The sequence below is a fragment of the Brevundimonas subvibrioides ATCC 15264 genome (assembly GCF_000144605.1).
Taxonomy (GTDB): Bacteria; Pseudomonadota; Alphaproteobacteria; order Caulobacterales; family Caulobacteraceae; genus Brevundimonas; species Brevundimonas subvibrioides.
In genome coordinates this window covers 2,669,826-2,726,803 of sequence record NC_014375.1, presented here as the reverse complement: position 1 = coordinate 2,726,803, position 56,978 = coordinate 2,669,826, and the positions used below count along the sequence as shown (strand labels likewise).

Sequence of the window (56,978 nt, the reverse complement as noted above, 5' to 3'; positions counted from 1 at the left end):
CGCCTTCGTCGGCTATTCGGTGGTCGAGGTGGCGCAGACGGACGACGGCCGCGTCGACGTCGCCGACCTGGCGTCCAAGCTGGGTCCGGACGTCGCGGCCATCATGGTGACCAACCCCAACACCTGCGGCCTGTTCGAGCGCGACATCGTCGAGATCGCGCGACTGACTCATGAGGCCGGCGCCTACTTCTACTGCGACGGAGCCAACTTCAACGCCATCGTCGGGCGGGTGCGGCCGGGCGACCTCGGCGTCGACGCCATGCACATCAACCTGCACAAGACCTTCTCCACCCCGCATGGCGGGGGCGGACCCGGCTCCGGTCCGGTCGTGCTGTCGGCCGCCCTGGCCCCCTTCGCCCCGGCTCCCTGGGTCGTCGCCGACGGCGACGGCTTCAAGCTCCTGGAGCGCGAGGAGGACGAGGCGGCCCAGGCCTTCGGTCGCATGTGCGCCTTCAACGGCCAGATGGGCATGTTCGTCCGCGCGCTCAGCTACATGATGAGCCACGGTTCGGACGGCCTGCGCCAGGTCGCCGAGGACGCGGTGCTGAACGCCAACTACATCAAGGCGCGGCTGTCCGACGTCATGAGCGCCGCCTTCCCGGACGGTCCCTGCATGCACGAGGCCCTGTTCGACGACGAATGGCTGAAGGGCACGGACATCACCACGCTCGACTTCGCCAAGGCGATGATCGACGAGGGCTTCCACCCCATGACCATGTATTTCCCGCTGGTCGTGCACGGCGCGATGCTGATCGAGCCGACCGAGACGGAGTCCAAGGCCGAGCTGGACCGGTTCATCAATGCCCTGCGCCTGCTGGCAGGGGCGGCCAAGGCCGGCGAGGTCGAACGGTTCAAGGGCGCGCCCTTCCATGCGCCGCTTCGTCGTCTGGACGAGACCCGCGCCGCGCGCTCGCCCAAGCTGCGCTGGACCGCCCCCGAGGGGCACAATATGGCGGCCGAATAGGGCTGCGGATCAGTCGGACGACGGCAGACGAAGGCGATCCAGGTCGCCTTCGTCCCGCCATCGGCCCTGGGTGAACAGGCCTACGGGCCGCGCGTAGGCCGCCGGGCTATCCAGCGGATTGCCCCCGAGCAGCAGGACATGCGCCTCCCTGCCCGGGGCGACGGCCCCGAGACTGTCGCTGAAACCAAGCGCGCGCGCCGGGTTCAGCGTGGCCGACTGCAGGACCTCCAGCGGGGTCAGCCCCGCCTCGCCGAGCAGCCTCAGTTCCCGGGCCAGCGAGGGTCCCGGCGTGCCGCAGAAGGCCGGCGCGTCGGTCCCGGCCAGGAGCGGCACGCCCGCCTCGCGGATCATGCCCAGCAGCGCCGCCCCGGCCGCCAGGTACCGGGTCTCGCTGGTCGGGGTCAGATCGCCAAACCCCCTCAGATACACGTCGCAGCTTTCCCGTTGATCCGGCGGCAGCGTCTCGGCGAGGCCGCGGACGAGGGAGGGCGGCAGCAGGGTGGCCTCCAGGGTCGGCGTGATCGCCAGGCCCGCGGCCGCGGCGCGTTCGAACATCGCGACGCAGGCGGGGCGGTCCAGGTCAGCGGCGAAATCGGCCGTGATGTCGGGAATGGTCTCGCCCGACCCGCCGAAGCGCGCGGCGATGATCCGGTCGAAATAGACGTCGGGGTCCACGCCGCAGCCGGCGAAGGTCGAGGTCTCCAGATGCTCGATGGTCGACAGGCCGAGCCGCGCCTGGGCGTCAAGGTCGAGACCCGACTGGGCGTGGCCGGCGAGGGGCAAGCCGGTGCGTCGGGCGGCATTGGCCAGCGCCTCGAGCCGTTCCGGGCCGAAGCCGGCATAGACCTTGATGAAGTCGGCCCCCAGCGCGGCGGCCTGCCCGACCTGTGCGTCCATGTCGGCATCCGGCGCGACGAGGCGCTGCTGGCTTTTGTCGCCATAGGGAAGCTCGATCGCCCAGAACGTCGGCCCGCTGGCCAGCACGACCGGGCCCTCGATGGTCGGTTCCGCGGCGCGGAAAGCTTGCAGCGCGGCGGCGGACGATCCCATGTCCCGCACATGGGTGATGCCGTAGCCCGGCAGGGTCGGCGCGGTGCGCAGGGCAGAGCCGGCGTCGTCCTGCAGCAGGTGGAGGTGGGCGTCCCACAGGCCTGGGATGGCCCAGGCCCCCTTGCCGTCGACCCGCCGCGTCGCGAGCGACCGGGACCCGGCCGGGACCACGGCCTCGATCCGCTCGCCGGCGATCAGGATGGTCCGGGACACCGCCACCGCGCCGGTGCGGGTATCGATGACGTTGACGTTGTCGATCGCGAGATCCGCCACGGGGCCGGGCGGCGCGCTGGCGCAGCCGACGAGGGCGAGGGCGACCAGCAGGGGGCCGGCCGTCGGCCACATCGAACGCCCGGTTCTCATCGCGACGGCCTCCAGCCCAGGATACAAGCCGGCTGGAAGTATTGCGGCTCCGCCTGGGGACCTGCAGATGACCCGGCGTCGCACCCTCAGTCGATGCGGGTCGCCGCCTGCCTCAGGGCCGCGAACGCCGCCTTGCCGTGGACCTCGGGCCCGCGGTCGTCGTCCGAGGCCAGCCAGGTCTCGGTGGCCATGCGCAGGACGCCGATCGCCGTGGTGGCGACGACGCGCGCCTGGAGGTCGTCCGCGGGCAGGTCCTTGCGCGTGGCCATGGCGAGGGCGAGGCGACCCTCCAGCGCCTCGTATTTGGCCTGATCCCCGGCGCGCAGGGCCGGGGTGTCATGGATCAGGCGGGCCAGCGCACGGGGGCCGGGGCCCTGGAAGTCGGCCGCCATGTCGGTCAGGGCGTTCTCGGCCATGGTCAGCAGGGGTTCGTCCGCCGGGCGGCGCGCCACGGCGGCCTCGATCAGGTCGCCCAGACCCGCCTTGGTCGACAGGACGATGTCTTCCTTCGACGCGAAATAGTGGAACAGGCTGCGGCGCGAGACCCCGGCCGAAGACGCGATGTCGTCCAGCGTCGTGGCCTCGAAGCCCTTGCGGCCGAACAGCTCCATCGCCGCGGCATGCACCCGGGCATGGGTGTCCGCGCGTTTGCGTTCTCGAAGCCCTGAAATCTTGTCTTGCACGTCTTGCATATTTGCATCGAGTGCAGATGTTGCAACCCGATGCTCCTCCCTCACGTCAGATCCGCAGGATAGACCCGATGTCGAACTGGACCACTGCAAACATTCCCGACCAGACCGGTCGGCTGGCCATCGTCACCGGGTCGACCGGCGGGACGGGGTTCGAGACGGCGCTGGAGCTGGCCCGCAAGGGGGCCGAGGTGATCATCGCGGCGCGCAACGCGACCAGGGGCGAGGACGCCCTGCGTCGCATCCGCCGCGCCGTGCCCGGGGCCAGCGTCCGGTTCGAGGCGCTGGATCTTGCCCGCCACGCCTCGGTGACGGCCTTCGCCGATCGCCTCCTGGCCGAGGGGCGGCCGGTCCACATCCTGGTCAACAACGCGGGCGTCATGATGCTGCCGACGCGGGAGGTGACGGTCGACGGCTTCGAGATGCAGCTGGCCACCAACTATCTGGGCCATTTCGCCCTGACGGCGCGGCTGCTGCCGCTGCTGAAGGCGGGCAGGGCGCGCGTGGTGCAGCTGTCCAGCATCGCGCACCGGAAGGGCCGGATCGCCTTCGACGACCTGAACCATGAGCGGGGCTACAAGCCCTGGCCGGTCTACGGCCAGTCGAAACTGGCGATGCTGATGTTCGGGCTGGAGCTGGACCGGCGCAGCGCCGCCCACGGCTGGGGCCTGACCAGCGTCGCGGCCCATCCCGGCTATGCCCGGACCGGGCTGATCGCCAACGGACCTCTGGTGAAGTCGCCGATCGCCAGGGCGGGGCTGAACCTGGTCTTCCGGCCGTTGATCGAGCCGCTGATCAGCCATTCCGCGGCGGCGGGAGCCCTGCCGATCCTGATGGCGGCCACGGAGCCGACCGTGACGGGCGGCGCCTACATCGGGGCCACGCGCATGAACGAGCTCAAGGGCCCGCCCGGACCGGCCAAGGCTGAACCCCAGGCGCTCGATGCCGCGGCGGCGGCCCGGCTGTGGGACGTGATCGAGGCGATGCTGGGCGTTCGGTTCGGATAGGCCTTCGCCGACCAGTGCCCTCCTTCGTTTCATCACAGCGAGCACGGCGAGGCACGGCGAACACAACGGGACCGAGGGCGCGGCGGTCGCCGTTCCGAAACGTCATGGAATGAGACCCATGGCGGCTTCGCCGCGAGCGCCATGGGGCACGTCCAGGTCGCAGGTCGGTCCGCCGTGTTCCCTGTGGTCACGCTGTGTTCGCCGTGATGAAACTGTCGCCGACTTCGGTGCATCACGGCGGGCCGGTCTTTCGTGCCCGGGCCGCCTGGCGGCGGCGTTCGGCCCGCGACAGGTTGGAACCCTGCGGCGAAACAGGGTGCACTTCCTGTACTTTCTGCACTTTGCGCGGCGACGAGGCACCGGCGTCCAGGTCGCCGATGGCGCCGACGACGCGGGCCGAATGGACGATGGCGCGGGCGGTGGCGTTGATCTCGCTGAGCTTGTCGATGGACTGGCGCGAGGCGGCGTGGGCGATCCGCGCCTCCAGCCGGGCCCGGTCGGCGATCTGGCGCAGCGCCATGTCGCGCAGCCGGCCCCAGGCCAGGGCCCGGTTCAGCCGGCCGCGCCGCGCCTCCACGCTCATCCGGCGAAAGGCGAAGGCGGCGAGGGCCTCGTCGTCGATGTCGGGCAGGTCCTCGTCCGCCGGGATGTCTTCGGGCGCCGGATCCTCCTGATCGACCCGCCGCCAACCCTCCGCGCGCGCCCGCTTGTGGAAGGCGGATTCCCCCACGTCGAACCGGGCGCAGACCTCCTCGGCGGTGCAGCCCGCCAGATAAGCGTCCCGGGCGGCGGTCCAGGTCTCGGGCGACCGTTTGCGGTAGGGCTGGCTCATGCGCGGGAGCCTGGAACGACGTTACGTCAGAAGCGGACGTAGGGGCGGGCGAGACAGCGGCGACGCCGACAGGGCGGCGGATCGCCCGACGCCTGCGTCAGGAAGGCCCGCTGGTCCTATGGCTGGCCGGAGCCCGATGTGCGCTCTCGACCCATTGCGGACATCTCCTCATTGAGCAGCGGAGACGCGGGCCTGATGCGCGAAGTAGTCGCCGTAGTCGCTGCGGCCCAGAAAGTCCTCCGGCGAGAAACCATCCGGCTTCAAGTCCAGTGAACGCTCCTTCATCCGCGTGGCACGTGAGGCCCATTCGACTTCATCACCGAGACCCCAAGGGAAGATGCAGGCCATAAGGCCCGCAACGTGCAGGAACTCGGCGTCTGCAGAGTCTTCGCCATCGAAGTAGCTGAAGATTGCCAGCCAAAGATTTTCCGCGTCGGGGTCGTCTGTCATCCCGGTGACGAAGGGTGGATCAGCCCAATGCATCCAGGCAAGAAACAGAAGGTGGAGCGCGTCCTCGCGGTTGCGATACCCCAACTCCCACGCGGCCTTCAGGCGTCGGTAGTCCGGCTCCAACTCCATGGTTCCCGCCGTGTCCATCGAGCTGCTCCGTCCACCTGTTCAGCAGAAAAACCGATAGCCGTCATACTTGCTACCGCGTTAGCGATCAGGCGGCGCGTCCGCTTTCAGGCTAGAGGCTTTCGACCGCTTCCGACCCAAAGCGGACCTTGGCGGCCTATCAGCTTAGGTCGCTGCGGACCTTTGTGAGGATACGGCCCAACAGATTTACCCCACGCCATTCCTGCGGCTGGCTCAAGCAAGGATCATCAATCGCGAGCCCCGCTCCCCAAATCCAGTCACGGGGATTGGCTTCCACGAGCATCAACCCGCTGGTCGACTTGAGTTGCCGATAGGCACCCTCGTTCTGTTCGAACTTGGCGCGATTTCCAGCGTAGACGATGTTGATCTTTGAGGCGTCCCAGGTCGCTTGATCGAAGTTCTGGACACGTTGGCCTAGCCGCTTTTGCGTTGCCGGGTCAGGTGTAGCGAGGATCAAATCGGCTTGCTGGTCGTCTGCAAAAAGGCGGGCCTTTGCAAACATCATCCATTGCTCAGCTGTGTGGAAGCTCAGTCCGTCGATTGCGAACGGGGTGGGATGCCACTGGCTAAACACGCCCTTGATGAAGGGGTGAAAACCCTCAAAAGAGGCGGCCAGAGGCAGGTCGGCTTCCGTAATGATCGTGGACACGGCCATGCGTCCTGAATGCCCCAAGGGATGTCCGCTTTCCACCCTTAAGCCCAAGACCGCTCCCGGCCCGTTGCGGACATTCAGACCGTGGACAATAGGTGGCTGGAACCAGCGAGGCACGGCATGAACAGGCTGTCGTTTGATATTGTAGCTAAGGACGGTGCGGTCGCAATCACTCCTGCGGTAGATGGCATCGCGCTCTCCGCACTTGTGGCCGATTTCGAGCGCGCAAACGGCTACTCAGACCCCGCTGGCGGCTACGGTGGGATCATACCGGCGTTCTTCTCCTACGGACCCCTGGATAGCTATTTCCGGGGCCAAAGTCGCAATCCTGTCGAAGGAGATCGAGCCGACGAAATCTACCTGCTTGCCTGTGATTGCGGGGAGGTGGGTTGCTGGCCGCTTATGGCCTCGGTAGTCCCGACGGAACAGGGCTATCGCTGGGAAGGTTTTCGCCAACCCCATCGTCCCAATCGTGATTATTCCGCGTTCGGTCCATTCGATTTCGAACGGCAGCAATACGAACATGAAATCGAGCGTCTGCAGCAAGCGGTCTAGGTGTGAGTCCGATTTCGATCGAAAGGTCTCCGTCCGCTCTCGACCCATTGCGGACATGGCAGATGGGCTTTCAGAGGTGGCGGGAAGTCCCGCTGACCGTCCCGTCCGCTGCTTCATCTCTCGACCCTTGATGAGGCTCGGCTGAGGTTCCCGCCACTGTCGGGGCGGATAGACCAGCCACAACAATGGGCGAAGGCGCATCGGTCGTTGCCGCGCTTTGCTGACCAGGCATCACTCGCATCGCCACGGGGCGGCCATCGTCGGATCGCCTAGGATGGAAGAACAACCCGAACATTTCCGTCTCCCGACCTTCGGCAAACGCCGAGATGGTGAGAGGAGCTATATCGTCAAGGTTGAGAGAGGCACGGTCCGCTAACCACCCATAGCGGACCTTCAGTGAGTCCGCTTTCCGGCCCGAGCCGGACGGCGTGGCGGGGCCGGCACCGGCACCGCCACGGGCCGAAGGGCCTAGTTCAGGCGGGTGCCGATCTGGCCGATGGCGGCGTCGAGCAGGGGGTCGGACTTCTGGGTCTGCAGACGGGCGGCCAAGATGGTCTCGGCGGCCTGGGCGGCGACGTCGGCGGCAGCGGCCTTGACCTCGGCCGAGGCCTGGGCTTCGGCGGAGGCGATGCGGCGCTCGGCCAGGGCCTGGCGGCGGGCCAGGGTTTCCTCGAGCCGGACCTTGGCCTCGGCCTCCATGATGCGGGCGTCGGCCTCGGCGGCGGCGAGCATCTCGCGCGCCTGGATGTCGGCGGCGGCCTTCTCGGCGCGGATCTGGGCCAGCAGGGCCTCGGCCTCGGCGCGCAGGCGCTGGGCCTCGTCGAGCTCGGACTGGATCTTGGCAGCCCTGGCGTCGAGCGTCCCGGCGACCAGCTTGGGCACGCCGGCGGCGATGGCGATGCCGATGAAGATCAGCAGGCCGATGCCGACCCACAGCTCGGGCTCGGAGAGGTTGTAGAAATGGCTCGTCAGGAAGGCGGGCATATCAGGCGGCTCCCTTGACCGCGGCGGTCGCCTCGGCGGCCGTGGGGGCCTTTCCGGTCAGGCGTTCGACGATGGCGGATGCGGTGTCGGCGGCGATGGCCGCGACATTGGTCATGGCGGCGTCACGGGTCTTGCCGATGGCGGTCTCGGCCTCGGCGATGCGGGCGTTGACGACGGCTTCTTCCTCGGCGGCGCGGCGGTTGGCTTCCTCGGTCACGCGCGCCTTGGCGGCGACGGAGGCGGCGCGGGCGTCGGCCCGGGCCTTCTCGACCTCGGCCTTGGCGGCTTCGGCCTGGCCGGCGGCCTCGGCCTGGACCTGACGGGCGGTCGAGACGGCGGTGGCGATCGTGGTCTCGCGCTCGTCGAACACGCGGCGCATGCGCGGGGCGAAGACCTTCGAGATCAGAATGTAAAGGATGACGAACAGGATCAGCAGATAGCCGATCTGGCCGACCCAGTGCTGGGATTCGAATTGCGGCAAGCCGCCGCCGCCGTGTTCGGCCTCGGCGGTCGCGACGCCATGCTCCGTCGTCGCCGAAGCGTCGTGCGGCAAGTGGGATTCGACCTGGGCGGACGGAGGGGAGACGGTGTTCATGACGACCTGCAAGGGAGTGCGAAGGACAGCGGCGCACCCGGTGACCGGATGCGCCGCCGAGGCCTCAGGCGGTAGCGGGGTTTAGCCCAGCCAGGCCAGGATGCCGAGCACGAAGGCCAGGATGCCCAGGGCTTCGACCAGGGCCGCGCCCACGAACAGGTTACCGACCTGGCCGGCGGCGGCCGACGGGTTGCGCAGGGCGCCCGCCAGGAAGTTGCCGAAGATATTGCCCACGCCGATCGCGGAACCGAGCATTCCGAGGGTGGCGAGGCCGATACCGAAATACTTGAAGGATTCGGCTTCCATGATGACGTCCTATTCAGTCTTGAGGGGGTGGGTGGAAAGGGCTGAGCCTAGGCCTCAGTGGCCGTGGCCCAGGTTGACCACATCATTGAGATAGATGCTGGTCAGAACGGCGAAAACGAAGGCCTGGAGGAAGGCCACGAGAAACTCGAGGGCGGTCAGGGCGACGACCATGCCGAGCGACAGGGCGGCGACCGGGAGGCCCAGAAGGCCGATGCCGCCGGCCAGGGCGACGGCGCCCATGGACACCACGAAGCCGGCGAAGATCTTCAGGGCGATGTGGCCGCCCAGCATGTTGCCGAACAGACGCAGCGCCAAGGTGATGGGCCGCAGCAGGAAGGACAGGAACTCGATCAGTCCCACCACCGGGCGGATCGCCAGCGGCGCGCTGGTCGGCCAGAACAGCAGGAAGAAGCCCAGGCCGTGCCGCACGATGCCGATGCCGATGACCATCAGGATGGTGATCAGGGCGAAGGTGGCGGTGACCGCCAGCTGCGACGTCGCGGTGAAGGTCAGGAACATGCCGAGCAGGTTCATGGCCAGGATCAGGGTGAAGATGGTGAAGACGAAAGGGAAGAACTTCTTGCCCTCGTGGCCGATGATCGAGGAGGTCACGCCGTCGATCATGCCGAACAGGGTCTCGCCCACGGCCTGACGCCGTCCCGGCACGATGGTGGCACCGGCGGTGGCCAGCTGCAGGAAGGCGACGACCACGAGGAAGGCCAGGGTCATGGCCAGGTGCGAATTGGTGAAGGCCAGCTGCTGCACGCCGAACACGGGCAGGGTCACCTGGCCGAAGTCGACCAGGGGTACGATCTGGAACTGGTGAAGCGGATCAGCCATCGGCGCTCTTAGTCTTCCTCATCGTCGTCGAAGGGGACCGACTTCGGCTCCACTCCGCTTGCTTTCGCCTCGGCCATCAGGCGCTGAGCCGTCCGCCAGGCCATCCAAACCGAAACGGCGAAGCCCAGCAGGACGCCGCCGATCAAACCCCAGGCCCCGAGACCCAGGAACCGATAGCCCACGAACCCGAGGGCAAAACCCACGAACACGCCGCCGAACAGGTCGGCGATGATCCGCCACGCCTGACCGGCCGCCGCCTGGCCCGCGGCTTCATGCGAAACCGCCGCGGCACTGCGCGCTTCCAGGGCGGAAGCGCTTTCGGTGAGGCGTTTGATCCCCTCTTCGCGCGATTCCGTAGGCTGGGACATGGACTTTATGGGTTTGACCCCGGCCCGGCCACGCATGGATTTGCGGGCCCCGACTGGGGTCTGAATTCGGCGCGGAACCTATAGGCGGGGGGGCGGAAGGTCAAGGTGAGGGGCGTCGATGCCAAGTCATTGAATTTGCGACGATGTTGTTGATCCAGGCCGAGCGCGCTTTCCACGCCCGCGCCCCCGGCCTATAGGCCCTGCCTTTCCCGGAGCCGCTCCCGTGCCTTTCCCCTTTACCCTGACCGCGACCGAGGGACGCGCCCGCACCGGCGTCCTGACGACGCCGCGCGGCGACATCCGCACCCCCGCCTTCATGCCCGTGGGCACGGCCGCGACGGTCAAGGCGATGAGCGTGGACCAGGTCAAGGCGACCGGGGCCGACATCATCCTGGGCAATACCTATCACCTGATGCTGCGCCCGGGGCCCGAGCGGATGGAGCGGCTGGGCGGGCTGCACGCCTTCATGGGGTGGGACAAGCCGATCCTGACCGATTCGGGCGGGTTCCAGGTCATGTCCCTGGCCGGCATCTCGAAGGTGAAGGAGGAGGCGGTGACTTTCTCCAGCCACATCGACGGATCCAAGCACATCCTGTCGCCGGAGCGGTCGATCGAGATCCAGGCCGACCGGATCGGGGCCGACATCTCCATGCAGCTGGACGAATGCGTCGCCTGGCCCGCCGAGGAACCTCGCGCCCGGGCGGCGATGGAGCTCAGCGCCCGCTGGGCCGCGCGGTCCAAGGCCGCGTTCGGCACGCGCGAGACCCAGGGGCTGTTCGGCATCCAGCAGGGGTCGACGTTCGAAAACCTCCGGCGTGAATCCTCCGAGCGGCTGATCGACATCGGCTTCGACGGCTATGCCATCGGCGGCCTGGCGGTGGGCGAGGGGCATCAGGCGATGTGCGAGGTGCTGGACTATGCGCCCGACATGCTGCCCGCCGACCGGCCGCGCTATCTGATGGGGGTGGGCAAGCCGGTGGATCTGGTCGAGGCGGTCTGGCGCGGCGTCGACATGTTCGACTGCGTCCTTCCGACGCGGGCGGGTCGCCACGGGCAGGCCTGGACCTGGGACGGGCCGATCAACCTGAAGAACGCCCGCTTCGCCGAGGACCGCACGCCGCTGGACCCCACCATCGACTGCCCGGCGTCGTCGCAGACGTCGAAAGCCTATCTGCACCACCTGATCCGGGCCGACGAGATTCTCGGCAAGACCCTGCTGAGCTGGCACAATATCGCCTTCTACCAGGCCGTGACGGCGGCCATGCGCGAGGCGATCGCCCACGGACGGTTCGAGGCGTGGCGCAAGGACTTCCACGCCCGGCACGTGTCGAACTAGGGCCATCTGGGTCGAACCGGGGGCGCACGCTCTTGCGGTCAGGCATGGTCGCAAGAGGGTTCATCACAAAGGACACAAAGGGAGCCACGAAGGTCACGACGGGAGCGGAGCCGTGTTGAGGGCGACGTCATTCGGGAAGAGCTATGATCGCGGCGTACGCCGCATCGATCCAGCCCGAAGACAGGCCCGGCTCGGGCAACCTCACCGGACCCGTTGTGTCCTTTGTGACTTCGTTGTGCCCTTTGTGATGAACCAACCCACCCCCGGACCCGCACCGCGCGTCCACCCACGACGAACGGTCCAGCGATCAGTCGGCCATCGCGGCCCGGGCGAGGCGGACCGCATCCCCGACCGTCGTCGCGGCGATCTCCGGGGTCACGGTGCCGCAGGCCACGGCCAGCAGCTCGGCGGCGTCTCCGCCGGGGGCCGCGGGATAGGCCGGAGCCGTATCGGGGGTCGCCGGGCCCTCGCGCCCGCCGGCCGCGACCGAGGCGAAGTCCAGACGGTCGGCCATGCCCGCCTCGCAGTCGAACCGCCACCACGACCAGCCGCCCCAGTAGCGGGTCGTCCCGACCGTGAAATCCTCCTCGACCACCTGCAGCGACCGCATGCGCACGCCGTCCGGCGCGCGGGCGATCGTCGCCGCATCGGCGAAGACCACGAACCGGCCCACGCCGGTCAGGACCAGGGCGTGGGCCTCGACGGGCGCGTCCGCCTGCATCATGCGACCAGGGTCTCGGCCTGCTTGAGGTCCACGCTGACCAGCTGCGACACGCCCCGCTCGGGCATGGTGACCCCGTACAGGCGGTCCATCCGGCTCATGGTCACCGGGTTATGGGTGATGACGATGAAGCGGGTGTCGGTGCGGTTGCGCATCTCGTTCAGCATCCGGCAGAAGCGGTCGACGTTGGCGTCGTCCAGCGGCGCGTCGACCTCGTCGAGCACGCAGACGGGGGCGGGGTTGGCCAGGAAGACGGCGAAGATGAGCGCCGCCGCCGTCAGGGCCTGCTCCCCGCCGCTCATCAGGCTCATGACCGACAGTCGCTTGCCGGGCGGGCAGGCGAAGATCTCGAGGCCGGCCTCCAGAGGATCGTCGGACTCGACCAGCTTCAGCTCGGCCTGACCGCCGCCGAACAGGGCCTCGAACAGGCTCTTGAAGTTGTCGTTGATGATGTCGAAGGCCGCGGTCAGCCGCTCGCGGCCCTCGGCGTTCAGCTCGTCGATGCCGTCGCGCAGCCGGGCGATGGCTCCGGTCAGGTCCGAGCGTTCGATCCGCATGGTGTTGAGGCGTTCGCCGTATTCCTCCGCCTCGTCCTCGGCGCGCAGATTGACGGCCCCCAGCTGCTCGCGTTCGCGCTCCAGCCCGTAGAGCAGGCTCTCGGCCCCGGCGGCGTCGGGCGGGCGGGCGATGGCGTCGTCGGTCAGCTTGCGGCCCAGCTCGTCCGGCGACATCTGGGCCGTCTCGCGGACGTTGTTTTCGGCATCGAGCAGCCGTTCGGCGGCGGCCTCGGACCGGGCAGCGAGGCCGGCGCGGGCCTCGCGGGCGGCGGAGGCGGCGGTCTCGGCGGCCCGGCCGGCGCGGTCGGCCTCGGTGGCCAGCCCTTCCGCGATCGACAGGGCGTCGGCGGCGGCCTTGCGCCGGGTCTCGGCGGCCGTCAGGGCGTCCATCAGTTGGGACCGCTGGGCCGCCAGGGCCTCCGGGGCGCGTTCGGCCTGCAGCAACAGGGCGGCGACGCGGGTGGCGTCGGTTTCGAGCGCCGCGATCCGCGCCGTGCTGTCCTTCGCCCGCGTCGCCCAGCCGTCGCGTTCCCGCGTCAGGGACACCAGCCGCTGCTCGCGCCCGACGCGCTCGCGGGCCTCGGCATCCCGATCCGCCCGCGCCGCCGCCGAGGCCGAGCGGGCCGTATCGGCCGCCGTGCGGGCCGCGGCCAGTTCGTCCTTCAGCGCCTGCAGCGTGCCGGACGGGGCCTCGACCGACGCGGCCTCGGCCAGGGCGGCCTCGGCGGCCTCGACCTGGGTGGTCTGGCGGGTCAGGGTCTCGTCCAGCGCCTGGGCCCGCGCCTCGCGCCGGGCCTGATCGCGCCCCAGGGCCTCGACGCGGTCACGGGCGGCGGTGACGGCCTTGTCGGCCGCGAAGGGTTGCAGGCGCGCGGTCTTCACCGCCTCCTCGGATGCCCGGAACGCCTCCGTGGCGGCCTTGAGGGCGGCCTGGGCGTCCGCGAGGGCCGGTTTGCCGGCGTCGATGTCGGCCTCGAGCTCGGACAGGCGCGAGCGCTGGGCCAGACGGATGGCGGCGGGGCGGGGGGCCTCGGCGCGGCTGACGAAGCCGTCCCAGCGGAACAGGTCGCCCTCTCGCGTCACCAGTCGCGCGCCGGGCGGCAGGGTCCTGGCCAGACGCGCGGCCTCGCCCTTGTCGGCGATGCCGCAGAAGGCCAGCCGGGCCGCGAGGGCCTCGGGGGCCTCCACCTTGCCGGACAGCGGCTCGATGCCGGCTGGCCAGACAGGGGCGGTCGCCTCGGCCCCGCCCCAGTGCGCCGCCGCCTTCGGATCCAGCGCGGCATCCAGATCGTCGCCCAGCGCTGCCGCGAGCGCGGCCTCATAGCCCTTCGTGGCCGAAACCTTGTCCAGCGCGGGGGGGTGATCGCGGCGGGTCGAGACCAGCAGGGACGCCAGCCCCCGGGCCTCGGTCTGAAGGCGACCCAGCCGGTCCTCGGCCGCGCGGGCCGCCGTGCGGGCCTCCTGTTCGGCACGCGCCCGATCGCCGCGTGTCGTCTCCGCCGCCTCCACCGCCGCCCGGGCCTCGGCCAGCGCCGTCGTGGCGGCGTCCAGGGCCGAGCGGGCCCCGGCCAGTTCGGGGGTCTCGAGTGGCCCCAGGGCCTCGCGCTCGCGGCGGGCGGCGTCGAGCGCGGTCCGGGCCCGCGCGACCCGGGCCTCGGCGTCGCGCTTGCGGGCCGTCTCGGCATTGGCGCGAGCCTCGACGGCGGCGAGGGTGCCGGCGATGCGTTCCACCTCGCCGTCGGCCGCCCGACGCGCGTCCTCGGCCGCGACCAGGGCCCGCTCCAGCTCCGGCCCGCGTTCCGGGGCCGCCGCGACCTCGGCCGTCAGCACCGCAAGCTCGGCCCCCAGCCGCGCCAGTTCGGCCTCCGCATCGCCCGCCATGGCGATCTCGCGTTCGGTGTCGTTGGCGATGCGCTGGCGTTCGGCGGTCAGACGGTCGACCTCGGCCCGGGCCTGCTGCTCGGCCATGTCCAGCCGGTCGCGCTCCAGCGACGCCCGGTGCAGCAGGGCGGCGGCCACGGCGTCCTCTTCCCGCGCGGGTTTCAGACCCTCCTGCGCCGACAGGGCGGCCGTCTGGGCGCGGGCCGCCGCGCCGGTCGCCTCGGCCACGGCGCGGTCCGCCTCGGCCAGTTCAGCCGCCGCGCCTTCCGCCGCCAGCCGCGCGTCGTTCCAGCGTACGAACAGAAGCGCCGCCTGCAGGGCCCGGATCTCGGCCGAGATCTTCTTGTACTTCTCCGCCTGCCGGGCCTCGCGCTTCAGCCGCGTCAGGGCGGTTTCCAGTTCGCGCCCGATGTCGTCCAGCCGCTCCAGATTGGTCTCGGCCGCCTTGAGCCTCAGCTCGGCTTCGTGACGTCGCGTGTGCAGGCCCGCGACCCCGCCGGCTTCCTCGAGGATGCGGCGTCGGTTCTGCGGCTTGGCGGCGATCAACTCCGAGATCTGCCCCTGACGCACCAGGGCGGGGGAGTTCGCGCCGGTCGAGGCGTCGGCGAACAGCAGCTGGACGTCGCGCGCCCGCACCTCCTTGCCGTTGATCCGGTAGGTCGAGCCCTGGCCGCGGTCGATGCGGCGCGACACCTCGATGATCGCGCTGTCGGTGAAGGGCTGCGGGGCCTTGCGCTGGGCGTTGTCGATCGTCAGCGAGACTTCGGCGTGGTTGCGGGGCGGCCGGTTGGAGGCCCCGGCGAAGATCACGTCGTCCATGCCCGTGCCGCGCATGGCCTTGGCCGAGTTGGCCCCCATGACCCAGCGCATGGACTCCAGCACATTGGACTTGCCGCAGCCGTTCGGTCCGACCACCCCCGTCAGGCCGGGCTCGATCTGCACCTCTGCCGGATCGACGAAGGACTTGAAGCCGACGAGCCGGAGGCGCTGGAACTGCACCTGAACCCTCTAGCGTCGCCGCGCGGGGGTCGGCGAGGGCGTGATGGCGGCGGTCAGGCCGGCCAGCGAGATGTCGGTGACGCGACGTCCGTTGACGAAGAAGGTCGGGGTGCCCTCCACGCCGGCGGCCGTGGCCCCGGCGATGGACGCCCTCAACCCCTCCAGGGTGGCGGGGTCGGCCAGACAGGCGTCGATCTCGGCCTGGGTGCGTCCGCTGGCGGCCACGCCGGAGGCGAACCACGGCGCGACGGGTCCGCCCGCGAACAGGGCTTCCTGGCCGCGGAAGAAGGTGCCGATGACCTCATAGAACCGGTTGGGCGCGGCGCAGCGGGCGATACCGGCGGCCCGCGCGGCCACGGGGGCCGGGGCGGTCGGCAGGTCGCGGAACACCATCCGGACCCGGCCCGTGTCGATGAACTGGCGCTTGAACTCGGGATAGACGGTCCGGTGCCAGTCCCCGCAGTGCGAACAGACCAGCGAGGCATATTCGATCACGGTCACGGGCGCATTGGCCTGACCCAGGATGCGGTCGCTGGCCGTGACGGCCGGAAGCGCGCCGGGGGTCTGGGCGACGGCCGCCATCGGGGCCATCGTCAGGGCGACGGTCAGGAACAGGCTCTTCAGCATCGGATCAGGCCTTGGCCAGGGCGGCGTCGATCGCGGCCGACAGACCGTCCAGCGTCCGGTCGGTCACAGCCACGTCGTTGACGAAGAAGGCGGGCGTGCCGGTCACGCCCCTGGCGTTCGCCGCGGTGATGCGCGCCTCGAGCGCCTTGATGGCGTCCTCGTCGGTGATGCACTGCTGCAGCTGCTGCTGGTCGATGCCCACGCCGTTGGCGATCTGCAGCAGGGTCTGGCGAGGGGGCACGCCGGCGTCCCACGACTTCACGCTGGCCAGCATCTCGTGGACGACGTCGAAATATTTGTCCTCGCCCGCGCAGCGCGCCAGCAGGAAACCCGCCGTGGCGACCTCCACCGGCGGCGTCGGGATCTCGCGGAAGACGTAGCGGACCTTGTTGGTGTCGACGTATTTCGCCTTGAAGCCCGGCCAGACCTCTTCCTGCCAGGCCGCGCAGACGTGACAGGTGACCGAGGCGTACTCGACCACGGTGACCTTGGCGCCCTCGGGGGCGCCCAGCGCCATGTCGCCCTCGGCCGCGCCCTTGGCGCCGCCCGAGCATCCGGCCAGGACCAGGGCGGCTCCGCCGAGCAGCAGGGGGCGACGCGAGATCATGATCGTCATCGGCTCAGCCCGCGGCCAGGGCGGCGTCAATCTTCGACGACAGGCCCGCCAGCGAGGTGTCGGCGACCTTTTCGCCGTTGACGAAGAAGGTCGGCGTGCCCTCGACGCCCGCCGCGATGCCGGCCTTGATCCGTGCGTCCATCGCCTCGATCCCGGCCTGGTCGGTCACGCAGGTCTGGAACTGTTCCTCGCTCAGGCCCGCGCCGTTGGCGATGCGCAGCAGCACCGGACGCGGCGGGCCTGAGAACAGCTCGGCCTGGCTGGCCATGATCTCATGGATGACGGGGAAATATTTGTCGGCCCCCGCGCAGCGCGCGACCAGGAAGCCGGCGGCCGCGATCGGCACCGGCGGGGTCGGGAACTCGCGGAAGACGTAGCGGACCTTGTTGGTGTCGACGTATTTGGCCTTGAACTCGGGATAGACCTCGTTCTGCCAAGTGGCGCAGTGGCTGCAGGTGACCGAGGCGTATTCGATGACCGTGACCTTGGCCCCCTCGGCGGCCCCTTGCGCCATGTCGCCCTCGGCGGCGCCGCCGCTGCTTGCACCCGAGCACCCCGCCATCGCCATCATGGCCGCCAGGGCCGCGCCCGTCGCGGCGGCGCGGCGGCTCATGGAGGCATATTTGGACGAACGATCGGCGCGCATGGCGTCTTCCCTCAAGAACTCTGTTCGGATGATCGCGCGATTCCCCGCGGATGCGCGACGACCATGGTTGTCGAGAACAGGTGCGGCGGAAAAAGGTCAAGAGCCAGCCGTCGGAATCTGACCGAAGGCGAAGGGGCAAGGCGGGGCGAGGGTGGGGTGGGCAGCCAGGACCGGACGGTGTGAAGGTCGGCTATGGGTGGCTAACGGTCATTCCATTCTGGGCGGCTGGCACTTCGTCGAAGCAAAACGAAGCCAGCAACAGGGCACACGGCGATTGCAGTGACCATCCCGATTGAGATGGCAATAATCGAAATGTCCGAACTTGAGGCGTGTGGCCCATGCGATTTCAAAAAACTCAGCAGACAGAGGTAGACAAAGGGCAGGCTGCCGGAGGCGGCGCATCCCAGCGCGGGAAGGAGGCGTCTCTGCCTAGTCCCGGCTAGGGCGGACGCCATCAATCCAGCGAGCGTTGCGGCCCATCCGAACCCGAAGGCGTAGATGTAGAAGGATATTAGGGCTCCATCATCCCAGAGTAAGCCGCTTGAGTTCATATTCGCGCCATATCCATGGGCTCGACGTTAAGGCGACAGGCCATACGCTGCAACGTCCGCTATGGGCCGAAAGCGGACATCTCCTCCGCCAACAGAAGCGGGCATCCACCCACCCTATCGCCGCCGCTTCGCCTCATCCGACAGAACGGCCCGTCCCAGTCCCGCCAGGGCGGCCTTCAGGGCGTCGGGCGCGGCCTCGACCGAGCGGGCCAGCTCGGCCTCGGCGGCGGCGTCCAGGGGGGCGATGCGGCGGCGCGCGCCCTTGGTGGAGGCGGCGGGGGTGGTCAGGGGCTTCACGGGACCCTGGGCGATCCGCAGCTTGTCCACGGCACCCGCGCCCAGGAACAGGTTCACCCGGGCGAGGATGTCGGCGGACTGGTGCTGGACCAGAAGCGCGGCGGGGCCGGCGACGCGCAGCTCCAGCGTGCCGCCCGAGCCGGTCCGACCCCTCGTCAGCTTCTGCGGCCGGGTGACGCGGGCCAGCTGGTCGCCGACGATCTCGCGCCAGCGGGGCTCCAGCGCGCCGGCCCCGCGTCCGAACTTCTCGTCCAGTTCCTTGATGAAGGGAGCCAGCGAACGCCCGGCCGGAGGTGCGGGACGCGGCATGGGCCGGGTCCGTCGCCGCGACAGGATCTCGCGGGTCTCGCTTTCGGTGGGCAGATCGCGCTTCACGATGTCAGTATAGCGCGATCGATGACCGCCGTCGCCTCACACGCCCCCGAACTGCGCACTGCCCTGCTGGACTGGTACGACAGCCATGCCCGCAGCCTGCCGTGGCGGGCCCCGCCGGGATCGACCGCGCGCACCGACCCCTACCGGGTCTGGCTGTCGGAGGTGATGCTGCAGCAGACCACCGTGCCCCACGCCACGCCCTATTTCGAGCGGTTCACCGCGCGGTGGCCGACGGTGGTGAACCTCGCGGCGGTGGAGGATAGCGACCTGATGGCCGCCTGGGCGGGCCTCGGCTACTACGCCCGGGCCCGGAACCTGCTGGCCTGCGCCCGGGCCGTGGCCAATGACCACGGTGGCGTGTTCCCCGATACGGAGGCCGCGCTGCTGGCCCTGCCGGGGGTCGGGGCCTATACGGCGGCCGCCGTCGCCGCGATCGCCTTCGACCGTCCCGCCAATGTCGTCGACGGCAATGTCGAGCGGGTCGTCTCGCGCCTGTTCGCGGTCCAGACCCCGCTGCCCGCCGCCCGGCCGGAGCTGAAGCGGCTGGCGGCGACGCTGGTGGCCGACGACCGGCCCGGCGACTGGGCCCAGGCCCTGATGGATCTGGGCTCGACCGTCTGTCGCCCGAAGTCGCCCCTGTGCCTGATGTGTCCGATCAGCGGCTTCTGCGCCGCCCGCGCCGAGGGCCAGCCGGACCGCTATCCGGTCAAGGCGGCGAAGGCCGCGCGACCGCACCGGCAGGGCATCGCCTGGGTGCTGCGCGACGGTCAGGGACGTGTGGCGCTGGTCCGACGTCCGGACAAGGGCCTGCTGGGGGGCATGGTCGGGCTGCCGACCAGCGACTGGGCGGAAGAGGTGCCGGATGCCACGCCCCCGGCCGGGGCCGACTGGGCCGACGCGGGTGCGATCGAGCACGTCTTCACCCACTTCTCGCTGACGCTCGGGGTCCGGGTCGCGCAGGGCAGCGGCGGCGACTTCCTCTGGACGCCCGAGGCTGAGGCCCTGAACGCCCTGCCGACCGTGTTCGCAAAGGCGCTTGTTCGCGGACTTGAATCCTCCCCCGAGTAGCGCAGCGAAACGGGGGAGGGGGACCGCGACGCGCTTGCGTCGTGGTGGAGGGGGCGGAAGTATGCACCGTGTCCGGGGTCGCCCCCTCCACCCCGTCGGCCAAGCGGCCTCCGCGGTCCCCCTCCCCCGCGAAGGGGCGGGGGAGGATTTTAGCGCGTCGTCACGATCCTGAGGTCACCCACCCGGTTCCTCGGCATGACCACGACCTGGTCGCCGAGGCGCTGGAACGCGAGGTCGACGCTGGCTTCGCCGACCTGCAGGCGGCTGACGGTCAGGCGCTCGATGCCGTCGGGCAGGGTGGGGGCGTTGACGGTGATGGTCCGGGTGAAGGCGTCGATCGTGATCCCCAGCGCGGCCTGCAGCATCAGGAACACCGACCCCGCCGCCCAGGCCTGGGGCAAACAGGCGACCGGATAGGCGATCGGGCCTTCGCCCGCATGCCGTTCAAAGCCGCAGAACAGTTCGGGCAGCCGCATGTTGAAGTGGCTGGCGGCCGCGTAGATCTCGCCCAGGATCATGGCGACGGCGTCGCGTTCGCCGTAGTGCGCCATGCCCGCGACCCCCAGAGAGGTGTCGTGGGGCCAGACCGAGCCGTTGTGATAGCTCATCGGATTGAAGCGTGCCTGGCCGCGCGCCAGGGTCCGGATACCCCAGCCGGAGCGGAACTCGGCCCCGAGGAGACGCCGCGACACCGCCTCGGCGCGCCGGGCCGTCGGCAGGCCGGTGAACAGCAGGTGGCCGGCGTTGGACCCGATGGCCTCGCAGGGGTTGCCGTCGCCGTCCAGGGCGATGGCGTAGAACTGCTGGTCCTCCATCCAGAACCGTTCCTCGACCAGTTGGCGGACCTCTTCGGCATGGAGGTGCCAGGCCTTGGCCCGACCGTCGGTCAGCCGCTCGCCCAGCTCGGCCATCGCGTTCCAGGCGGCATAGGCATAGCCCTGGACCTCCAGCAGGGCGATCGGCCCCTTGGGGAAGCGCCCGTCGGCGTGGAAGATGGAGTCCTCGGAGTCCTTCCAGCCCTGGTTGGACAGACCGGTCTCGGCGGCGCGCTGGTAGTCGATCAGGCCGTCGCCGTTGGAGTCGCCATAGTCCCGCATCCATTCGGTTGCGGCGACGAGGTTGGGCCAGAGCTCCCGGATCAGGTCGAGATCACCGGTGCGCCGCGCATAGGCCCCGGCCAGGGCGACGAACAGGCAGGTGGTGTCGACCCCGCCGTAGTAGAGGCCGAACGGCACCTCGTGCAGGGCGCTCATCTCGCCGCCGCGCGTCTCGTGCATGATCTTGCCGGGCTGGGCATCCTGGAAGGCTGAGATCTCGGTCGCCTGACGCCTGGCCAGATAGGTCAGGACGCCCTTGGCCAGGGAGGGATCCAGCCACAGCATCTGCCAGGCGCTGATGATCCCGTCCCGTCCGAAGGGCGTCGAGAACCAGGGCGTGCCGGCATAGGGATAGGGGCCGGTCGGCAGGTCGGTGGTCAGCAGCGCGATGTCGGCGCGGGACTGGTCCAGCCAGGCGTTGAACCGGGGACTGCGGGGCCCTCGCAGCGAGGCCCCCCGGCGCCGGCGACGACGCATGGCGAGGCGGGCGGCCACGGCGTTCTCGCGCCAGCGCCGCACGTCGGGCGTCGCACAGACCTCCGCGCCGCATTCGATGAACAGGTCCAGCGACTTGCCCATCGGCAGGCTGAACATGAACTCGGCGCGGTTGGTGGTCAGGCGGGCGGGCGGTTCGGAGAAGGCCAGGCAGCTGGTGCGCTCGACCGCGTCCAGACCGGTGTAGCGGAAGGTCACCCGGCGACCGTCGTTGGTGGGCGCATGGCCCGTGCCGCGCTTCTCCCGCAGGGTGCCACGCACCTGGAAGATGTCGGCGAAGTCGGCTCCGAAATCGAAGGCCAGCGGCAGCAGGACGTCCTCGATGCCGTGGTTGGACATTCGGATGCGCTCGAACATCCGGCGGTCCCAGACGAACCGGCGGCGCTCGATGTGCAGCACGCCCGCCGGGGCCGAACGACCGCCCATGGGCGGCAGCGGACGATTGGTCGTGTGGGCGGTGAAGAAGACGTTGTCGCGCGAAACGCCGGAACTCAGCTTCGACGGCCGCGCCAGTCCGACCGTCATGACGAAACGGGACAGAATGCGGGTGTCGTGATCGAAAAGCCCGTCGGCCCCGCCCTTCAGATCGCCCCAGCTGTCGGCCACCAGAAAGGTGTCGGCATCCTTCAGCGCCTGAAGATTGTCCAGACCGCCGACCTCGGCGCTCTCGGCCGCCGTCGTCTGAACCGAATAGCCGTCGTCCATGGAGCCTCGCTTCCCACCGTTCGCGAGCGCCGTCTAGCGGGCGAATGCGAAGGGAAAATGGCCCCGAAGCGGTTTGGTTCAGGCGAGGGAAGCGAAGCTGCGCTTTTCGTGCAGGGGAACGACGACGTCGTCCAGCACGGGCTCGGCATAGGGGCGCCTGGCCAGCATGTCGCCGTAGACGTCGAGGTAGCGGCGCGCCATGGCCGTGGCCGAGAACCGCAGCTCGAACCGGGCGCGGATCGCCTCGCGGTCCAGCAGGCCGACCCGGTCGGCGGCGGCAACGGCCTGTTCCATGGTGTCGACGAGGAAGCCGGTCGCCCCGTCCTCGATCACCTCGGTGGTCGATCCGCACTTGAAGGCCACGACCGGGGTGCCGCAGGCCATGGCCTCGATCATCACCAGGCCGAAGGGCTCGGGCCAGTCGATCGGGAACAGCAGGGCTTCGGCACCGCCCAGGAATTCGGACTTCTGATGGTCGCCAATCTCGCCGATGAACTCGATCAGCGGATTGCCGTCGATCAGGGGTTTGATCTTCGTCTCGAAATAGACCCGGTCGGCGGCATCGACCTTGGCGGCCATCTTCAGGCGCTTGCCCAGCTTGGTGGCGATCTCGATGGCGCGGTCCGGGCGCTTCTCGGGCGAGATGCGGCCGAGGAATGCGAGATAGCCCTGAGATTTGGGCGAGTAGATGTACTGCTCGGCGGGCATGCCGTGGTGGACGGTGGCCTTCCAGTTGGCGAAAGCCAGGGGGCGACGCTGATCGTCCGAGATCGAGATCAGGCCGAACTGGGGCCAGCGCTCGTAGACCTCTGTCAGGTCCTTCATGTCGAGACGCCCGTGAAGGGTCGTGATGGTCTTGCCGGCCATCCGCTCGAAGAAGGGAAAGTGGATCATGTCGGTGTGGAAATGGATCACATCGAAGTCGTCGGCGCGGCGCAGCACCTCCGACAGCATCGACATATGGGCCGCGAGGTCGGACTTGAACGGGGCCGGATCGAGCCGGATCGCCTGGTCGCGGACCGGCACCAGCCGCGCCTTGGTGCGCGCATCGGCCGAGGCGAAAAGGGTCACGTCATGGCCCAGATCGACCAGGGCATCGGTCAGATGGGCGACGACGCGCTCGGTGCCGCCGTACAGCTTCGGAGGGACAGCCTCGTAAAGCGGGGTGACCTGCGCGATCTTCATGGCGTGTGAGCTCCAGCCCGCTGAGCCGGGCCGAAGACATCAATGTTATCGCAACTGCGAAGTTCCCGCCGGAACGCGGAATTTCAATAATGATTGCGGTGGCTTAGCGCCGATCCAATGTCCGCAAACCGACATTGGGCCGACGAAGTCAATCAAATGAAGCGCTTAGTTCGTCCGTTCACTGCATTCCGGCCCGGACCTCGGCCCGGAGGGCGTCGATCGAGCGAAGGCCGGTGTCGGTGCGGAAGCGCCAGTAGGTCCAGCCGTTGCAGGCGGGCGCGTTCTCGAACAGGGCCCCGAGCTTATGGATCGAGCCGCTCATGGCCCCGGACACCAGCGATCCGTCCGCCCGGACCCGGGCTTCGCGCTCGCCCTTGGGGCAGTACAGGACGTCGCCGGGCGACAGCAGGCCGGCCTCGACCAGCGCCCCGAACGGCACCTTGACTTCCGCCCGCTTGGAGCCCGTGACGATCAGGTCCTCGGGCCTGGCGGGCAGGACGGCCTTGATCCGCTTCTCGGCGACATTGGCGTATTCGGGATCGCGCTCGATGCCGATGTAGTGGCGACCCAGCCGCTTGGCCGCGGCCCCCGTGGTGCCGGTGCCGAAGAAGGGATCGAGGATCACGTCGCCGGGGCGGGTGGCGGCCAGGATCACGCGATGGAGCAGGGCTTCGGGCTTCTGGGTCGGATGCGCCTTCTTGCCGTCCTCGCCCTTGATCCGCTCCTCGCCGGTGCACAGGGCGAAGGTCCAGTCCGAGCGCATCTGGGTGTCTTCGTTGAAGGCCTTCAGGGCGTCGTAGTTGAAGGTGTAGCGCTTCTGCTCGCGCGACTTGGCGGCCCAGATCAGGGTCTCGTGCGCGTTGGTGAAGCGGGTGCCCTTGAAGTTCGGCATCGGGTTGGTCTTGCGCCAGACGATGTCGTTCAGGACCCAGTAGCCGATGTCCTGGATCGCCGTGCCCAGGCGGAAGATGTTGTGATAGCTGCCGATGACCCACAGGGAGCCCTCGTCCTTGAGCACCCGGCGGCATTCCTTCAGCCAGTCGCGGCAGAAGGCGTCATAGGCGGCGAAGCTGTCGAACTTGTCCCAGTCGTCATCGACCGCGTCGACCTTGGAATTATCCGGACGCAGCAGGTCGCCACCCAGCTGGAGGTTATAGGGCGGATCGGCGAAGACCATGTCGACCGACCTGTCCGGCAGGCCGCGCAGGATCTCGAGGCAGTCGCCCCGGTGGATGATGTCGGTCTTCAAATCGGTCACGGACGCGCCTCGGCAGTGGAGCGTGAACAGTGAATCCTTACGGTTAAGGCGGAGTTGATTCCTCCACCCCCGTGCAATCCGAAAACTCCCTCGCTATGACGCTGGGATGATCGCTCGCCTTCGCCCCGTTCCGTTCGACCTCGGTCCCGTCCACTTCGTCGGTATCGGCGGCATCGGTATGAGCGGCATCGCCGAGATCATGCTCAAGATCGGCTATGCGGTGCAGGGCTCGGACGCCAGGTCGTCGGCCAATACCGACCGGCTGGCCGCGCTCGGGGCGAAGATCTTCATCGGCCACGACGCGGCGCATGTCGGCGAGGGCGTGTCGGCGGTGGTCTATTCCACGGCGGTGAAGGCCACCAATCCCGAGATGATGGTGGCGCGCGAGCGGCGCATTCCGCTGGTGCGGCGGGCCGAGATGCTGGCCGAGCTGATGCGGCTGCAATTCTCGATCGCCGTCGGGGGCACGCACGGCAAGACGACGACGACGTCCATGGTCGCGGCCCTGCTGGATGCGGCCGGGTTCGACCCCACGGTGGTCAACGGCGGAATCATCAACGCCTACGGCACCAACGCCAAGGTCGGGGACGGCGACTGGATCGTGGTCGAGGCCGACGAGAGCGACGGAAGCTTCCTGAGGCTCAAGTCGACGGTCGCCATCGTGACCAACATCGATCCCGAGCATCTGGACCACTACGGCGACTTCGACGCGGTGCGGAAAGCGTTCTGCGACTTCGTCGAGAACATCCCCTTCTACGGCTTCGCCGCCGTCTGCCTGGACCATCCGGAGGTGCAGCGGCTGGTCGCCCAGATCGATAACCGCCGCATCGTCACCTATGGCATGAACCCCCAGGCCATGGTCCGGGCCGACAAGGTCGAGATGAGCCCGGACGGCGCGCGGTTCGACGTGTTGATCCAGGGGCGGGGCGCGGCGGCGCTGGAGGATCCGGTGCGGATCCCGGACCTGCATCTGCCGATGGCCGGCTGGCACAATGTGGCCAATGCGCTGGCCGCGATCGCCGTGGCGCGCGAGCTGGACGTATCGGACGACGCGATCCGGGCGGGGCTGGCATCGTTCGCGGGGGTCAAGCGCCGGTTCACGACCACGGGCGTCGTCAACGGGGTACGCATCGTCGACGACTACGGGCATCACCCCGTCGAGATCGCGGCCGTGCTGAAGGCCGCGCGCCAGGTGGCGCACACGGCGGAAGGCGGCGGCCGCGTCATCGCCGTGGTCCAGCCGCACCGGTTCACCCGTTTGCGCGACCTGATGGACGAGTTCTCGACCAGCTTCTCGGATGCCGACAGCGTGATCGTCGCCGATGTCTATGCGGCGGGCGAGGCTCCGATCGAGGGCGTGGACAAACAGGCCCTGGTCGACGGCATCCGGCGCTACGGCCATCTTCGCGTGTCGGCGCTGGAGAATGCGGCGGTCCTGCCGCGCGTGATCGCCGAGGAGGCGAAGGCGGGCGACGTGGTCGTGCTGCTGGGGGCCGGGGACATCACGGCATGGGCCTATGCCCTGCCGGCGCAGCTGGAGGCCCTGGCGGTCCCGGCATGACCTGGCGCGATACCCTTCCCACTGTGCGCGGCAAGCTGCTGCGCGACGAGCCGCTGGCCCCCTTCACCTGGTTCCGGGTCGGCGGGGCGGCGGATGTGCTGTTCATTCCGGCCGATGCCGATGATCTGGCCGACTTCCTGAAGGCGCTGGACCCGGCCGTTCCCGTGACGATCCTGGGCGTCGGCTCGAACGTCATCGTGCGGGACGGTGGCGTCGAGGGCGTGGTGATCCGGCTGGCGGGACGGCCTTTCGCGGGGATCAGCACCGACGGCGAGACGATCACGGCGGGTGCGGGCGCTCTGGACGCGATGGTGGCCAAGGCTTCTGCCAAGGCGGGGCTGGCGGGGCTGGAGTTCTACGCGGGCATCCCGGGCACGATCGGCGGGGCGCTGGTCATGAACGCGGGCTGCTACGGGTCCGAGACGAAGGACGTCGTGGTGTCGGCCAGAGGGGTCACGCGGACCGGGGAATTGCGCGACTTTTCCGTCGACGACTTCGGCTACTCCTACAGACACAACGACTACGACGAAGACATCCTGTGGGTCGAGGCGACCTATCGCGGGACGCCGGACGATCCCGAGGCCGTCGCCGCCCGCATCGCCGCGATCACCGCGCGGCGCGAGACGACCCAGCCCATCCGCGAGAAGACCGGCGGCTCGACCTTCAAGAACCCGCCCGGCCACTCGTCCTGGAAGCTGGTCGACGAGGCGGGCTGGCGCGGCAAGCTGCACGCGGTCACCGGCGGCGGCGCGATGTTCAGCGATCTCCACTCCAACTTCATGATCAATCCGGGCGAGGCGACGGCCGCGGATATCGAGGGATTGGGAGAAACCGTCCGCGCCGACGTACAAAGTAAACTCGGCGTAAACCTTGAATGGGAGATCAAGAGGCTCGGCCGCCCCCTGTAACCCGCGCAGAACGCACCATGTCCCGATCCCTGTCAGAGCTGCACGTCGCCGTCCTGCTGGGCGGGCTGTCCTCGGAGCGGGACGTGTCGCTGTCGTCGGGCAAGGGCTGCGCCGATGCGCTGGAGGCGCAGGGAGCTCGCGTCACCCGCGTCGATGCCGGGCGGGACCTGGCCCAGGTGCTGGCCGAACTGAAACCCGACGTCGTCCTGAACGCCCTGCACGGGGAGTGGGGCGAGGACGGATGCGTCCAGGGGATCCTGGAGACGCTGCAGATTCCCTATACCCACTCCGGCGTCCTGGCCTCGGCCCTGACGATGGACAAGGACAAGACCAAGGCCGTGCTGAACGCCGCCGGGGTGAAGGTGCCGGGCGGGGGCCTGTTCGACCGCCATGCCGTTTCGGCCGGTCACGTCATTCCGCCGCCCTATGTCATCAAGCCCAATGCCGAGGGGTCTTCGGTCGGGGTCTATCTGGTGCGCGAGGGCGATGCGCCTCAGCCCGAGCCCGGATCCGACAGCTGGACCTATGGCGACCTGGTGATGGTCGAGCCCTACATCCCCGGCAAGGAACTGGCCGTCGCGGTGATCGGCGAGGCGACGGGGCCGCGTGCCCTGACCGTGACCGACATCACCCCGGTGAAGGGGTTCTACGACTATGAGGCCAAATACGCGCCGGGCGGATCTGTCCACAAGCTTCCGGCCGACCTGCCGCCCCACGTTTTCGAAGCGGCCATGCGGGAATCCGAGCAGGCGCATGCCGCCCTGGGGTGCCGCGGCGTCTCGCGATCCGACTTTCGTTATGACGATGTTAAGGACGAACTCGTCTTGCTGGAGGTCAATACCCAGCCCGGCATGACCCCGACCTCTCTGGTTCCAGAGCAGGCCGCCTATTGCGGGATGTCGTATCAGGATCTGGTTCGTTGGATGGTGGAGGACGCCTCATGCCCGCGGTAGTCCGCGGCGGCCGGCGCGCAGCGGCGTCGGCTCCCAAACGCAGCGCGGGGCCGAAAGGGCAGGGGCGTGGCCGTGGGCGCGCGCCGCAGAACGTGGGTGGCGTTCCGGGCAAGATGGCGGTCCTGGGCCGGCTGGACCTGACGCCGCGCGCGGTGGTCATCTCCATCTGTGCCGGCGTCGCGGTGCTGGTCCTCGTGCTGGCCACGGGGGCCCGGGCCGAACGGATCGGCCAGTCGTTCAGCCAGGGCATCGACGGCATCACGACCGGCATGGGTCTGAAGCTGAACCGCGTCCACATCAGCGGGGCCTCGGCCGAGGCGACGCCGGCGATCCAGCGGGCCCTGGCGGTCCAGGCCGGGCAGCCGATCACGGCGCTCGATCTCGATGCGCTCAAGACCAATGTCGAACAGGTCGGCTGGGTGAAGTCCGCGCGGGTCGTCCGCCTGCTGCCCGATACCCTGATCGTCGATGTGGTCGAACATGACCGTCTGGCCGTCTGGCAGACGCGCGGCCAGGTCTTCGTCATCGACGGCGAGGGCAAGGCCATCGCCGGCGCCGATGCCGGGCGCTATCCCAATCTGCCGCTGGTCGTCGGCACAGGAGCCGATGCCGCCGCGGGGGCGATCCTGCCGCTGCTGGCCCAGCGACCCCGCCTGATGAGCCGGATCGACGCCCTAGTGCGCGTCGACGAGCGCCGCTGGGACCTTCGGCTGAAGGACGGCAGCCTGATCCAGCTGCCCGCCACCAAACAGGAGGCCGCCCTGATCCAGCTGGACGCGCTGGACCAGCGCGAGCGGCTGCTGGAACTCGGATTTTCGCGCATCGACCTGCGCACGGAGGGCCAGGTCGCGGTGCGGCCGGGCGCCTGAGACGACAGTAGAGTAGGGGACGGCGGGCCATGGCAATCAAGAAGGGTGAACCCTCGGTCGATGCGGGGCGGGCAGCCACGCGCGCGCCGGTCGTGGCGGCGCTGGACCTGGGTCAGTCCAAGGTCGCCTGTTTCATCATGAAGCCAGACGGCGTGCGCCACGCCGACCGGACCATCCGCGTCGCGGGGGCCAGCCACGTCCAGTCCAAGGGCGTGCGCGGAGGCTCGATCGTCAACATGGACGAGGCGGCCCAGGCGATCGGCCACGCGGTCGAGCGGGCCGAGCGCACGGCGGGTGCCCCGGTCTCGGGCGTGATCGTCACCACGGCCATCGGCCAGATGGCCAGCCACCGGGTTCAGGCCCGCGTGTCGCTGGGCGCCAATCCGGTCGGCGACGCGGACCTGGCGCGCGCCATCGGCATGGCCCTGGCGCAGATCAAGCTGCCCAACCGCCGCCCGATCCACGTCCTGCCCATCACCTGGTCGGTCGACGGGGCCCGCGGCGTCCACGATCCGCGGTCGATGCGCGGGGGCTCGCTGGGCCTGGACCTGCTGGTCGTGTCGATGGCCGAGGGCGCGTTCGCCTCGCTGAGCCACTGCCTGGAACTGGCCCATCTGGATCTTCAGGGCGTGGCGGCGGCCCCGGTGGTGTCGTCCCTCGCGGCGCTGGAAGAAGACGAGATGGACCTGGGCTGCGTCTGCATCGACATGGGCGGGGGCTCCACCAGCGCGGCGGTGTGGGGGGGGCGGTCGCTCCTGCATATCGAATCGCTGAACGTGGGCGGCGATCACGTCACGGCCGACATCGCGCGGGGCCTGTCGACCTCCCGGATCGGGGCCGAGCGCCTGAAGACTCTTCATGGGTCGGCCATGGCGGCGGCCCATGAGGACCGCGAGATGCTGGAGGCCCCGCCGCGCGGCGAGGACGCCTCGGCCGGCCCCGTTATCGTCCCCCGCGCCATGCTGAAGACCGTCATCGCGCCCCGGGTGGAGGAGACGCTCGAACTGCTCCGCGACCGTTTGAGGAACGCGGGCGTGGGCATGGACCCGGGCGCGGGTCTGGTCCTGACCGGCGGGGCCAGTCAGCTGAACGGCGTGCGCGAGCTGGCTGTGCGCGTGTTCGACCGCCCGGTGCGGCTGGGTCGACCCCAGCGCGCGCCCCACCTGGCCGACGCGGCATCGGGTCCTGCCTTCTGCTCGGCGGCCGGCGTTCTGCTGCGCGCCGCCTACGGACCCCGCGAGGCCGTTTCGGCGCGACGCCTGATGTCCCGCCAGGTCACGGCCGCCGACGCTCCGCGTGTGCACCAGGGCAATCTGATCGGCCGTGCCGCCGGTTGGTTGCGCGACAATCTGTGACACGCGCATCGGCTGTAACCAGACTGTGTCTCGATTGTAACAAATCTGCGTTCGCGTTGCCGCAGGGCTGCCTCAAAGGTTGCGGCGTGACCGAATGTTGTTAGCAATGAGACAAGCCGCGCCGACTCCTTACTCGGATATCGGCGTAATTTAATCCATCACGGGGCGAGGTTCATGATTTCCAAGCGCAAGTATCTTTTCGGCACGACCGTTCTCGCGGGCATTCTTTCGATTGCCGCACCATCCTTTGCTCAGACCGCGCCGACCGCGCCGCAGCAGGATGAAGACGAAGTCGAAGAGGTCGTCGTCACAGGTTCGCGCATCGCCCGCCCCGAAACGAGCGGCACGATCCCCGGCGTACAGGTCGGCGAACAGGACATCGAAGAGCGTCTGTTCACCAACGCCGGCGACATCCTGAACGACATCCCGCTGGTCGGCGGTGGCGCCAACCTGAACGGCACCAACGGCGGCCAGACGGCCTCGCTGGGCGTCACCTACATCGACCTGCTGAACCTCGGCACCGCGCGCACCCTGACCCTGGTCAACGGCCGCCGCTTCGTCTCGAACAACTCGGCCACCATCTTCGTCGCCGGTAACGAGACGGGCTCGCAGGTCGATGCCTCGACCATCCCCGTCGCCCTGATCGACCGCGTCGACATCCTGACCGTCGGCGGCGCCGCCGCCTACGGCGCGGACGCCGTGTCCGGCGTCGTCAACTACGTCCTCAAGGACGACTACGAAGGTGCCCAGATCCAGATCCTGGGCGGCGAGACCTTCAAGGAGCACGACGCCGGCCGTTATTCGATCAACGGCGTCTGGGGCCAGAACTTCCTCGACGGCCGCCTGAACGTTGCCGTTTCGGGTGAGTACTCCTTCATCAACGACGTCCGCGCCTCCGACCGCAGCGTCCGCTCGAACAACCCGGGCCTGACGGGCAACCCCCTGAACGGCGCCCAGCGCAACCCGGCCTTCGTGCCCGGCGGCACCGCGGGCGTGTTCCTCGGAACGACCGTGGACAACATCCTGCCGTCGGTCTTCCGTCCGAACCTGCGCGGCAACACGCTGACGCGCGGTGGTCTGATCTTCAACGTCACCCAGACCAACAACACGGCCGAGAACCCGACGATTGCCGGCTACGTGCCCGGCAGCGCGCCGATCCCCGTCAGCCCGGCCTTCTTCCAGCCCGGCAACGCCTTCCGGATGCCGGGCTTCGCCCAGGTTTCGCCCGCCGCATGGTCGGGTGCCAACGCCTTCACCCTGCTGCAGCAGGTTCCGATCACGCCGTTCGGCGCCTGTATCACGAGCGCGACCGACGTCTGCGCCTTCGCGCCGGCCAGCCTGACGGCGGCCCAGGTGACCGCTGCCCGCGCCCGTTACGGCCTGTCGCCGACCCTGACGGCCGCCCAGGTCCTGGCCGTGGTTCAGGCCAACCGTCCGACCGCGCGTGAGTACTACGCCGCCAACCCGTCGACCAACGTCAACGACTTCATCGGCACCTTCATCCCCGGCGTGCCGGACATCGCGAACCCGAGCGGCACCGCCGGCATCCTGCCGCGCCGCGCCGTGCCGATCCGCTTCGACCCGACCGGCAACATCGTGGGCTATGACCTGGCCGGCGAGCTGGCGACCAACCCCGCCGCGCCCGGCACCAACACGACCTCGGCCGGCGGCGACGGCGAACTGCGGACCGACGCCACTGCGCTGCGCGTCCGTCAGGAGCGCTATGTCGCCAACGTGATCGCCAACTATCAGATCACCGACAACCTGCGCTTCTACACCGAGAACCTGTATTCGGACGCCGAGGTCCGCAACCCGCTGGCCAACGCCGGCCTGCAGAACAGCGCCGGCGGCACGACCCCGGAGAACGCGGGCCTGCTGGTCAACGTCAACCACCCCTTCCTGACGGCAGCCAACCGCACCTCGCTGGCCAACGCCGGGATCACGGGCAACTTCATCTTGTCGCGGAACAACGAGGACGTGGTCAACAGCACCGAACAGGTGTCGACCAACGAGACCTTCCGGTCCGTCAACGGCATCAGCGGCGACTTCAGCCTCTTCGGCCGCGACTTCGGCTTCGACATCTCGCACAGCTACGGCAAGGCCGACACCTTCGTCGAGTTCAGCGCCATCAACGACGCGGCCTACGCCATGGCCGTTGACGCCGTGCAGGTCGGCTCCAATGTGGTGTGCCGTGCCCAGCGCGACGGGCTGGCGTCCTACATCGCCAGCTACGGCGGCAACCCGGCGACGGGCTTCATCCCGGGCGCCATCATCCAGCCGATCTCGACGATCGGACCGGACGGCATCCGCACCCAGTCGCTGTTCGCCCCGACCATCACCCAGGCGATGGTCGATGCCTGCCAGCCGCTGAACGTGTTCGGTGAAGGCCGCGCCTCGCAAGCCGCGAAGGACTTCGTCTCGACCCGGGAATCGTTCACCAACGAGTCGACCCAGAACTTCACCCAGGCGACCCTGACCGGTTCGCTGTTCGACCTGCCGGCCGGCCCGCTGCAGTTCGCCGTCACCGGCGAATACCGCAAGGAAGAGCTGACCTACTTCGCGTCGACCCTCGGCGGCACGGGCCGGACCCGTTCGGCGCCTTCGGCCACCACCGAAGGCTCGATCGAGGCGACCGAGTACGGCCTGGAACTGCGCATCCCGCTGCTCGGCGAAGGGTTCAACATCCCGTTCGTCAAGTCGCTGGAGCTGAACCCGGCCATTCGCTACACCGAACTGGAAGGTGAAGCCGAGACCTACCGCAACCTGAGCGGTACGATCGTCACCCCGACCTATGACGGTGATCGCGAGGAGGTCTACACCCTCGCCGGTACCTGGGAGGTCAACGACCAGCTGCTGCTGCGCGGGAACATCTCCAAGTCGGTCCGCAACCCGTCGATCGTGGAACTGTTCCTGGGCAACCAGGCGTTCTTCACCTCGGCGACCGATCCCTGCCGTGCCGCCGGCTACAACGCCGGTGCGCAACCGGCCGTCCGTCGCGTCAACTGTATCGCTGAAGTTCGCCGCATCGCCGCAGCAAACGGTGGCGCGCTGATCGCCCAGAATGGTGTCTCGACGCCCATCACGAGCGATGCCGATGCCGAAGCCTTCATCCTGAACGTCGGCAGCGCCGGCTACGGGGTGTCGGGTGCCAGCTTCACCGGGGTTATCGCGGGTCGTCAGACCCTCGTTCCGGAAAAGGGCGACTCCTTCACCTTCGGCTTCGTCGCACGGCCGAGCTTCATCCCCAACCTGATCGTCGCTGCCGATTACCTCGAAATCACGGTGACGGACGCCCTGGGGCCGCTGCTGGCCACGGACTCGGCCAACTTCTGCTACGACAGCACGTCGTACCCGAACAACACGCCCGACATCGGCGTGAACAGCTGCTCGGGCATCCAGCGGGACGCCACGTTCAACTTCACCAACGGCTTCGAACTGCCCTACTTCAACCTGGGCGGTACGCGGGTTAAGGCCATCAACGCCAACCTCAGCTACTCGGTGGGTCTGTCGGACGTGTTCTCGACCGACATGGATCTCGGCACGCTCGCGTTCCGCAGCAACATCTACTACCTGATGGAATACAGCACCTCGGGCATCGGTGACTTCTCGGACGCTTCGCCGTCGGAGAACTCGCTGGCCAACCCGAGCTGGAAGACCCAGGCGTCGATCCTGTACAACCGTGGACCGTTCAACGCGCGCTGGACCACGAACTTCCAGGACGCGGCGATCGTCCGCTCGGGCGTTCTGCAGGCCACGGCCGAACAGGCCAACGTGGTTCGCTACGACGCCTACACCCTGCACAACCTGTCGCTGGGCTACGACGTCAACGAGAACATCACGGCCCGCTTCGTCGTCGACAACGTCTTCGACATGCAGGAACTGGGTAACAACGGCTACCTGAACCAGGTCTACGTCGACTCGATCGGCCGTCGCTGGACCGCGTCGCTGACCTACACGTTCTAAGAAACGATCCCGCCTCCGGGCGGTTCGAAAAAGCTGGGGCCGGACGAGCGATCGTCCGGCCCCTTTTTTGTGCGTCGTTCGGGCTGTGGCCCCGATGCCTTCCGGCGCGCGGGGCCGGTTCGCCCGCCGTTTGGCGAGGCAATAGGTAAATTTACTCCGGTCACGCTTTGGTTTTCTGCCCAGCGCGTCCGACTCACCGTATCGGTAACCTTCTCTTAAGGGCGTTGGGTGATCCTTAACGCGCTCATAACCAATGCGGATCTGCGGGGACTTCGCGTCGGAACCTTAAGGGGCAGGGTCGGAACAAAGGTCGGTTTGGATATGTCTCTCTCGCTGGTGCGGCCTACGGCCACGGAACTGAAGCCCCGGATCGTCGTGTTCGGCGTCGGAGGTGCCGGCGGGAACGCCGTCAACAACATGATCGACGCCGGCCTCGAAGGGGTCGAGTTCGTCGTCGCCAACACCGACGCCCAGCACCTGTCCTTCGCCAAGACCGACCGCCGCATCCAGCTGGGTGAGACCATCACCCAGGGCCTGGGCGCCGGCGCTCACCCCGAGGTCGGCATGAACGCCGCCGAGGAGAGCGCCGACGAGATCCATGCGCACCTGGAAGGCGCGCACATGGTCTTCATCACCGCCGGAATGGGCGGCGGCACCGGCACCGGCGCCGCGCCGATCATCGCCAAATGCGCGCGCGACCGCGGCATCCTGACCGTCGGCGTCGTGACCAAGCCCTTCACCTTCGAGGGCCGTCACCGCATGCGCCTGGCCGATGCGGGCATCGCCGAGCTGCAGCGCTACGTCGACACCCTGATCGTCATTCCGAACCAGAACCTGTTCCGCGTCGCCAACGAGCGCACCACCTTCGCCGATGCCTTCGGCATGGCCGACCAGGTCCTGCACTCGGGCGTGCGCTCGATCACCGACCTGATGATCCTGCCGGGCCTGATCAACCTCGACTTCGCCGACGTCCGCGCCGTCATGTCCGAGATGGGCAAGGCGATGATGGGCACCGGAGAGGCCTCGGGCGACGACCGCGCCCTGCTGGCCGCCCAGAACGCCATCGCCAACCCGCTGCTGGACGAGACCAGCCTGAAGGGGGCCAAGGCCGTGCTGGTGAACATCACCGGCGGCCTGGACATGACGCTGCTGGAAGTCGACGAGGCGGCCAACGCCATCTCGGCCGAGGTGGACGGCGACGCCAACATCATCTTCGGGGCCGCCTTCGATCCGGCTCTCGACGGCAAGATTCGCGTGTCGGTCGTCGCCACGGGCATGGACGAGGTCGGTGGCGTTCGCGCCGAGCCGGTTTCGCCGCCGCAGTCGACCTACCAGGACCCGCGCCGCGCGGCCCCGACCGCCGCCGCTCCGACCCGCGCGCCCGAACCCGCGCGCCGCGAGCCGATCCGCGCCGAGGCCGCCTATCGCGCGCCGGAGCCCGCCCCGGTCGTCCCGACCTTCCAGGCCCCGCCCCCGGTCGCCCGTGCGCCCGAGCCGGTCATCCACGTCGCGGAAGAGCCGCGCGCTCTCGAGCCGATCATCGACCCCTGGGTCGAAGAGTTCGAGGCCGCCCCGGCCCGTCCCGCCGCGACCGCCCAGGACCAGGGCGACCTTTATATGGACAGCGGTGCCCAGGCTCCGCGTGAGTACGACGAGCCGGCCTATGACGACCGCGATCACCGCCGGTCGGGCTGGAGCCTGTTCGGCAAGAAGCCGCGCGCCCAGACCGCCTATGCCCCGGTCCAGCAGAACCCGCAGCGCGGCCAGCCCCAGATGCGTGCCACCGCCCAGCCAGCCCCCGAGCCCCTGCAGGCGGAGGACGATCTGGAGATCCCCTCTTTTCTCAGGCGGCTCGCGAACTAGGGATTAGGCAGTAGGCAGTAGGGAAGGGGCGGTCCGTCGGGCCGTCCCTTTTCGTTGCGGGGCGTCATGCGCCCGCGATCCGGTACGCCCTATTGCCTACTGCCTACTGCCGACTGCCTACTGCCTCCCTACAGACCGAAACAATTCGAAACCCGACTTTGGTTTATGCTTTCGGAACGGACCGCTAGGCATCGATCTTCGGATATTGCGCTGCACACCGGCGCAGGTCGAATGTCGAGTTGAACCCCTTGCCCGCACGCCACGATCATCGTGAACGGACCCTGGTCGCCCCGGCGATCTGCGCCGGCGTGGGCGTGCATACGGGCCAGCGCGTGCGTCTGGCGATCCGCCCCGCGCCGACCGGCACCGGCATCGTCTTCGTCCGCACCGACATCACCGACCGCGACAACCGCATCGTCGTCTCGGGCGACGCCGTGATCGACGCGCGGCTGAACACCATGATCGAGAACGCGGCGGGCGTGCGCCTGTCGACCATCGAGCATCTGATGGCGGCGTTTTGCGCCCTCGGCATCTCCAACGTCGTGGTCGAGGTCGACGGCCCCGAGCTGCCGATCCTGGACGGGTCCGCCCTGCCGTTCGTGCAGCTGCTGGACCGCGCCGGTTTCCGGCGGCAGGCGACGCCGGTGCGCTACATCGAGATCCTGGAGCCCATCCACGTCACGGACGGCGACAAGCACGCGGCCCTGCTGCCCTGCGACCGTTACGAGATGCGGTTCGAGATCGACTTCGACAATGCGGTCGTCGGCAACCAGGTGATCGACTTCGTCGTCGACGAACAGACCTTCCGCGACGAGATCATGTCGGCCCGCACCTTCGGTTTCGCGCATGAGGTCGAGGCCCTGCGTCAGGCCGGCCTGGCCCGGGGTGGCAGCCTCGAGAACGCGGTCGTCATCGACGGCGACGAGATCCTGAACCCGGGCGGGCTGCGGATGGAACGCGAGTTCGTCCGCCACAAGGCCCTGGACGCCATCGGCGACCTGTATGTCCTGGGCGCGCCCCTGCTGGGCCGGTACGAGGGCTACAAGGCCGGTCACGCGGTGAACAACCTGCTGGTCCGGGCCATGCTGGCGGCCCCCCACGCCTGGCGCGAGGTCGTGCTGGAACCCCAACTGGCCGAGGTCGGCTAGACCAGCCTTCTCCCCGCCGGATGCAGTCGCTAGGGTCTGCATCCGTCTGGAGAATCTCGATGTCCGTATCCGTCCGTCATGCCGTGCTCGGCGCAATTTCGACGCTGGCGCTGGTCGCCGGCCTGACGCCCTCGGCTCAGGCCCAGGACGCGCGCACGATCGCGGCGGCGGAAGCGGTCCGGGATGCGGCCATGGCCGACAACATCGCCCTCGACTACGTCACCCAGCTGACCACCCGGTTCGGTCCGCGTCCGGCGGGCTCGCCCAGCGAGACGGCGGCGTCCGAGTGGGCGGCCGACTATCTGCGCGAGCACGGCTTCAAGAATGTCCGCATCCAGGAATTCCCGCTGGTCGGCTGGGAGCGGGGCGAGGAGAGCGCCGCGATCGTGGGCGCCAACGCGCAACGGCTGGTCGTGGCGGCGCTGGGCCATTCGCCGGGCACGCCCGCGGGCGGGATCGAGGGCGAGGTGGTGCGGTTCACCTCGCTGGAGGCCTTCCAGGCGGTGCCTGACGGGTCCCTGGCGGGCAAGATCGCCTATGTCGACGCCGGCCAGCTGGTGCCGATGCAGTCGGGGGCCGGCTACGGCCCGCTGTCGCGCATCCGCGGGGCGGGGCCAGGCGTCGCGGGCCAGAAGGGGGCGCTGGCCTTCATCATGCGCTCGGCCGGATCGGATGAGCACCGAATGCCGCACACGGGCACGACCCGCTATGTGAACGGCGTCGTGCCGGTTCCCGCCTTTTCCCTGAGCGCGCCCGACGCGGACCAGCTGAGCCGTCTGGTCGGCTATGGTGAGCCCGTCCGGGTGCGCCTGTCGTCCACCGCACGCACCTTCGAGACCACCTCGCGCAACGTCATCGGCGACCTGCCGGGGCGGACGCGGCCCGAGGAGGTCATCGTGCTGGGCTCGCACATGGACAGCTGGGACCTGGGTACCGGGGCCATCGACGACGGGGCGGGCGGGGCGATCACGATCGCAGCGGCGCGCGCCATCGCCGATCAGGGCCGGACCGCCCGGACGCTCCGGGTGATCCTGTACGGGTCGGAAGAGGTGGCCCAGCCGACCGATACCGGCAACGGCGGCGGGGCCTATCTGCGCAGTCTCTCGGCCGAGGACATCGCCAACCATGTCTTCACCGGCGAGAGCGACTTCGGGGCCGACCGGGTCCATACGCTGCAGCTGCCCGTCGGTGCGCAGACCGGGCCCTTCGCCGAGGCCGCCAACCGGGTGCTGTATCCGATCGGGGTCCTGCGGTCGTCCGTGCCGGAGACGAGCGGCGGTGCCGACATCGGACCGATCGTTCGGGCCGGGGTCCCGGTGTTCGGGCTGCAGCAGGACGGTCTGCGCTATTTCGACCTGCACCACACGGCCGACGACACCCTGGACAAGATCGATCCCGAACAGCTGAGCCAGAACGTCGCCGCCTGGGCCGGTTTGCTCTGGCTGGTGGCCGACTCGGATGTCGACTTCCGGGCCATGGCCCCGGCGACGCCCGCGCCCTGACTTGACGATATGTAAAGCGTCGTTTACATATTGGGCCCTCGAAGAGGGGGCTTGCGATGATCAGGAACCTGCTGGCGGCCGTTTTTCCGGTCGCCCTTCTGGCCTGGTGCTGGCTGGAGTTTTTCGTCCCGTCCGCCGACGACGGCCTCAAGGACATCCTGTTCTGGATCGGAATGCTGGCCGTTCTGTTCACCGCCTATGACCGCCGACGTTCCGACGCTTGACAGACGCGCCCCCGCCCGCGACGCCAGACGTCTGCGAGCGTGGCGAAACTGGTAGACGCAAGGGACTTAAAATCCCTCGGCCTCGGTCATGCGGGTTCGACCCCCGCCGCTCGCACCATCTGCTCCCACCCAGGCGTCAGGCCGTCTGGCGCAAGGCCTCGAACAGGCCGATGCCGGCGCTGACCGACAGGTTCAGCGAGCGGGCATCGGGTCGGATCGGGATGAAGACGCGGGCGTCGGCCGCGGCATGCACGTGCTCGGGCGCTCCGGCGGTTTCGGACCCGAACAGCAGGGTGTCATCGGGCTGGAACACGAAATCGGTCAGGGGCGCGGCGCCCTTGGTCGTGAAAAGAATCAGGCGACCGGACCCCCGCGCCGCCTGAAAGGCCGCCCAGTCCGGATGCCGCGTCATATGGGCCAGGGGACCGTAGTCGAGGGCCGCGCGCTTCATGGCCCGGTCGTCGAACTGGAAGCCCGTGGGCTCGATAATGTGAAGCTCGACCCCGAAACAGGCCGACAGACGGATGCACGCCCCGACGTTCTGCGGGATGGCTGGTTGAAAAAGAGCGAGACGCATTCTATGGCCCTTGTACGCGTGGGGCAGGGCCTTGTCGCGGCCCTGAATGCGACCGCTTATCATTAGGCGTCAGCAACTTGCGGCGATGAGCCGCAAAGCCGGGCCGGGTCATGTTTCGTCCGGTGCGCTATAGAAACGCTTCCTCGCGCGGACACCGATCGGTGGGCCGCGTTCGGGCTTTTTCAGAAGGTGAGCCGTGGCCGAATCGGTCGTGAACGCAGAGCATCCCGAAGGTGGAGCGCCCGAGGGTGAAGCCACTCGTCGGGACTTCATCCACATCGCGGCCGGTGCCGCGGCCGTGGGCGCAGGAGTGATGGTGGCCTGGCCCCTGATCAACTCCATGAACCCCGCCGCCGACACCCTGGCCCTGTCGACCACCGAGTTCGACACGTCCAAGGTCCAGGAAGGCATGCAGGTCGTCATCACCTGGCAGGGCAAGCCGGTGTTCGTGCGCAACCGCACCGCCGCCGAACTGCAGAAGGTTCAGGCCGATCCGCTGAGCAGCCTGAAGGATCCGGAGACGGACCAGGACCGCACCAAGCCGGGCCATGAGCCGATGCTGGTCGTTCTGGGCAACTGCACCCACCTGGGCTGCATCCCCACGTTCGGATCGGGTGATTACGGCGGGTGGTTCTGCCCCTGCCACGGCTCGCACTACGACGCGTCGGGCCGCATCCGTAAGGGACCGGCTCCCACGAACCTGGTCGTCCCGGAGTATGCGTTCACCGCGGGCTCCACCATCAAGATCGGCTGAGAACAGGCATCATGAGCGGACATGAATCTACCTACGTCCCCAAGACGGGCGTCGAGAAATGGCTGGACACCCGGCTGCCGATCGTTCGGTTCGGGGCTGACTATCTGGCGCTGCCGACGCCGAAGAACCTGAACTACTGGTACACCTTCGGCGCGATCCTGAGCATCTGCCTGGTGACCCAGATCGCCACCGGCATCTTCCTGGCCATGCACTACCAGCCGAACACGGCGATGGCCTTCGCCTCGGTCGAGCGCATCATGCGCGACGTCAACGGCGGCTGGCTGATCCGCTACGTCCACGCCAACGGCGCGTCGATGTTCTTCGTCGCCGTCTACATCCACATGCTGCGCGGTCTCTACTACGGCTCCTACAAGGCACCGCGGGAGATGATCTGGATCCTGGGCTGCATCATCTTCTTCCTGATGATCGCCACGGCCTTCCTCGGCTACGTCCTGCCGTGGGGCCAGATGTCCTACTGGGGCGCCGAGGTCATCACCAACCTGATCGGGGCAATCCCGCTGATCGGTGAGCCGGTTCTGATCTGGCTGCGCGGCGGACCGGCGATCGACAATGCCACGCTGAACCGCTTCTTCTCGCTGCACTACCTGCTGCCGTTCGTGATCTTCGGCGTCGTCGTCCTGCACCTGTGGGCGCTGCACACCGCCGGTCAGAACAACCCGGTCGGGATCCTGATCCCCAAGGAGCGCGAGAAGAAGGACATGGTGCCGTTCCACCCGTACTATACGGTCAAGGACGGCTTCGCCCTGCTCATCTTCCTGATGATGTTCTCCTGGTTCGTCTTCTTCATGCCCAACGCCCTGGGCCATGCGGACAACTACATCCCCGCCAATCCTCTGGTGACGCCGGCGCACATCGTGCCCGAGTGGTACATGCTGCCCTTCTACGCGATCCTGCGCGCCGTTCCGGACAAGTTTGGTGGCGTGGTGGCGATGTTCGGCGCGATCGGCGTCCTGTTCATCCTGCCCTGGCTGGACACGTCCAAGGTGCGGTCGATGCGCTATCGTCCGACCATGAAGATCTTCTACATGCTGTTCGTCCTGAACGGCCTGATCCTGGGCTGGTGCGGTGGCCAACTGCCGGACGCGCAGGTGGTGCCCGGCATGCCGAGCTTCACCCTGATCGACGGACAGCTGAACAGCTATCTGTGGCTGACCCGTCTGGCGACGCTCTACTACTTCGCCTTCTTCTTCGTGATCCTGCCCTTCGTGGGCCTCAGGGAAACCCCGTTGAAGATCCCGGCGTCGATCTCCGAGCCCGTCCTGTCCGGTCCGGACGCGATGAGCGGCGCGGTTCCTGCTCAAGCCGAAAAGAAGGGCTGATCGCGATGACGATTTCTATTCGCAAACTGGCCCTTGCCGCGGCCTCGGTCGCGGCCCTGGCCTCGGCCGGTCCCGCTCTCGCCGAAGGCGGCAAGCTGGAACCTCGCTCGGGTGGCTTCAGTTTCGACGGCCCGCTGGGCACGTTCGATCAGGCCCAGCTGCAGCGCGGCTACAAGGTCTATCGGGAGGTCTGCTCGGCCTGCCACTCGATGAACCTGCTGTCGTTCCGCACGCTCGGCGAGCGGGGCGGTCCCTTCTACGATCCTGAAGCGGCCAGTCCGGCCGAAAACCGGTTCGTGAGGGCCCTCGCTGCTGAGACGCAGATCGCCGACATCGACACCGAGACCGGTGATCCGATCATGCGGCCGGGTATCGCGGCGGACAAGTTCCCGGCGCCGTTCCCCAATGCCACGGCGGCTGCGGCGGCCAACGGCGGAGCCGTTCCCCCGGATCTGTCCGTGATGACCAAGGCCCGCGAGGGCGGGGCCGACTACATCTATTCGCTGCTGTCGGGCTATCCGGAAACGCCGCCCGCCGGGCTGAAGGTCAACGACGGCCAGTACTACAATCCCTATATGAGCGGCGACATGACGCCGTTCTGGTCGGGCGATCCCGAGCACGTTCCCGCCGGCGGCTTCATTGCCATGGCCCCGCCGCTGGTCGACGGGCAGGTGACGTTCGACGACGGCACGGCCAACACGGTCGACCAGATGGCCAAGGATGTGGCGGCCTATGTCGCGTGGGCTTCCGACCCCCGCGCCACGGAACGCAAGCAGACGGGCATGGGCGTCCTGGCCTTCCTGGCGATCTTCGCCGGCCTGACCTACGCCAGCTACCGCAAGATCTGGAAGGGCGTCGCCCACTAGTCTTCGAGACCCTGTCGGAAACAGACCAGGCCCGCCGGATCCGTCCGGCGGGCCTTTTCCTTGGGCCCGGCTTCGGGGGCAGGGGATGCATCGACACCCTTCCGATCCCGGCCTAACCTTCGCTCATTCCAGTTTGTCGAAGGCCCTTCCATGCGTCTGTTCACCGCCGCCGCCGCTCTTCTCATGGCCCTGTCCCTGTCTGCGGGCGTCCAGGCCCAGACCTCGCCGTTCGATGCCGCGCGGTTGTCCGAGCACATCCGCATCCTGTCCGCCGACGACTACGAGGGACGCGGGATCGCGACCCCGGCCGAGGACAAGGTCATCGCCTACCTCAGCGAACAGTATGCGGCTGCCGGCCTGCAGCCGGGCGGAGACAACGGCGGCTGGACCCAAGCGGTGGCGCTGAACCGGTTCACGGCCTCCAACATCCAGGCCCAGGTGCGGGTGGGGGACTGGAGCCAGCCCCTGACCCAGGGCGAGCAGATCGTGATCTCGAGCCGGCGGCCCGGCGAGGACCACGTCATGCTGATGGACGCGCCGCTGGTGTTCGTCGGCTATGGCATCCATGCGCCCGAGCGCGACTGGGACGACTTCAAGGGCCAGGACATGACCGGCAAGATCCTGGTCGTCTTGGTCAACGACGCCGACTTCGAGGAGCCCGCGCTGGACACGTTCGGCGGCAAGGCCATGACCTACTACGGCCGCTGGACCTACAAGTACGAGGAGGCTGCGCGTCAGGGGGCCGCGGGCGTCATCATCGTGCACGAGACCGATCCGGCCTCTTACGGGTGGACTACGGTGCGCAACAGCTGGTCGGGCGCAAACTTCGACATCGTGCGGGCCGATGCCAATGAGCGGGTACCGATGGAAAGCTGGATCCAGCGCGACGTCGCCGTCGATCTGTTCCAGCGCGCGGGGCTGGATTTCGAGGCCCTGAAGCGCTCGGCCCGCAACCGCGACTTCCAGCCCGTGACCCTGACCGGCGCGGCGATGGACGTGATGTTCGACGTCGCGTCGACACAGATCGAGACCCACAACGTTATCGCCCGCCTGCCGGGCCGCACCCGCCCGGACGAGACCTTCCTCTATACCGGTCACTGGGATCACATCGGCATCGGCACCCCCGACGCGAACGGCGACGCCATCTTCAACGGGGCGGTCGACAACGCCTCGGGCACCGCCGGACTGCTGGAACTGGCGCGGGTCTTCGGGGCCGGTCCGGCACCGGAGCGCTCGGTCGTCTTCATCAGCTTCACGGCCGAGGAGAGCGGGCTGCTGGGGTCGGAATACTATGCGGCCAATCCGATCTATCCGCTGGCCACGACCGTGGGCGGAATCAACATGGACTCGGCCAATGTCTATGGTCGGGTCAACGCCATGGGCGTCGTCGGCTACGGCCAGTCCGACTTCGACGACCGGCTGCTGCCGCTGGTCGAGGCGCAGGGGCGCGTGATCCAGCCCGACGAGAACCCGGCCTCCGGCAGCTATTTCCGCTCCGACCATTTCCCCCTGGCCAAGCGCGGCGTGCCGATGGCCTATGCAGACTCGGCCGGAGATTTCGTCGAGGAACCGATTGCCGATCGGGCCGCGGCGCGGGACGCCTATACGGCGGGCCGCTACCACCAGGCCGACGACGAATGGTCGGCCGACTGGGACTATTCCGGCCAGATCCAGGATCTGGACATCTATCTGGCGCTCGGGCGCTCGCTGGTCGACGGCGCCGAGTGGCCGCAGTGGAAAGCCGGGTCGGAATTCGCGGCCGTGCGGGCCCGCTCGGCGAGCGAGCGGGAGTAGGGGCACCGCCCACATGACAAATCCGTAAGGCGCGGCATTGCGACCGGGTCTCTAATGTCGCCGCTGAATTGGCGAGGAGAGCCCTGATGTTGCGTGGATTGTTCGGTGGAGCCGCCGCCCTGGCGCTGGTGTTGTCGGCGGGGCTGGCCTCGGCCCAGGATTTCTCGGCGGACCGGATTTCGCAGGATATCCGCCATATCTCGTCGGACGAATTCCAGGGTCGCTATCCGGGTACCGAAGGGGAACGGATGACCCTGGCCTGGCTGCAGGCCCAATACGAGGCCATGGGCCTGGCGCCGGGTGGGCCGGACGGCCAGTGGCTGCAGCCGGTCGAGCTGAAGCGCTACACCCCGGTCGAGGGCGCGACGGTCGCCAGCTGGACCGGACCGGACGGCACGGTTCACACGCTGGCTCCCGGAACCGACATCATGGTCCGCGCCGCCACCAATGACGGGCGCGCCGACATCGCCGGGGCCGGTCTGGTCTTCGCCGGCTATGGCATCCACGCCCCCGAGCGGAACTGGGACGACTGGGGCGACATCGACGTGCGCGGCAAGGTCGTGATCGTCATGGGCGGGGAGCCGACCGCCGAGGCGGTGACCGGCCGGTTCAACGGGGTCTATCCGACCGCCTATTCGAACGGCTGGTACAAGTCCGACGAAGCCTTCCGGCGCGGCGCGGTGGGGGTCATCGTCCTGGCCATGGTGCCTGCGGACAATCCCGGCTGGCTGCGCAGCGCCCAGTTCAACAACCGCCAGCGCACCCTGACGCCGGGGGCGGCGGATCTGGAGTTCTCCGGCTCCATCAACCACGACACGGGCATGGCCTGGGCGGCGGCGGCGAACGTCGACCCGGCGCTGCTCACGACGGTCGATACCGGCACTTTCAAGGCCGTGGCCCTGGACGGCGTGACCCTGTCGGTCCGGGCCGAGGAGACCATCGACACCCTGGTCACGCACAACCTGCTGGCCCGCATTCCCGGCACGACCCGTCCGGAAGAGACCATCATCTATTCGGCCCACTGGGATCACGTCGGCGTCGGCGCGGACCATGTCAGCCCGGTCTCCACCACCGAGGACAACATCTACAACGGCGCCTGGGACAACGCCTCGGGCACGGCCGGCATCGTGGAAATGGCGCGCCAGATCGCGGCGGCACCCCGGCCCGCGCGCTCCATCGTCTTCGCCCACATGGCGGCGGAGGAAATGGGGCTGCTGGGCTCCTACGGCTATGCCGCCAACCCGGTCTATCCGCTTGAGACGACGGTCGCCGACATCAACATCGACATGCTGCCGCTGTCGGGCCCGACGCGTGACATCGCCATCTTCGGCAAGGGGCAGAACACACTCGAGGACGATCTGGCCGTCCTCGCTGCCGAGGAAGGGCGCGTCATCACCGACGACCGCCAACCGGAGCAGGGGTTCTACACCCGCTCGGACCACTTCCCGTTCGTGCGCATGGGGGTTCCGGCCCTGATGACCTGGCACGGCGTGGACTGGGACGAGGGCGGGGTCGAGGCCGGTCAGGCGGCCTGGGACGCCAAGTTCGGCGCCGACTATCACAAGCCGTCGGACGAATGGTCGGCCGACTGGGACCTGCGCTCGGCGGTCGAGAACCTGACCCTGCTCTACAAGCTGGGCCTGCAGCTGGCCAATGGCGACGCCTGGCCGACGTGGAAGCCGGACTCGGAGTTCGGGGCCATCCGCACCACGAGCGACGCCGCCCGTCAGTAGGACGATGACACCGAAGGTCGACTGAACCTTCACCGTGGCCGGAGCGTTCAGGGCGGATGATCCGTCTCCTGTGCGTCTCCGGCCTGATGCTGGCCAGCCTGTCCGCCTGCAACGAGATGCGGGACGTGAACCCCCCGACCGAGCCGGCTCAGGGCATTCCCATCGACGAGGCGACGCCGCAGGGCACGCCCGGCACCCTGACCCTGCCCGGTCGGGGGCCGGTCAGCTTCGTCGGACGCTGGGCGGGCGATCCCTCCTGGTGCGCGGCCCCGCAGGGCGACCGGCGACCGATCGACATCACGCCGCTGCGGTTCGAAGGCTATGAGAACAGCTGCGCCATCGCCGCGGTCGACGAGGTCGTCGACGGCTATGTCGCCACGCTGGACTGCCAGTCGGAGGGCGCGACGCGGCGCGAACGGGTCAAGATGGCCGTCGCCAGCGACACGATGACATTGAGCTGGCTGGACCGGGCGGGTCCGCCCACCACCCTGCACCAGTGCACCACGCTGACGGACACGGCGACGGCCCCGACGACCTTCTAGACCGGGCTGTCCCGGGTCAGGCTGGACTTCTGCCGATCATCCGGTTCACCATCGCCAGGAAATCGTCCCGGGTCGGCGGGGGAAGCAGCAGGGTCCGTCCCGCCGGCAGGCCCGACGTCAGTTTCACGCTGGCCCGGCCGTCCAGATCGACACGGTCGACCTCGATGCTGATGCCGCGTGGATCGGTCACGCGACCGCGTCCTTCGGCGTCGAGAGGCACCGCGATCCGGGCCACCTCGTCCAGCCCGTCGCCCCCGGCGGCGCGCTCGATCCGCACCAGGGCGTTCCCCTCCGAGACGGGGACGGGGCGCGCCGGCCCGGTCAGCAGCCGGAACAGAACGACACCATCGACGAGGCGTCCGTCAGGCGCGACCCGCGCCTCGGCAGGGCCGTCATAGCGAAGGACGACCTTCTCGACGAAATCGGCCTGTCCCCCCGGCGCATAGGTCACGACGTCCCGCAGGCGCTCGTCGCGGCCCAGGGTCGTGAACTGGAAGCGGCTCTGCCCCAGACCCGTTTCGGGCATGGAGTTTTCCATCGTCACGTCGAAGTCGCCGTCGTTGTCGGTGTCGCGATAGCAATAGATGTCGGACGGCATGAACCAGGTCGGATACCGGTCGCCGTTGCGCCAGCACCACCAGTCTCCATCCTCATTGATGCCGGCCCAGAGCACCGCGCCCGCCGGTCCATATTTCCGCCCGTTCCGGGCCGGAGCGACGATGGTGGCGAAGGCGGCCGGGCGGACGGTCTGTTCGCTGAGCACGTCGCCATGGTCCACGGTCCGGAAGTCCGTATCCGGCGCGACCGCCGCCTCCACCATCAGGACCGCCTGGGCCGGTGGCTTGTTCAGCTTGGTCTCGACCTCGACCCTCAACGCTTCGGGCAGGTCGTCCCACGTCAGTAGACCCGTATCTTCCGGAGCGGGGGGTGCGTCATCCGCCGGTGTCGCGGGCGAGCTCGCGGCCGGTGCCTCGGCCGGCGGGGGTGGTGTCTGGACGGGGTCCTGGAGGCCCAGGGTCAGCGCCGCGGCAGCGATCAGGGGGGAAAGCATCGGTCAGCCCGGGATGAAGATGGGGACGTACTGGGTCGTCGAGGTCAGGCCCATCGTGATGCGCCGGACCTGGGCAGGGGTTTCCGAAATGACGCGAAACCGCACCGTGCCGTCGGCGTCCACGCCGAGGATCTCGAACTCGGCACCCATCAGGGTGATCCGCGTGGGCGCGCCGTTCCGGATCACGGCCGTCTCACTCCAGCCGCCGATGGGGACGGGCGACGCGTTCACGCCCTGGCGAAAGCCACCCTGCAGCGTGATCGCCATGCCGTCAGACTCCGGGGCGGGCGTGCCGCCTCCCGGCTGTGGCAGGCGTCTGGCAGAGGCCGTCACGACATAGTCCACGGAAGGCCCCGCCTCGGTCGGCTCGGCGCTGTAGGGCGCGGGCGTGGGCAAGGGCTGCTTGCGGCCCGTCTCGAAGACGAACAGCGGCACGCCGAGGAACGGCGCACCCGAATGCATGGCCGTTTCGAAGCGCCCGTCGGCGTCCGCGTCCTCGTAGCAGACGAACTCGTCGCCCGACCACCAGGAGGCGGTCGTCTCGGCCACGGCGCAATAGGCCCAGCCGGTCGCCGTATGGATGCCGAACATCGGGGATCCGGCGGGGAACGTCTTGACCTTGCCGAACCCCGACAGGGACGGCGTATCGGCCAGCAGGCGCGCTGCCCGGATGGACCGCGCCGCCTGGACGATCAGGGCCTGGCCGCGTGGTGCCGTGGCGACCTCGCCGATGGCGGGGCCCGCGGTGATGCCCGCCTGAATGACGAAGGGGGTCGATTCCCGCGTCTGGGTCTGGGCAGCCGCCGGCCCCGATACCGCGGCCAGGGCCAGGGTGATCGCCAAAAAGGATCGCATTGTCGACGCCGCCCCCGAAAAGCTACCGGACTCACAATCGCAAGCGGAGCGAGACACCGTCAAGGGGATGCAACCGGCCGTCGTGCCTAGCTGAACAGGAAGTTCATCACGTCGCCGTCCTTGACGACATAGGCCTTGCCCTCGGCGCGCAGCTTGCCGGCCTCGCGGGCCTTGGCCTCGCCCTTGAAGGCGACATAGTCGTCGAAGGCGATGGTCTCGGCGCGGATGAAGCCCTTCTCGAAGTCGGTGTGGATGACGCCGGCGGCCTGGGGCGCGGTGTCGCCGACGTGGATCGTCCACGCCCGCGCCTCCTTCGGTCCGACAGTGAAGTAGGACTGCAGCCCCAGCAGGCTGTAGGCCTCGCGGATCAGGCGGTTCAGGCCGGGCTCGGCCAGTCCCAGGCTTTCGAGGAACTCGGCCTGTTCTTCCGGGTCCAGCACGGCGAGTTCGGAATCGATCTTGGCCGAGATGACGACGGCGTTGGCGTTGTCCTCTGCGGCGCGTTTGGCGACCAGGTCGGACAGTTCGTTGCCCTTGTCGGCCGAGCCCTCGTCGACGTTGGAGACGTAGAGGGCGGGCAGCGAGGTCAGCAGCTGGAGCATGTGCCAGGCCTTCTCGTCCTCCTTCGACACCTCGACGACGCGGGCGGGCTTGCCGGCACGGAGCGGCACCAGGGCCATGTTGATCAGGCGCAGGGTCTGCTGGGCGTCCTTGTCGCCGCCCTTGGCCTTCTTCTCGACGTTGACGACCCGCTTCTCGAGGCTTTCGAGGTCGGCCAGCATCAGTTCGGTCTCGATGATCTCGAGGTCGGAGATGGGGTCGATGCGGTTCTCGACATGGGTGATGTCGTCGTCGACGAAGCAGCGGGCGACGAAGGCCACGGCGTCGCAGTCGCGGATATTGGCCAGGAACTGGTTGCCCAGACCCTCGCCCTTCGACGCGCCGCGCACCAGGCCGGCGATGTCGACGAAGGTGATGCGCGAGGGGATGATCTCCTTGGATCCCGCGATCTCCGCCAGGACGTCGAGGCGCGGCTCCGGCACCGCGACGTCGCCGGTGTTCGGCTCGATCGTGCAGAACGGATAGTTGGCGGCCTGTGCCGCTGCCGTCTTGGTCAGGGCGTTGAACAGGGTGGACTTGCCGACGTTGGGCAGGCCGACGATCGCGACTTTCAGAGCCATGGTATTCCTGAGGCGGGCCAGAGGGGGCCGAGTGAGGGCGAGCCTTTAGACGGTTCACGACCGTTTGTCAGGCTCGCCCTTCGCAGCCGCCGGCAGGCTCTCCGGCGCCGGCCGCTCGGGGCGATTGCCCTTACTGCGCGTCGGCGTAGAGGCGGTTGACGCTGTCCCAGTTCACGACGGTCCAGAAGGCCGTCAGGTAGTCGGCCCGCTTGTTCTGGTATTTCAGGTAGTAGGCGTGTTCCCAGACATCGACGGCCAGCACGGGCGTGCCCCGGACTTCGGCCAGATCCATCAGCGGATTGTCCTGGTTGGGGGTCGAGGTGATCTGCAGCTTGCCGTTCGCGACGATCAGCCAGGCCCAGCCGGACCCGAACCGGGTCGTGGCCGCCTGGTTGAAGGCGGTCTTGAAGGCCTCCATCGAGCCGAAGTCTCGCGTGATGGCCGCGGACAGCTCCGGCGACGGCTCGCCGCCCTGGCCGACCGGAGCCAGCAGGGTCCAGAACAGGCTGTGATTCCAGTGCCCTCCGCCGTTGTTGCGGACCGCCGCAGGCAGGGTCGACACGCGGCCCAGCAGATCCTCGATGGCGAGACCGGCCAGAGCGGGATCGGCCGCTACCGCGGCGTTGAGATTGTCCACATAGGCCTTGTGATGCCGCCCGTGGTGGATCTGCATGGTCTCGGCGTCGATCGCGGGATCAAGGGCATCGAAGGCATAGGGGAGCGCCGGCAAGGTGAAGGCGGCCGCCGGGGCGTCGGTCTGGGTCGCAGCGGCGGGGGCCGGGGTCGACTGCGCCAGCACCGATGCCGCGGGAAGAACGGCCAGGGCCAGGGCCGAGGTGAAGAGCAAGGGTCGGATCATGAATATCTCCTGAGGGTTGCTCTTGAACGCCTGGGGCCGCGAATTGCTCAAGGCTGCGACTCTTTGGAGCCGGCCCGGGCCCGGGTCAGGACGCGGCGGGCGGCTGGCCGACGGCGGCGCGGACGCCGACCGGCTGAGCGTGCTCGAAGGTCAGGGTGAGCGGGACCTGCTCGCCCGCCGCCAGCGGCTGCTTGAGCTGCAGCAGCATGATGTGGTTGCCGCCGGGGGCCAGCGAGACCGCTTCACCGGCCGGCAGGGCCAGTCCGTCCTTCAGTTCGCCCATCATCATCATCCCGTTCTCGGTCTTCATCTCATGGATCTGGGCGAGGCCGGAGACCGGCGAGCCGACCGAGATCAGCCGGTCGGCCTGGCTGGCGGTCAGGGTGAGATAGCAGCCGGTGACGTCGCGGCCGTTCGGCGTCGGCCGGCACAGGGCGTCGGAGACGGCGACGGTGGCGGGACCGGCCGGGGCGGAGGCCTGGCCGCAGGCGGCGAGCGTTAGCAGGCAGGCAGACAGGAGCAGACGGGTCATGGTGCTTCTTTCCAGTGTGTGGGTCATGCGGCTTGCGGCCGGGTTCGGTTCAGCATCGAGACGATCCGGTCCAGTCCGACCGCGACGATCAGGCTGAGACCGGTCAGGGGATACAGGATGGCGAGGGGCAGCACGATGGCCAGGACCGCGACCTTGGCGCGCGGGCCGGGCGGGGCGAGGGGGGCGCCGAGGCGGCCGTTCGGCCGCCGCTTCCACCACATGACGAGGGCGCTGATGCCCAGGATCCAGATGGCGATGCAGCCGGCCAGCATCAGAGTGCGGTTCACCCAGCCGTACTGGGTGCCCTGGTGGACTCCGATGCCCCACTCATAGGCCTTGGCCCCGATACCGAACTGGTCGTAGCGGACGTCGGCGCGGACCGCGCCGGTCGTGGCGTCGATATAGAGGATGCGGTTGTCCTCCACGCGCTGGACGACGCGCGCGGCGGTCCAGGCCAGGGCAGGGTCGGTCGGGATCGACACCGTATAGGGACGGGCCAGCCCTTGGGCTTCGGCGGTGGCGAGGGCGGTGGACAGGCGCGCGGGTCCGACGGCGTCCGGGGTCGGCATGACCATGCCCTCCATCGTCCAGCCGACACCGACGGGCGCATTCATGTGCCCGGCGTGCTGGAAGGCGGGGGAGGCGGCCGGGGGCCTGGGCCGGCCGAGGCCATTGTCCTTCAGATAGCCCATGACCTGATCGCCCCAGACGGCCGACCAGGGCATGCCGGTGACCGCCAGGAAGACGATGATGGCCCCGGCATAGAGGCCCGTCACCGCATGCAGGTCACGCCAGAACGGGCGGCGGGCGGTGTCGGTCGCCTTGATCGTCGCGACGCCGACGCCCCGCTTGCGCGGCCACCACATGAAGATGCCGGTGGCGACCAGGATGATGGCCCAGCCGGCGACGATCTCGATGACGGCATTGGCCCATGAGCCGAGCAGGATCAGGCTGTGCAGCCGCTTGACCGTCTCCATCACGCCGCCGAAGGGCGTGACGCCGATCAGGCGGGCGTCGTGCGGATCGACGAAGGCGGTGCGCTTGCCGCCGTCGGGCAGATTGACGGTCAGGCGCGCGGCCTGATCGGGGCGGGCGGGGACGAGGACACTGGCGACCTTGCCCCCGGTCCCGGCCTCGGCCGCGGCGACCCAGCGGTCGGGGGACACGGTGGCGGGCCGCGCCTCGACCTGCGACAGGCCGCGATAGGCCAGGCCGTCGATCTCGCCCTTGAACAGGTAGAGGCCGCCGGTCAGGGCCAGCAGCATCAGGAAGGGCAGGACCAGCAGGCCGGCGTAGAAATGCCAGCGCCACACCGTGCGATAGGCCCCCGACAGGAGGCCGGGAGCGGCCAGAGCCGCCCCCGTCTGTTCGGTCGTCGTCATCACCACGCCATCCTCACGCCCATGAAGACCGACGTGCCCTCGCCCGGCCAGAAGACGGCGGTCGAGGCGACGCGGGCATCGGTGACCGCCCCGAAGTTCGAGACATAGCGCTCGTCGAACAGGTTGCGCGCGTCGACGAACAGGCTCGTTCCGTTTTCCAGAGTCCAGCCGAGGCCCAGGTTGATCACGGTATAGCCAGGGGCCTTCAGCGTGTTGGCGTAGTCGACCCAGCTGTCCGACGGGGTGGTCTCCACCGCGGGCGCGACGAACCAGCCGGCAGGATGGTCGTAGCGCAGCTCGGCCCGGTACAGATGCGGCGGGACCAGCGGCAGGTCGTTGTCGCCATAGGCCTTGTCGCGTTCGAAGAAGAAGTCGGACCAGGTGTACGTCTGGCGCAGACGCCAGCCGGGGGCGAACCGCCAGTCCAGCCCGGCCTCGATCCCCTGGTGCACGGTGGGGCCGGCGTTGAAGGTTGCGGCCGGGATGCCGAGCGCCGGATTGACGATGAAGGTCAGAAGCTCGTTCTCGAGCTCGGCGCGGTAGACGGCGACGTCCCAGGAGAACTGCGCCGTGCGGCCGCGCACCCCGGCCTCATACGTCCAGGCCTCCTGTGCCTTGATATCGGCGAACCCGCCGACCGTCGGCGTCAGGGATCCGAAATTCGGCGGCTCGATCGAACGGGTCACGTTGGCATAGGCCTGGGCCCCCGACGGGCCTTCCCAGAGCAGGCCGACGCGGGGCGCGAACCACGCGTAGTCCTTGCCGGTGGTCAGGTTGAAGGTGGTGGAGACGCCGGGCAGGGCGAAATTCTGATAGTCCCGCTCGGCCCGGCCCCAGGTCCCACCGGCAACCAGCGCCACCTGATCGGTGACGAACAGCCGGCCCTCGGCGAAGACATCGAGGGCCGCGGCGTTCTGCCGGGCCTTGGCCATGCGCGCCCCGCTGGAGCCCCGGATGTTGACGAACTGCTGGGCGTCCAGATCGCCGACCCGGTACCAGGCCCCCCCGAAGGCGTCGGCGCGCAGTCCGAACAACTGGCCCTCCCAGTCCAGGCGGCCGAAGGCACCGTAGTTGCGGCTCTGCTGGTCGATGACCTGAAAGATGGGGTGATGCAGGTCCTTCCAGGTGCCATAGACCGCGCCCTCGAACAGCAGGTCGGGCGACAGTCGCCAGCGGGTCGACAGGGTCGTGCGGACCGAGGCGTAGTCGCGCTGATAGGCGTTGGCGACGTTGGCGGCGGCGGGCATGACCGGGGTGTTCAGCGCCTGGGCCAGGGTCAGGGATCCCGGAATTTCCTGATGAATGTAGGCCCCCTGGACGATCAACCGGGCCTCGCGGTCCTCGCCGAACGTGCGACCGATGTTGGCGGTGATGTACTGCTGCTGCCCGTCCGACTGCTGGCGCCAGCCCTCGGCCGTGGCACCGGTGACGCCGAGGAAGGCGTCCCAGTCGCCGCGCACGCCCCCGATCTCGGCATGCAGCCGGCCGGTGCGCCACGAGCCGAAGTCGGCACGGACGCTGGCGGTCTCGCCCGAGGTCCGGCCGTTCGGCGTGACGAGATTGACGGCCCCGCCCAGCAGGGAGCCGCCGAAGCGCAGGGCGTTGCCGCCCTTGTAGACCTCGGTGAACCGCGCCAGCAGCGGGTCGACCATCTGGACGTCGCCGAAGCCGTCGGCCTCGTTGAAGGGGATGCCGTCCTGCGACACGAACAGGCCGCGCAGGTGGTTGGCGTTGCCGATGCCCGAGCCGCGGATCGAGAGTCGGACGTCGCCGCCCCATTTCTTCTGGGCATAGACGCCGGGGACGTCGCGCAGGACGTCGGCCAGGTTTGGCGCATACCGGTTTTCCAGGCTTTCGGCCGAGACGACGGCGACGGCACCCGGGGTCCGCGACAGGCGGCGGCGCGCCTCTGCGACCACCGGGGGATCTTCCGGATTGAGTGCGCCGGTGACGATGACCTCGCCCAGGTCGACGGCGGGACCGTCCGGGCCAGACTGGGCGGAGGTGGGGCTGGCCAGCAGGCACAGCAGGGCGGCCGGAGCCGCCGAAGCGAGAAATCGCATGAAAAGGATGTCCTGAAAGACGCAAGGGAGCGCCCGCGCGCGCGAGGCGGCGGGCGGGTTTAGGAGCGTGCGTTCAGGACTGGGGCGGGGCGGTCGAGGGTGGCCGGGGCGGTGCGCGGGCCGGTGGCGGGGCGGACTGATTGCGCGTGACGAAGCGCGAGGCCGGGTAGGTCGTGGCGGCGCGGACCGGCTGGAGCGCCGGCGGTGTCGGCAGGTCGGCGACGACCGCCATGACGCAGGCCGAGCATTTGACGCCCGCCATGCCCTTGCTGGGTTCCTGCTGACCGTCCACGCCGATCGAGATGGTCAGGGGCCCCTCGGTGGAGCAGATGACCATCGGATGACCCGGCGTCGAGGCCGCATAGGCCGCGAACGGCAGCAGGCTTCCGAACACGATGGCGAACGTCGCGGCCAGGAAGGCCAGCGAACGCGCGATCGACCAGGATTCGGCCTGAGGAGGGGTCACCGCGGGGCGATAGCGGATGGGGTCAAAGAATGGAAGTGCGTCCAGGTCTCCTCCCCATCGCTCCGCGACGGGGAGGAGACGGATCATTCGCCCTTTGACGCCTGGGCCGCCTGACGGGGGCTGAACTTCGGTGCCGGGGCGAGGCGCAGGACCTCGCCCTGGTAGCGCTCGTCGTCGCCAGCGAGGGCGAAGGGCAGGGCGTCGGCGCAGGCGTTCAGCAGGGCCTGCAGCCAGGGCTGCTCGGCCTTGTGGAAGTCACCCAGGACGTGCGGCATCACCAGGTGGGCCTCGCCCGGGTGGCCGACGCCCATGCGGGCACGGCGGAAGTCCGGACCCAGCTGGCTGATCAGGCTGCGGATGCCGTTCTGGCCCGCCGCTCCGCCACCTTTCTTCATCCGGAAACGGCCCGGAGCCAGGTCGATCTCGTCGTGGAAGATGATCACGTCGGCGGGCGCGATCTTGTAGAAGCGCGCGGCCTCTCCGACCGCATTGCCGGAGTTGTTCATGAAGGTCTGGGGCTTCATCAGCAGGACCTTGGTGCCCTCGACCTCGCCCTCGCGAATGACGGACTGGAACTTGGCCCGCTCGGGGCCGAAGCGCCACCGGCGCGCGATCTCGTCAGCGGCCATGAAGCCGATGTTGTGGCGGTTGTGCTGGTATTTGGGGCCCGGATTGCCCAGGCCGGCGATGATGATCATGGCGCTGTCCTGATACGAAAACGGCCCCGTCCGTCACCGGAAGGGGCCGCGATCGTGAGGTGATCCGTGGGATCAGTCTTCGGTCTTCTCGCCTTCGGCCTCGGCGGCGTCTTCGTCGCCCTGTTCCGTGGCGGGAACGTCGCCGGCCTCGATGGCGGCGGCTTCGGCCTCGGCCTGTTCCTCGGCGATGGCTTCCTCGATCTGGTCGGCGGCGATGGCGGCCGACGAGACCTTGATGGAGCCGATCACGAAGTCACGGTCGGTGATGGTGGCCTCAACGTCGGACGGGACCTTGACGTCCGACCAGCGCAGGGTGTCGCCCAGCTTGTGGCCGGCCAGGTCGACGACCAGGTCTTCCGGGATGTGGTCGGCGCGGACCAGGATCTCGACCGAGTGACGGACGATCTCCAGCGTGCCGCCCTGACGGAAGGCCTTGCACTGGTCTTCGTTGATGAAGTGGATCGGCACTTCGATCTTGATGGTCTGCTTCGCGTCGACGCGCATCAGGTCGAAGTGCAGCGGGCGGTCCGACACCGGGTCGAACTGCACGTCCTTGGCGATGACCGACTGGGTCTCGTCGCCGTACTTCAGCGTGACGAGGTGGCCCAGCAGCTTGCCGGTGTACAGGTTCTTGCGGAAGTCCTTCTCGTTGACCGAGATGGCGACGGGGGCCTTGTCGCCGCCGTACAGGATGCCCGGAACCGCGCCGGAGCGACGGGCAGCGCGCGCGCCGCCGGTACCGATGTTCTCGCGAACGTCTACGTTCAGAATGATCTCGGCCATCTGGCTCGCCTCAACAACAAAAACGCCTGCGCCGACATTGCGGCCCGCGCGGCGGGGTCAGCGACCCTCGAATTCAAGAGCGCGGGTCATTACACGCAAGCGCCCCCATGCGCAACTGCGTCCGCGAGACGAAACGCGCTCAACCCGCACGCGACCGTGTCGCGCGCGGTCGCGCCCTTACCGTGTCGCGGGTTGGGTGGCGACGACGGAGGCCGTGGCGGCTTCCTCGGCGACGCCGACGACAGGGGTGACCGATGCGGTCGTCGTGGCGGCCGGCGTGACGACCGGCACGGTCGCCTGGGTGGTGCAGGTCGCCAGATCGCGCACGATGTGGCGGCCGACGCAGAACATGTCCTCATAGCTCGGGCGCGAGGCCGCGAGGCACTGGAACAGGTTCAGCTTGGACATATCCAGGCAGAACTGGGCATTGGTCTCGATCGACAGGGCCTCGGTGTTGGCCCGGGCGTCGTCGCCTGCGGCCCCAAGGGCCGCGAGGGCGGCGATGGCCAGCGAATGGACCACCGCGGGCGTGTATGGCGGCGCCTGGGTGGCCGGGGCCAGGCTGAGGCCCGAACCACTGTTGGCGGCCGCGAACAGCCGGGCCGATTCCTCGGCCGAGGGCAGCATCTGGCCCGCGGAGATGGTCTTGGCGGTTTCCAGGCGGACTTCGCGATTGGGGATGGGGACCGTGGCCCAGCGGCGGCGCGGGTCGCTGCGTTCCTGGATCGTATAGGCGTCCTGCTCCACCGCATCCGCGATGGTCGTCAGGCTGGCGATGTCCTGGCCCAGGGTGGCGATGATCAGCCCGGCCGCGACGTCGGCGCCCGGAAGACCTGCGGCATAGGCCGGGTCGCGGATGATGTTGGCGACGACGTCGGCCCGCGTGGCGGGATCCACGGCGAAGGTGCGGACGCCGGCCACGAACTCGGGCGACTGCAGG

Annotated in this window: 51 protein-coding genes, 1 tRNA gene and 1 pseudogene (2 of these 53 cut by a window edge); 22 read left to right on the top strand and 31 right to left on the bottom strand. The window is 68.7% G+C overall.

Annotated features, from left to right (window positions below; translation table 11 throughout):
• On the top strand, positions 1–964 hold the 3' portion of the coding sequence (gene gcvPB / locus BRESU_RS13515; RefSeq protein WP_013270123.1) for an aminomethyl-transferring glycine dehydrogenase subunit GcvPB. The gene continues 614 nt to the left of window position 1, outside the view; only the last 964 of its 1,578 coding nucleotides appear in the window; its start codon lies beyond the left edge, outside the window; its stop codon occupies positions 962–964.
• 9 nt (positions 965–973) lie between these two features.
• Here gcvPB and BRESU_RS13510 read toward each other — a convergent pair whose 3' ends face one another.
• Together BRESU_RS13510 and BRESU_RS13505 are read right to left on the bottom strand one after the other, a co-directional pair.
• On the bottom strand, positions 974–2,377 hold the full coding sequence (locus BRESU_RS13510; RefSeq protein WP_013270122.1) for an amidohydrolase family protein: 1,404 nt from the start codon (positions 2,375–2,377) through the stop codon (positions 974–976).
• Between the two features lie 86 nt (positions 2,378–2,463).
• A complete protein-coding gene (locus tag BRESU_RS13505; protein WP_013270121.1) occupies positions 2,464–3,069 on the bottom strand; it encodes a TetR/AcrR family transcriptional regulator in 606 nt (201 codons plus the stop codon).
• Between the two features lie 68 nt (positions 3,070–3,137).
• Here BRESU_RS13505 and BRESU_RS13500 point away from each other — a divergent pair, with 68 nt between their 5' ends.
• Entirely contained in the window at positions 3,138–4,073 is a 936-nt protein-coding gene (locus BRESU_RS13500; RefSeq protein WP_013270120.1) for an SDR family oxidoreductase, read from the top strand.
• A gap of 232 nt (positions 4,074–4,305) precedes the next feature.
• On the opposite strand, the gene BRESU_RS13495 is transcribed toward BRESU_RS13500, so the two are convergent.
• The 3 genes from BRESU_RS13495 to BRESU_RS13485 form a co-directional block, all read right to left on the bottom strand.
• Positions 4,306–4,905, bottom strand: a complete 600-nt coding sequence (locus BRESU_RS13495) for a hypothetical protein (RefSeq protein WP_013270119.1) — start codon at positions 4,903–4,905, stop codon at positions 4,306–4,308.
• Between the two features lie 168 nt (positions 4,906–5,073).
• A complete protein-coding gene (locus BRESU_RS13490) occupies positions 5,074–5,502 on the bottom strand; it encodes a hypothetical protein (RefSeq protein ID WP_013270118.1) in 429 nt (142 codons plus the stop codon).
• A 139-nt stretch (positions 5,503–5,641) separates the two neighbouring features.
• On the bottom strand, positions 5,642–6,157 hold the full coding sequence (locus BRESU_RS13485) for a riboflavin biosynthesis intermediates N-glycosidase (RefSeq protein ID WP_013270117.1): 516 nt from the start codon (positions 6,155–6,157) through the stop codon (positions 5,642–5,644).
• Between the two features lie 117 nt (positions 6,158–6,274).
• On the opposite strand from BRESU_RS13485, the gene BRESU_RS17205 reads away from it, so the two are divergent.
• A complete protein-coding gene (locus BRESU_RS17205; protein ID WP_083777560.1) occupies positions 6,275–6,709 on the top strand; it encodes a hypothetical protein in 435 nt (144 codons plus the stop codon).
• A 468-nt stretch (positions 6,710–7,177) separates the two neighbouring features.
• Here BRESU_RS17205 and BRESU_RS13475 read toward each other — a convergent pair whose 3' ends face one another.
• From BRESU_RS13475 to BRESU_RS13455, 5 genes are all read right to left on the bottom strand, one after another.
• Positions 7,178–7,693, bottom strand: a complete 516-nt coding sequence (locus BRESU_RS13475; RefSeq protein WP_013270116.1) for a F0F1 ATP synthase subunit B — start codon at positions 7,691–7,693, stop codon at positions 7,178–7,180.
• Between the two features lies 1 nt (position 7,694).
• Positions 7,695–8,288: a F0F1 ATP synthase subunit B family protein gene (locus BRESU_RS13470; protein WP_013270115.1), complete on the bottom strand. Its 594-nt coding sequence runs from the start codon at positions 8,286–8,288 to the stop codon at positions 7,695–7,697.
• An 81-nt stretch (positions 8,289–8,369) separates the two neighbouring features.
• On the bottom strand, positions 8,370–8,594 hold the full coding sequence (locus tag BRESU_RS13465; RefSeq protein ID WP_013270114.1) for a F0F1 ATP synthase subunit C: 225 nt from the start codon (positions 8,592–8,594) through the stop codon (positions 8,370–8,372).
• Between the two features lie 54 nt (positions 8,595–8,648).
• Positions 8,649–9,434 (bottom strand): F0F1 ATP synthase subunit A, encoded by a 786-nt coding sequence (locus BRESU_RS13460; protein ID WP_013270113.1) that lies wholly within the window; start codon positions 9,432–9,434, stop codon positions 8,649–8,651.
• A gap of 8 nt (positions 9,435–9,442) precedes the next feature.
• Positions 9,443–9,838 (bottom strand): AtpZ/AtpI family protein, encoded by a 396-nt coding sequence (locus BRESU_RS13455; RefSeq protein ID WP_013270112.1) that lies wholly within the window; start codon positions 9,836–9,838, stop codon positions 9,443–9,445.
• 187 nt (positions 9,839–10,025) lie between these two features.
• Between BRESU_RS13455 and tgt the strand changes: the two genes are divergently transcribed.
• Positions 10,026–11,138, top strand: coding sequence for a tRNA guanosine(34) transglycosylase Tgt (gene tgt / locus BRESU_RS13450; protein ID WP_013270111.1), 1,113 nt, complete (start codon positions 10,026–10,028; stop codon positions 11,136–11,138).
• Between the two features lie 307 nt (positions 11,139–11,445).
• Here the strand turns inward: tgt and BRESU_RS13445 are convergent, their stop codons facing one another.
• The 6 genes from BRESU_RS13445 to BRESU_RS13420 form a co-directional block, all read right to left on the bottom strand.
• Positions 11,446–11,862 (bottom strand): hypothetical protein, encoded by a 417-nt coding sequence (locus BRESU_RS13445; protein ID WP_013270110.1) that lies wholly within the window; start codon positions 11,860–11,862, stop codon positions 11,446–11,448.
• Entirely contained in the window at positions 11,859–15,296 is a 3,438-nt protein-coding gene (gene smc, locus BRESU_RS13440) for a chromosome segregation protein SMC (RefSeq protein ID WP_013270109.1), read from the bottom strand. Before smc ends, BRESU_RS13445 begins: the two co-directional genes overlap by 4 nt.
• Before the next feature lie 9 nt (positions 15,297–15,305).
• Positions 15,306–15,923: a thioredoxin domain-containing protein gene (locus BRESU_RS13435; RefSeq protein WP_013270108.1), complete on the bottom strand. Its 618-nt coding sequence runs from the start codon at positions 15,921–15,923 to the stop codon at positions 15,306–15,308.
• Between the two features lie 4 nt (positions 15,924–15,927).
• Positions 15,928–16,530 carry a DsbA family protein gene (locus BRESU_RS13430; RefSeq protein WP_013270107.1) on the bottom strand — a complete coding sequence of 201 codons (603 nt, stop codon included), beginning with the start codon at positions 16,528–16,530 and terminating at the stop codon, positions 15,928–15,930.
• 13 nt (positions 16,531–16,543) lie between these two features.
• Positions 16,544–17,185: a DsbA family protein gene (locus BRESU_RS13425; protein WP_013270106.1), complete on the bottom strand. Its 642-nt coding sequence runs from the start codon at positions 17,183–17,185 to the stop codon at positions 16,544–16,546.
• 665 nt (positions 17,186–17,850) lie between these two features.
• Positions 17,851–18,408, bottom strand: a complete 558-nt coding sequence (locus BRESU_RS13420; protein ID WP_013270105.1) for a DUF721 domain-containing protein — start codon at positions 18,406–18,408, stop codon at positions 17,851–17,853.
• Between the two features lie 21 nt (positions 18,409–18,429).
• Here BRESU_RS13420 and mutY point away from each other — a divergent pair, with 21 nt between their 5' ends.
• Positions 18,430–19,476 (top strand): A/G-specific adenine glycosylase, encoded by a 1,047-nt coding sequence (mutY, locus tag BRESU_RS13415; RefSeq protein ID WP_013270104.1) that lies wholly within the window; start codon positions 18,430–18,432, stop codon positions 19,474–19,476.
• Positions 19,477–19,625: 149 nt separating this feature from the next.
• Here mutY and BRESU_RS13410 read toward each other — a convergent pair whose 3' ends face one another.
• The 3 genes from BRESU_RS13410 to BRESU_RS13400 form a co-directional block, all read right to left on the bottom strand.
• The gene (locus tag BRESU_RS13410; RefSeq protein ID WP_013270103.1) at positions 19,626–21,773 is read right to left on the bottom strand and encodes an amylo-alpha-1,6-glucosidase; all 2,148 of its coding nucleotides are present in this window, start codon (positions 21,771–21,773) and stop codon (positions 19,626–19,628) included.
• A 78-nt stretch (positions 21,774–21,851) separates the two neighbouring features.
• Positions 21,852–22,958, bottom strand: a complete 1,107-nt coding sequence (locus BRESU_RS13405) for a glycosyltransferase family 4 protein (RefSeq protein WP_013270102.1) — start codon at positions 22,956–22,958, stop codon at positions 21,852–21,854.
• A 178-nt stretch (positions 22,959–23,136) separates the two neighbouring features.
• Positions 23,137–24,216 (bottom strand): site-specific DNA-methyltransferase, encoded by a 1,080-nt coding sequence (locus tag BRESU_RS13400; protein ID WP_013270101.1) that lies wholly within the window; start codon positions 24,214–24,216, stop codon positions 23,137–23,139.
• A gap of 106 nt (positions 24,217–24,322) precedes the next feature.
• On the opposite strand from BRESU_RS13400, the gene murC reads away from it, so the two are divergent.
• From murC to BRESU_RS13350, 11 genes are all read left to right on the top strand, one after another.
• On the top strand, positions 24,323–25,777 hold the full coding sequence (murC, locus tag BRESU_RS13395; RefSeq protein WP_013270100.1) for a UDP-N-acetylmuramate--L-alanine ligase: 1,455 nt from the start codon (positions 24,323–24,325) through the stop codon (positions 25,775–25,777).
• Positions 25,774–26,685, top strand: coding sequence for a UDP-N-acetylmuramate dehydrogenase (gene murB / locus BRESU_RS13390; RefSeq protein WP_013270099.1), 912 nt, complete (start codon positions 25,774–25,776; stop codon positions 26,683–26,685). Before murC ends, murB begins: the two co-directional genes overlap by 4 nt.
• 17 nt (positions 26,686–26,702) lie before the next feature.
• Positions 26,703–27,638, top strand: a complete 936-nt coding sequence (locus BRESU_RS13385; RefSeq protein WP_013270098.1) for a D-alanine--D-alanine ligase — start codon at positions 26,703–26,705, stop codon at positions 27,636–27,638.
• Complete coding sequence (locus tag BRESU_RS13380) at positions 27,626–28,507, top strand: cell division protein FtsQ/DivIB (protein ID WP_013270097.1); 882 nt, start codon at positions 27,626–27,628, stop codon at positions 28,505–28,507. The genes BRESU_RS13385 and BRESU_RS13380 overlap by 13 nt, the downstream gene beginning before the upstream one ends.
• 29 nt (positions 28,508–28,536) lie before the next feature.
• On the top strand, positions 28,537–29,862 hold the full coding sequence (gene ftsA, locus BRESU_RS13375) for a cell division protein FtsA (RefSeq protein WP_013270096.1): 1,326 nt from the start codon (positions 28,537–28,539) through the stop codon (positions 29,860–29,862).
• A gap of 174 nt (positions 29,863–30,036) precedes the next feature.
• Positions 30,037–33,825: a TonB-dependent receptor domain-containing protein gene (locus BRESU_RS13370; RefSeq protein WP_013270095.1), complete on the top strand. Its 3,789-nt coding sequence runs from the start codon at positions 30,037–30,039 to the stop codon at positions 33,823–33,825.
• A 321-nt stretch (positions 33,826–34,146) separates the two neighbouring features.
• Entirely contained in the window at positions 34,147–35,688 is a 1,542-nt protein-coding gene (gene ftsZ, locus BRESU_RS13365) for a cell division protein FtsZ (protein WP_013270094.1), read from the top strand.
• Positions 35,689–35,936: 248 nt separating this feature from the next.
• The gene (gene lpxC / locus BRESU_RS13360; RefSeq protein WP_013270093.1) at positions 35,937–36,836 is read left to right on the top strand and encodes a UDP-3-O-acyl-N-acetylglucosamine deacetylase; all 900 of its coding nucleotides are present in this window, start codon (positions 35,937–35,939) and stop codon (positions 36,834–36,836) included.
• 59 nt (positions 36,837–36,895) lie between these two features.
• A complete protein-coding gene (locus tag BRESU_RS13355; protein WP_013270092.1) occupies positions 36,896–38,338 on the top strand; it encodes a M20/M25/M40 family metallo-hydrolase in 1,443 nt (480 codons plus the stop codon).
• A 56-nt stretch (positions 38,339–38,394) separates the two neighbouring features.
• A complete protein-coding gene (locus BRESU_RS17440) occupies positions 38,395–38,562 on the top strand; it encodes a hypothetical protein (protein ID WP_013270091.1) in 168 nt (55 codons plus the stop codon).
• A 33-nt stretch (positions 38,563–38,595) separates the two neighbouring features.
• Positions 38,596–38,680: transfer RNA gene (locus tag BRESU_RS13350), tRNA-Leu, on the top strand.
• Positions 38,681–38,698: 18 nt separating this feature from the next.
• Here the strand turns inward: BRESU_RS13350 and BRESU_RS13345 are convergent.
• On the bottom strand, positions 38,699–39,139 hold the full coding sequence (locus tag BRESU_RS13345) for a tRNA (cytidine(34)-2'-O)-methyltransferase (protein ID WP_041761630.1): 441 nt from the start codon (positions 39,137–39,139) through the stop codon (positions 38,699–38,701).
• 196 nt (positions 39,140–39,335) lie between these two features.
• On the opposite strand from BRESU_RS13345, the gene petA reads away from it, so the two are divergent.
• From petA to BRESU_RS13315, 6 genes are all read left to right on the top strand, one after another.
• Positions 39,336–39,893 (top strand): ubiquinol-cytochrome c reductase iron-sulfur subunit, encoded by a 558-nt coding sequence (gene petA / locus BRESU_RS13340; RefSeq protein WP_013270089.1) that lies wholly within the window; start codon positions 39,336–39,338, stop codon positions 39,891–39,893.
• 11 nt (positions 39,894–39,904) lie between these two features.
• Positions 39,905–41,233 carry a cytochrome b gene (locus BRESU_RS13335; RefSeq protein ID WP_013270088.1) on the top strand — a complete coding sequence of 443 codons (1,329 nt, stop codon included), beginning with the start codon at positions 39,905–39,907 and terminating at the stop codon, positions 41,231–41,233.
• A 5-nt stretch (positions 41,234–41,238) separates the two neighbouring features.
• The gene (locus BRESU_RS13330) at positions 41,239–42,099 is read left to right on the top strand and encodes a cytochrome c1 (protein ID WP_013270087.1); all 861 of its coding nucleotides are present in this window, start codon (positions 41,239–41,241) and stop codon (positions 42,097–42,099) included.
• 150 nt (positions 42,100–42,249) lie between these two features.
• Positions 42,250–43,893 carry a M28 family metallopeptidase gene (locus BRESU_RS13325; RefSeq protein WP_013270086.1) on the top strand — a complete coding sequence of 548 codons (1,644 nt, stop codon included), beginning with the start codon at positions 42,250–42,252 and terminating at the stop codon, positions 43,891–43,893.
• 86 nt (positions 43,894–43,979) lie between these two features.
• A complete protein-coding gene (locus BRESU_RS13320; RefSeq protein WP_013270085.1) occupies positions 43,980–45,626 on the top strand; it encodes a M28 family peptidase in 1,647 nt (548 codons plus the stop codon).
• Positions 45,627–45,682: 56 nt separating this feature from the next.
• A complete protein-coding gene (locus BRESU_RS13315) occupies positions 45,683–46,168 on the top strand; it encodes a hypothetical protein (RefSeq protein WP_013270084.1) in 486 nt (161 codons plus the stop codon).
• Positions 46,169–46,184: 16 nt separating this feature from the next.
• On the opposite strand, the gene BRESU_RS13310 is transcribed toward BRESU_RS13315, so the two are convergent.
• The 11 genes and pseudogenes from BRESU_RS13310 to BRESU_RS13260 form a co-directional block, all read right to left on the bottom strand.
• A complete protein-coding gene (locus tag BRESU_RS13310) occupies positions 46,185–47,219 on the bottom strand; it encodes a hypothetical protein (RefSeq protein ID WP_013270083.1) in 1,035 nt (344 codons plus the stop codon).
• Positions 47,220–47,222: 3 nt separating this feature from the next.
• A complete protein-coding gene (locus tag BRESU_RS13305; RefSeq protein WP_013270082.1) occupies positions 47,223–48,074 on the bottom strand; it encodes a hypothetical protein in 852 nt (283 codons plus the stop codon).
• Between the two features lie 86 nt (positions 48,075–48,160).
• Positions 48,161–49,255, bottom strand: a complete 1,095-nt coding sequence (gene ychF / locus BRESU_RS13300) for a redox-regulated ATPase YchF (protein ID WP_013270081.1) — start codon at positions 49,253–49,255, stop codon at positions 48,161–48,163.
• Positions 49,256–49,385: 130 nt separating this feature from the next.
• The gene (locus BRESU_RS13295; RefSeq protein WP_013270080.1) at positions 49,386–50,114 is read right to left on the bottom strand and encodes a superoxide dismutase; all 729 of its coding nucleotides are present in this window, start codon (positions 50,112–50,114) and stop codon (positions 49,386–49,388) included.
• Between the two features lie 85 nt (positions 50,115–50,199).
• Entirely contained in the window at positions 50,200–50,646 is a 447-nt protein-coding gene (locus BRESU_RS13290; RefSeq protein ID WP_041761622.1) for a copper chaperone PCu(A)C, read from the bottom strand.
• Between the two features lie 23 nt (positions 50,647–50,669).
• A complete protein-coding gene (locus BRESU_RS13285) occupies positions 50,670–52,028 on the bottom strand; it encodes a PepSY-associated TM helix domain-containing protein (protein ID WP_013270078.1) in 1,359 nt (452 codons plus the stop codon).
• Positions 52,028–54,091: a TonB-dependent receptor family protein gene (locus tag BRESU_RS13280; protein ID WP_013270077.1), complete on the bottom strand. Its 2,064-nt coding sequence runs from the start codon at positions 54,089–54,091 to the stop codon at positions 52,028–52,030. The genes BRESU_RS13285 and BRESU_RS13280 overlap by 1 nt, the downstream gene beginning before the upstream one ends.
• Positions 54,092–54,164: 73 nt before the next feature.
• Entirely contained in the window at positions 54,165–54,557 is a 393-nt protein-coding gene (locus BRESU_RS13275) for a DUF2946 family protein (RefSeq protein WP_041762638.1), read from the bottom strand.
• A gap of 83 nt (positions 54,558–54,640) precedes the next feature.
• Positions 54,641–55,255 (bottom strand): aminoacyl-tRNA hydrolase, encoded by a 615-nt coding sequence (pth, locus tag BRESU_RS13270; RefSeq protein WP_013270075.1) that lies wholly within the window; start codon positions 55,253–55,255, stop codon positions 54,641–54,643.
• Positions 55,256–55,414: 159 nt separating this feature from the next.
• Positions 55,415–56,038 (bottom strand): annotated as a pseudogene (locus BRESU_RS13265) (50S ribosomal protein L25/general stress protein Ctc); the annotation flags it as partial.
• A 177-nt stretch (positions 56,039–56,215) separates the two neighbouring features.
• Positions 56,216–56,978, bottom strand: the 3' portion of a protein-coding gene (locus tag BRESU_RS13260; RefSeq protein WP_245528566.1) for a hypothetical protein. 308 nt of this gene lie beyond the right edge of the window; 763 of the gene's 1,071 nt are visible here — the last part of the coding sequence; its start codon lies beyond the right edge, outside the window — the gene reads right to left on this strand; the stop codon is at positions 56,216–56,218.

Bases quoted from the DNA above. Each gene is read 5' to 3' on its own strand.
- BRESU_RS13295 (WP_013270080.1), bottom strand. From the start codon at position 50,114: ATGATCCGACCCTTGCTCTTCACCTCGGCCCTGGCCCTGGCCGTTCTT.
- BRESU_RS13290 (WP_041761622.1), bottom strand. From the start codon at position 50,646: ATGACCCGTCTGCTCCTGTCTGCCTGCCTGCTAACGCTCGCCGCCTGC.
- BRESU_RS13320 (WP_013270085.1), top strand. From the start codon at position 43,980: ATGTTGCGTGGATTGTTCGGTGGAGCCGCCGCCCTGGCGCTGGTGTTG.
- BRESU_RS13495 (WP_013270119.1), bottom strand. From the start codon at position 4,905: ATGAGCCAGCCCTACCGCAAACGGTCGCCCGAGACCTGGACCGCCGCC.
- BRESU_RS13425 (WP_013270106.1), bottom strand. From the start codon at position 17,185: ATGCGCGCCGATCGTTCGTCCAAATATGCCTCCATGAGCCGCCGCGCC.
- BRESU_RS13345 (WP_041761630.1), bottom strand. From the start codon at position 39,139: ATGCGTCTCGCTCTTTTTCAACCAGCCATCCCGCAGAACGTCGGGGCG.
- BRESU_RS13465 (WP_013270114.1), bottom strand. From the start codon at position 8,594: ATGGAAGCCGAATCCTTCAAGTATTTCGGTATCGGCCTCGCCACCCTC.
- BRESU_RS13475 (WP_013270116.1), bottom strand. From the start codon at position 7,693: ATGCCCGCCTTCCTGACGAGCCATTTCTACAACCTCTCCGAGCCCGAG.
- BRESU_RS13410 (WP_013270103.1), bottom strand. From the start codon at position 21,773: ATGGACGACGGCTATTCGGTTCAGACGACGGCGGCCGAGAGCGCCGAG.
- BRESU_RS13285 (WP_013270078.1), bottom strand. From the start codon at position 52,028: ATGACGACGACCGAACAGACGGGGGCGGCTCTGGCCGCTCCCGGCCTC.
- BRESU_RS13510 (WP_013270122.1), bottom strand. From the start codon at position 2,377: ATGAGAACCGGGCGTTCGATGTGGCCGACGGCCGGCCCCCTGCTGGTC.
- BRESU_RS13490 (WP_013270118.1), bottom strand. From the start codon at position 5,502: ATGGACACGGCGGGAACCATGGAGTTGGAGCCGGACTACCGACGCCTG.
- ychF (WP_013270081.1), bottom strand. From the start codon at position 49,255: ATGGCTCTGAAAGTCGCGATCGTCGGCCTGCCCAACGTCGGCAAGTCC.
- BRESU_RS13325 (WP_013270086.1), top strand. From the start codon at position 42,250: ATGCGTCTGTTCACCGCCGCCGCCGCTCTTCTCATGGCCCTGTCCCTG.
- BRESU_RS13435 (WP_013270108.1), bottom strand. From the start codon at position 15,923: ATGCTGAAGAGCCTGTTCCTGACCGTCGCCCTGACGATGGCCCCGATG.
- BRESU_RS13380 (WP_013270097.1), top strand. From the start codon at position 27,626: ATGCCCGCGGTAGTCCGCGGCGGCCGGCGCGCAGCGGCGTCGGCTCCC.
- ftsA (WP_013270096.1), top strand. From the start codon at position 28,537: ATGGCAATCAAGAAGGGTGAACCCTCGGTCGATGCGGGGCGGGCAGCC.
- BRESU_RS13430 (WP_013270107.1), bottom strand. From the start codon at position 16,530: ATGATCTCGCGTCGCCCCCTGCTGCTCGGCGGAGCCGCCCTGGTCCTG.
- murB (WP_013270099.1), top strand. From the start codon at position 25,774: ATGACCTGGCGCGATACCCTTCCCACTGTGCGCGGCAAGCTGCTGCGC.
- ftsZ (WP_013270094.1), top strand. From the start codon at position 34,147: ATGTCTCTCTCGCTGGTGCGGCCTACGGCCACGGAACTGAAGCCCCGG.
- BRESU_RS13355 (WP_013270092.1), top strand. From the start codon at position 36,896: ATGTCCGTATCCGTCCGTCATGCCGTGCTCGGCGCAATTTCGACGCTG.
- BRESU_RS13370 (WP_013270095.1), top strand. From the start codon at position 30,037: ATGATTTCCAAGCGCAAGTATCTTTTCGGCACGACCGTTCTCGCGGGC.
- BRESU_RS13315 (WP_013270084.1), top strand. From the start codon at position 45,683: ATGATCCGTCTCCTGTGCGTCTCCGGCCTGATGCTGGCCAGCCTGTCC.
- pth (WP_013270075.1), bottom strand. From the start codon at position 55,255: ATGATCATCATCGCCGGCCTGGGCAATCCGGGCCCCAAATACCAGCAC.
- BRESU_RS13460 (WP_013270113.1), bottom strand. From the start codon at position 9,434: ATGGCTGATCCGCTTCACCAGTTCCAGATCGTACCCCTGGTCGACTTC.
- BRESU_RS13500 (WP_013270120.1), top strand. From the start codon at position 3,138: ATGTCGAACTGGACCACTGCAAACATTCCCGACCAGACCGGTCGGCTG.
- BRESU_RS13445 (WP_013270110.1), bottom strand. From the start codon at position 11,862: ATGATGCAGGCGGACGCGCCCGTCGAGGCCCACGCCCTGGTCCTGACC.
- BRESU_RS13405 (WP_013270102.1), bottom strand. From the start codon at position 22,958: ATGAAGATCGCGCAGGTCACCCCGCTTTACGAGGCTGTCCCTCCGAAG.
- BRESU_RS13335 (WP_013270088.1), top strand. From the start codon at position 39,905: ATGAGCGGACATGAATCTACCTACGTCCCCAAGACGGGCGTCGAGAAA.
- BRESU_RS17440 (WP_013270091.1), top strand. From the start codon at position 38,395: ATGATCAGGAACCTGCTGGCGGCCGTTTTTCCGGTCGCCCTTCTGGCC.
- mutY (WP_013270104.1), top strand. From the start codon at position 18,430: ATGACCGCCGTCGCCTCACACGCCCCCGAACTGCGCACTGCCCTGCTG.
- BRESU_RS13470 (WP_013270115.1), bottom strand. From the start codon at position 8,288: ATGAACACCGTCTCCCCTCCGTCCGCCCAGGTCGAATCCCACTTGCCG.
- BRESU_RS13385 (WP_013270098.1), top strand. From the start codon at position 26,703: ATGTCCCGATCCCTGTCAGAGCTGCACGTCGCCGTCCTGCTGGGCGGG.
- BRESU_RS17205 (WP_083777560.1), top strand. From the start codon at position 6,275: ATGAACAGGCTGTCGTTTGATATTGTAGCTAAGGACGGTGCGGTCGCA.
- murC (WP_013270100.1), top strand. From the start codon at position 24,323: ATGATCGCTCGCCTTCGCCCCGTTCCGTTCGACCTCGGTCCCGTCCAC.
- BRESU_RS13305 (WP_013270082.1), bottom strand. From the start codon at position 48,074: ATGCGATCCTTTTTGGCGATCACCCTGGCCCTGGCCGCGGTATCGGGG.
- BRESU_RS13310 (WP_013270083.1), bottom strand. From the start codon at position 47,219: ATGCTTTCCCCCCTGATCGCTGCCGCGGCGCTGACCCTGGGCCTCCAG.
- BRESU_RS13330 (WP_013270087.1), top strand. From the start codon at position 41,239: ATGACGATTTCTATTCGCAAACTGGCCCTTGCCGCGGCCTCGGTCGCG.
- BRESU_RS13485 (WP_013270117.1), bottom strand. From the start codon at position 6,157: ATGGCCGTGTCCACGATCATTACGGAAGCCGACCTGCCTCTGGCCGCC.
- BRESU_RS13455 (WP_013270112.1), bottom strand. From the start codon at position 9,838: ATGCGTGGCCGGGCCGGGGTCAAACCCATAAAGTCCATGTCCCAGCCT.
- BRESU_RS13505 (WP_013270121.1), bottom strand. From the start codon at position 3,069: ATGCAAGACGTGCAAGACAAGATTTCAGGGCTTCGAGAACGCAAACGC.
- BRESU_RS13280 (WP_013270077.1), bottom strand. From the start codon at position 54,091: ATGCGATTTCTCGCTTCGGCGGCTCCGGCCGCCCTGCTGTGCCTGCTG.